Here is a 53,337-nt window from a genome sequence, read left to right as displayed (position 1 = left end):
CGCGACGCCCACGCGTGGCGCTTTTTTCCACGGGGGACGAACTCGTGATGCCTGGCACGGTGGCGCCCGCGCAGTTGCCGCCTGGGGCGATCTACAACTCCAACCGCTTCTTCCTGCGCGCGCTGCTGCAGCGACTGGGCTGCGTGGTGACGGACTGCGGCATCGTGCCCGACCAGCGTGAAGCCACCATCAACGCCTTGCGTCAAGCCGCCGAAGGCCATGACCTCATCCTCAGCAGTGGCGGCGTGTCCGTGGGTGAGGAAGACCATGTGAAACCGGCCGTGTTGGCCCTGGGCACGCTGGACCTCTGGCAAATCGCCATCAAGCCCGGCAAACCTTTCGCCTACGGTAGGCTGCGCACGGGGCAAGGCCAGGCCCACTTCATCGGCCTGCCGGGCAACCCCGTGTCGAGCTATGTGACCTTTCTGCTGCTGGTGCGGCCCTTCCTGCTGCGCTTGCAGGGCGTGCCTGAGCCGGCCCTGGCCCCGACCGCCGTAACTTTGCCCGCCCATTTCGAATGGGCACGGGCCGAGAAGCGCCGTGAATTCCTGCGGGCGCGCCGCAACGCGGCAGGGGGCGTGGACTTGCACCCCCAACAGGGTTCGGGTGTGCTGACCTCGGTGGCATGGGGCGATGGCCTGGTGGACAACCCGCCCGAGCGGTGCATTGCCCGAGGTGATCCGGTGCGCTTCATCTCTTTCTCCGAGTTCTTGGCCTGAGTCGGACGCCGCATGGGCAAGGGGACATCATGAAAGTCAAGATCAAGTATTTCGCCTCCATCCGCGAGGCCCTGGGTGTGGGCGAAGAGAGCCTGGAAACGGCTGCCAGCACCGTGGGCGGCCTGCGCGACGAACTGATCGCGCGCGGAGGCGTCCATGCCCAGGCCCTGGCCCGAACCCAGGATGGTAAGAACCGCGCCGTGCGCGCCGCGCTGGACCAGCGCATGAGCGGCGAGGAAGCCGCCCTGCGCGAGGGTTGCGAGGTGGCCTTCTTCCCGCCCGTGACGGGCGGTTGATCACCCAAAACCAAGCACCTGGACACGCAGACCCTTGAGGTGCAGTGCGACTCGGTGCACTGCTTCGCCGGCGCGTTTGCCCTCGGTTCAAGTCTGGTCCATCCAGATCCGCAGTCGCTCCCGCAGCGCGGGGGTGACGGGCGTCATGGGCGCGCGCAGTTCCTCGCGCATGCGGCCTTGCCCGGCCAGTGCCGCCTTCAGCGGGCCAGGGTTGGGTTCCGCGAACAAGGCTTGAATGAGCGGCACCAGGCGCAGCCAGTCAGTGCGGGCCACGTCCAGCCGGCCCTGCGCGATCTGATGCATCAGCGTGACGAAACGCGCCGTGTGCAGGTGGGCGCTGGCTGTGATGGCGCCCGCGCCACCCTGGGCCAGGGTGGCGTAGAACTGCAGGTCCTCACCCACCAACACCTCGAGACGGCCATCGTCGATCAGGGCCAGGGTCTTGCCGACATCGCCCCCGCAGTCCTTGATCGCCTGGATATTGGGGTGCGCGGCCAGAGTCAGCAGGGTGTCCGCGCTGATCAGGGCGCCGGTGCGGTAGGGAATGTCGTAGACGATCAGCGGTGCCGCGCTGCTGTCGGCCAGGGCCTGGAACCAGTCCAGCAGTCCGGCTTGCGCGGGCCGCACGTACATCGGCGCGGGCGTGAGCAGGCCCGCCAGCGGGCGTGAGGCCAACAGGCGAATCCAGTCGCGCAGCTTGGGCAGGTGGTAGCCGCTCACGCCCATGATCACGGGCAGGCCCTGGGCTGCATCCAGTGCCGTGTCCAGCACCGCAAGTTGTTCGTCTGCGTCGAGCGCCGCGGCTTCGCCGGTGGAGCCACAGGCCACGAAGCCGCGCACCCCTTGTTCGCGCAAGTGGCCGACCAGCTGGCTCAGTGCGGGCAGGTCGAGCCCGCCATCGCGAAATGGCGTTACCAGGGGAATCCAGAGGCCAGCGTAGCGGCGTCGGCTAGCGGGCGTGGTGTCGGGCGAGTTGCCGACCCTCGGGCCGGAGCAGGTGTCGGCTTGGGCGCCGACGATAGTGTTGGAAATGGCAGTGGGCACGCGAAGTCCTTTCAAGCGACCGGTCACAACAACCGTCGTCGAAATCGCGCGAAATGCCGGGGAGCAAACAGGAGGGCGGTTCCGTCGCGCATCCGACGACGGAACCACAGCTCCGGTCAGATGAGCAGGGGTTTGGTTTTTTTGTCCACGCAGGCGGCACGCAATCGCCAGCCCGGGAAAGCGGCTTGTGCAAGCGGGATGCAGTGCATGGACATGCGCGCCAGTATAGCGGTGCCACAATCCGGGCATGAGTGCAGCACGTGTTTCCATCCAGACCTGCGACTTCAACGTGGCGACCGAGATCGCGGCCTTGCGCGCGCGCGACGCCCGCGTGGGCGCGGTCTGCAGCTTCATCGGGACCGTGCGCGACAGGAATGGCGGAGCCGCGCTCGGCACAGACCTGGTCAGCGCGATGGAACTCGAGCATTACCCCGGCATGACCGAGCAGGCCATCGAAGGCATGATCGACGAAGCGCAGCGACGCTTTGACATTTACGCAGCCCGCGTGATCCACCGCGTGGGCCTGCTGCAGCCCCTGGACCAGATCGTGCTGGTGGCCGTTACTTCGGCGCACCGGGGGCAGAGTTTCCAGGCCTGCGAGTTCTTGATGGACTACCTCAAGACCCAGGCGCCGTTTTGGAAGAAAGAGACCACGCCGCAGGGTGCCCGCTGGGTAGACGCACGCGTGAGCGACGACGAGGCCTTGGCGCGTTGGGGCATTTCAGCCAGCAATGCCTGAAATCGACGCGCGAGGCGAAAGCAGCGGGGTAAGACGGGCGGCGTGCCGGGACACGGTGCCTTGATGTGTCAGCGCCGTGGCACCAGCCGCAGCAGCCGGCCTTGTGGATGGTCGGTCAGCACATAGATGTAGCCGTCCGGTCCCTGTCGTACGTCGCGCACGCGCTGGCCGATGGCCTTGGGCTCGACCATGCGGCTTTCGCGGATCACCCGACCCTGGGGATGCTGGGCTGACGGGCGTTCCAGCTCCAACCGGGCTACGTAACCGAACTTGAGCGAACCGACCAGCAGATTGCCCACCCAGTCCTGACCGTAGCGGGTGCTGGTCACGAAGGCCATGCCCGAGGTCGCGATGGAAGGTGTCCAGACATGCAGCGGCTGTTCGGTGCCTGGGTGGGCTTGCTTGCCCGTGCCAACGGCGCTCATGTCGTAGTTGCGCCCATGGCTGACCAGGGGCCAGCCATAGTTGGCACCAGGGCGCGGCAGGTTGATCTCGTCGCCCCCCATGGGGCCATGTTCCTGTTCCCAGAGCACGCCGTCCGGAGTCACCACCAGGCCCTGAGGGTTGCGATGCCCATAGCTCCAGATTTCCGGTTTGGCCCCCGCCCGATTCACAAAGGGGTTGTCCGCGGGCACGCTGCCGTCCTTGCGGATCCGCAAGACTTTGCCCAGGTGGTTGTCCAGCGTCTGTGCCTGGTCACGGTGGTTGAAGCGTTCACCCAGGGCCACGAATAGGGTTCCTTCTGGCGCGTTGCCCGATGAGGTGCCGCTGCGCCGACCCTCGGCGATTCTGCAGCCATAGTGGTTACCGCTGCTCACCTTGGGCTGTTGCCGCAGCAGCACGCGCACATCGCTCAGGCGCGTGCCATCCGCGCTCAGGCGCGCGCTCGCCAACGCCGTGCCGGAGAATGCTTCGTCCTGTCCATCGGGTTCGGCGTAGCAGACGTAGAGTGTGCGGTTGCGGGCGAAATCACTGTCCAGCAGCACATCCAGCAGGCCGCCTTGTCCCACGGCCCGAACCGCCGGAACCCCCTCCACCGCTGAGCGTACACGTCCATGCGCGTCGATGAGACGCAAAGTACCGCTGCGTTCCGTGACCACATATCGAGCGCCGGAGGTGTCGCCTTCCGGGAGAAAAGCCAGTGCCCAAGGATGGGCCAGGCCGATGGCGACTTCTTGCACCATGATGGGCGCAGAGATGGCCTGCGCCGTCGCGGGCGCGGACAGGCAAAAACCCCAGGCGGTCAGCAAGGAGGCCAGGGTTGGCCAGGGCAGGGCGCAGAAAAAGGAGCTCATGCGGGCAAGTATGCGTCGCACCGAGGTACCGCAGGCGCATCACCCTTGAAAATGACGGGGTTCACCCTCATGCTGGGAAGCAAACTTACTCACTGTTCCAACCATGCAATTCACCACCAAATTCCAGGAAGCCCTGGGCGAGGCGCAAAGCCTGGCGCTGGGCAAGGACCATGCGTACATCGAGCCGGTGCATGTGCTGGCCGCTATGCTGCGCCAGCAGGATGGGCCAAAGGCTTTGCTCCAGCGTGCCGGCGTCAACACCGCCGGCTTGCTGGCTGCTGCCGAGGCCGGCATCGGCAAGCTGCCCGAGGTGCAGGGCCAGCAGCAGGTGCAGGTCGGGCGTGACCTGCATGGCCTCTTGCAGGCGGCCGAGAAAGAGGCGCTCAAGCGTGGTGATCAGTACCTGGCCAGCGAACTCTTCCTGTTGGCCCTGGCCGACGTGAAGCCCGGCGACAAGGGGGACGTGGGTGGCATGGCCAAGGCCAATGGCCTGACGCGCAAAGCCCTGGAGTCGGCGATCGAAGCCGTGCGGGGCGGTGAGAAGGTGGACAATCCCGACGCCGAAGGCCAGCGCGAAGCCCTCAAGAAATACACGCTGGACCTGACCGCGCGTGCCCGCCAGGGCAAGCTGGATCCGGTGATCGGCCGCGACGACGAGATTCGCCGCGCCATCCAGGTGCTGCAGCGCCGCAGCAAGAACAACCCCGTGCTGATCGGCGAGCCCGGCGTGGGCAAGACGGCCATCGTCGAAGGCCTGGCGCAGCGCATCGTCAATGGCGAAGTGCCCGAGAGCCTGCGCGACAAGCGCGTGCTGGTGCTGGACATGGCGGGCTTGCTGGCTGGTGCGAAGTTCCGCGGTGAATTCGAGGAGCGGCTCAAGGCCGTGCTCAAGGAGGTGGCGCAGGATGAGGGCCGCATCATCCTCTTCATCGACGAAATCCACACCATGGTCGGCGCGGGCAAGGCCGAGGGCGCGATCGACGCCGGCAACATGCTCAAGCCTGCGCTGGCCCGCGGTGAGCTGCACTGCATCGGCGCGACCACGCTGGACGAATACCGCAAGTACATCGAGAAAGACGCCGCGCTGGAACGCCGTTTCCAGAAAGTGCTGGTCGAGGAACCCACCGTCGAGCAGACCATCGCCATCCTGCGGGGCCTGCAGGAGAAGTACGAAGTCCACCATGGCGTGGACATCACCGACCCGGCCATCGTGGCTGCGGCGGAGCTCAGCCACCGCTACATCACTGACCGTTTCCTACCCGACAAGGCGATTGATCTGATCGACGAGGCCGCCGCCAAGATCAAGATCGAGATTGACTCCAAGCCTGAGGTGATGGACAAGCTGGACCGCCGCATGATCCAGCTCAAGATCGAGCGTGAGGCCATGAAGAAGGAGACCGACGAGGCGAGTGCCAAGCGTCTGCAGCTCATCGAGGAAGAGATCGAGAAGCTGCAGAAGGAAGCCGCCGATCTGGAGGAAATCTGGAAGCTGGAAAAAGCCCAGGCTCAGGGCGGCCAGCATCTGCGCGAGGAAATCGAGAAGCTCAAGGGTCAGATCGAGGAACTCACGCGCAAGGGCGACTTCAACAGGGTTGCAGAACTGCAATACGGCAAGCTGCCTGAGTTGGAGAAACGTCTCAACGAGGTTCAGGCGAGCGAAGCGGCGAAGACCGGCAGTGGTTCGAAGGCGCCGCGTCTGTTGCGCACACTGGTCGGCGCGGAGGAAATCGCCGAGGTGGTCAGCCGGGCCACCGGCATACCGGTCGCCAAGATGATGCAGGGCGAGAAGGACAAGCTGCTGCGCATGGAGGACAAGTTGCACGAGCGCGTGGTGGGCCAGGACGAGGCCATTTCGGCCGTCGCCAACGCGATCCGCCGTTCTCGTTCGGGTCTGTCCGATCCGAACCGTCCCACGGGTTCCTTCCTCTTCCTCGGCCCGACGGGTGTGGGCAAGACCGAGCTCTGCAAGGCGCTGGCGGGATTCCTGTTCGACAGCGTGGACCACCTGGTGCGCATCGACATGAGCGAGTTCATGGAGAAGCATTCCGTGGCCCGCCTGATCGGCGCCCCGCCCGGGTATGTTGGCTACGAGGAAGGTGGGTACTTGACCGAGGCCGTGCGCCGCAAGCCTTACAGCGTGGTGCTGCTGGACGAGGTGGAGAAGGCTCACCCGGATGTCTTCAACGTGCTGCTGCAGGTGCTGGACGACGGCCGCCTGACGGATGGCCAGGGGCGTACCGTGGATTTCAAGAACACAGTGATCGTGATGACCAGCAACATCGGTTCACAGCTGATCCAGAACATGACGGGCCGGCCTTACGAGGACGTGAAGGACGCCGTCTGGGGCGAGTTGAAGAACCATTTCCGCCCGGAGTTCCTCAACCGCGTGGATGAGACCGTGGTATTCCATGGTCTGGACGCGGCCAACATCGCCAGCATCGCGAAGATCCAGCTGCAGGGCTTGCAGGATCGTCTGGTCAAGATGGAACTGTCGCTGCAGGTGTCGGACAAGGCTCTGGCCGAGCTCGCGAAGGTCGGCTTCGATCCCGTGTTCGGCGCGCGTCCCTTGAAGCGCGCGATACAGCAGCGCATCGAGAACCCCCTGTCCAAGCTGCTGCTGGAGGGCCGTTTCGGCCCCAAGGATGCCATCGCCGTGGACGTGGACCCGATCCTGGCGCCAGGGCAGTTTGCTTTTGAGAAGGTTCTGGAGTCGGGTCAACCAGCCTGAGTGGCCTGAGTGCGGTGCGTGCCTGGCGGCTGCGGGGCAGCGCCGCCCGCCTCAGGACTGGATGGTTTGTTCGACGGCGGCCTTGGCTTCATTGAGGCTCGAGAAAAACCGGACCGATTGAGGCATGGCCTTGGGTAGATGGGCGGGCGCGGGCCAGACCCGCCCGTCCAGCCAACTGGCTGACCAGCCGCCGATGTCCTTGCCCTTAAGAGTGCAGACGGGGGTATCGTTGACGTGGGCGGTCCAGGTCAGGGGGGATTCTTTCCAGATGATTTGAGCCATGGCGCCCTCGAAAGGTCTGCGTTGATGGAGACGTCGTAACGATTATGTAACAGGCGGTCATTCTAGGAGCTGGTTCTGGAATCCTCAAGGTCGGGCCGGATGTTGAATCCGTGTAAAACAGCGGCTGAATGACCGACTCAACAAGGAGACTGCCCCACCATGCCCACGCTGATCTACACCCATGCTGCCTGCCTGGAACACCGGCCCGGACCGCATCACCCGGAATCTCCCGAACGTCTGGAGGCTGTGTTGAAGGCCCTCAAGACGCCGGAGTTTTCCCGCGCCGTCTGGCGTGATGCCCCTATCGGTACCTACGATCAGGTCCTGCGCGTGCATACGCCGGAGTACGTTCAGGAAGTGCAAGACCTTGCGCCGGCGCAGGGCTACCAGATGCTGGATGGCGGCGACACCATCATGTCGCCGGGTACTCTGGAAGCTGTGATGCGCTGCGTAGGTGCTGCTTGCGCGGGCGTCGATGACTTGGTCAGTGGCCAGGCGAACAGTGTTTTTTGCGCCACCCGTCCCTGTGGTCACCATGCCGAGGCTGGCCATGCCATGGGCTTTTGCGTCTTCAATCAGGCGGCCATCGCCGCCTTGCATGCCCGCGCCGTGCATGGCATCCAGCGCGTGGCGGTGGTGGATTTCGACGTACACCACGGCAATGGAACTCAAAACAGTTTCTATGACGACCCAGAGCTGTTTTATGGTTCCTGCCATCAATCTCAGTTTTACCCCGGCACGGGATTGCGGCATGAGACTGGCGTGGCCGGGAACATTGTCAACGTTCCTTTCCCGCGTGGCACGGGTTCCGCAGCGTTCCGCGCGGCCATGAGGGACCAATTGCTGCCGGCCCTGCGCGAATTCGCGCCCGAGCTGCTGATCATTTCCGCCGGCTTTGACGCGCATGAACTGGACCCGCTGGGCGGATTGCAGTTCACGGATGAGGACTACCTCTGGATCACGCGCGAGCTGATGCGCGTGGCGGACGAGACGGCGCGCGGACGCGTGCTCTCAGTGCTGGAAGGTGGCTACAGCCTGGAAGGCTTGGCCAGCGGAACGGCGGCCCATGTCCGTGCCTTGATGGCGCATTGACGCTGTGCGCTGGTCTCGCTCCGGCTTGGGGGCATGAAAAAGCCGCTGCATCGCAGCGGCTTTTTCATGCCCGTTTCCTTGCCGGAAACGGGCCAGGGTACCCAAAGAACTCAGCTCAGGTGCTTGCCGATCAGCGAAGCCAGCTCGAACATCGTGATCTGGGCTTTGCCGAACACGACCTTGAGCTTGTCGTCAGCGTTGATGTTGCGCTTGTTCACCTTGTCTTGCAGGCCGTTCTTCTTGATGTAGGCCCACAGCTTGCTCACGACTTCGGTGCGCGCCAGCGGCGTGCTGCCCACCACGGCGGCCAGCGCGGGGCTGGGTGTCAGGGCCTTCATGAAGGCCGCGTTCGGCGTGCGCTTCTTGGCGGGGGCCTTCTTCGCCGCCGCCTTTTTGGCCGGAGCCGCCTTCTTCGCGGGGGCCTTCTTGGCTGGGGCGGCTTTCTTCGCCGGTGCAGCTTTTTTGGCCGGCGCTTTCTTCGCGGGGGCTTTCTTGGCCGGTGCGGCCTTCTTTGCGGGAGCCTTCTTCGCAGCGGCTTTTTTAGCCGGCGCTTTCTTTGCAGTTGCCATGATTGAGATTCCTCTTCTAGAAGTTGGGTGAGTGCCAGAGCTCAAATGTGTCTTTGGCGTTGGCAACGTGGATGCTATCGGAGAAAAAACCCGTCTCCAAGCGAAAGCCGTGTTTTTTCCCTCGCAGATGTTGTTTTTCCATGGCTGTTTTCGCAGGCAAACCAACATGCATCGGAGCTTGGGCTGGTATCAAGCAATCCCACATGCGCCACCTCGTCATTTATCCCTTGGTCTGTCGCGTCAGACGACAGGCGCAGTGACTGTCCATGCTTGGGTGCTGGCATACCAAGACGGGGGTCGCCGTGAATCCCTGCTCCCGCAGGCGTGTTCTCAACGCCTCATGAGTGCACGATTGCAGTGGTTGGCGCGGCGCAGCCCACGCAGGACCTTCGGCGTAATGAGCCTTGCACGGACGGTCGCGTGTCAGCCTCATGCGCTGAGGCATTTCATGGGACCCATTGCCCTTTTCTTTATGTGAAAAGTTTGAAAGCTGCGCTGAAGCAAGCCATTTGAATATGAGATATTCCTTTTCATATTAAGGAATATTATCCATATCTTATTGATTTTAAATAGGAAAGTACTTTTTGGCGATTGGCATGCTGTTTATGGATTTAAAGAGCTTGGTTTTACGATGAGGCCAATGCTTACGCTGCAGTGCACAAAAAATCGAAAAATGCTGTCAGCGTCGCGACCGGTTCCCAAGTAAACAGAAAGGCAGTGTTCGGTATGAAAAAGCAATACAAGGTGCTGATACTGGGGGCCTCCTACGGCTCCTTGCTCGGCAGCAAGCTCTTGATGGCAGGGCATAGCGTCACTCTGGTCTGCCGCCAGGAGACAGCGGACTTGATCAACCATGAGGGCACCCGCGTGCGCATGCCGGTCAAGGGGCGGGACGGCCTGGTGGAGGTCGACTCCCGCCAACTGCCTGCCGCTGCCGGGCGGTTAGACGCCATGCCGCCTCAGGCCGTGTCGGTGGTGAACTACGACCTCGTCTGCCTGGCCATGCAGGAGCCGCAGTACAGCGCGCCTGGCGTACGCGAGCTGATGCAGGCCATCGCCCGTGCCAAGCTTCCTTGCATGTCGATCATGAACATGCCGCCCTTGCCCTACCTGGCGCGCATTCCCGGCCTCGACGCCAAGGCCTTGCGTGCCTGCTATCACGACCCGGCGGTGTGGGAGCAGTTCGAGCCCGGATTGATGACCCTGTGCAGCCCCGACCCGCAGGCCTTCCGTCCGCCGGAAGAGCGTCCCAACGTGCTTCAGGTCGGCCTGCCGACCAACTTCAAGGTCGCGCGCTTCGAGGACCCCGCTCACACCGCGATGCTGACACAGATGGAGCAGGACATCGCTGACGCGCGTCTCGCGGTGGGTGGCGAATCCCTCGATTTGCCGGTCAAGCTCAAGGTGCACGACTCGATCTTTGTCCCGCTCGCCAAATGGGCCATGCTGCTCACCGGCAACTACCGCTGCATCGGTGCACAAGGCATGCGTTCAATCAGGGAGGCCGTGCACGGTGACATCGCGCAGTCGCGCGAGGTCTACGAATGGGTGTGCCAGCTCTGCCGCCGACTGGGCGCGCAGCCCGAAGATCTCGTGCCCTTCGACAAGTACGCCGCTGCAGGCACGGGGCTGCTCAAACCATCCTCGGCCGCGCGCGCCTTGGCGGCGGGCGCGACCGACATTGAGCGCATCGACCTCTTGGTCAAGCTTGTGGCGGAGCAGCAGAATCTGCAATCCGAGTCCGTGTGTGAGACGGTTCGTCTGGTCAACGGGTGGCTGGAACGCAATCGCAAGGCGCGCGCCGCGCACGCCAAGGAGGCCGAGGCTGCGTGAGAATGGCGCTCGTCCATCCTGTGTAGGAACGGATTGCCAGCGTGGGCCCGAAGGGGGCTGATCTCAGGCTATAATGCGGCCTCTTCGGTGTGTGGCGCAGCCTGGTAGCGCACTTGCATGGGGTGCAAGGGGTCGAAGGTTCGAATCCTTTCACACCGACCACAGTTCATCCTGAACGCCACTGATGCCCAGGCATCAGTGGCGTTTTCTTTGGTCGCTTGGTTGTCTGGTGCACCTCGCCTTTCGACGCCAGTTGCGCGCCCCCTGCCTGAGCACCGAGTGTTTCAGCGTGTAATGCTGTTCTCGGGTCACGGGCATGGCGCTACGATGGCATGTTCGCCATGGTCCGGTTCCATCCTCGTCGAGATTTCCCCATCCCATTCGTTCATGGATCTGAAGCAACTTGTTCATGACCCCGGGGCGTTTCCGAGCATCCCGCGCGTGATCGCGCTGGTGATGAACGAGTTGGGTCGCCCCGACCCTGATCTGCGCAGGATCAGCGCCCACCTGAAGGAAGACCCGGTGATGACGGCGCGCCTGCTAGCCATCGCCAATTCCTCGCGCTTCAACCTGAGCCGCGGCGTGAGCAGTGTAGGTGAAGCCTTGCCGCTGCTGGGTCTGGGCGAATTGCGAGAAATGGTGCACGCGGCCGCCGTGGCCAGCGCCCTGCGCCAGGTCGGCGGCGTCAACATGACCCAGTTCTGGCGCTACAGCCTCAACACAGCCAAGCTTGCGCGCAAGCTAGCCATGGTCAGCCCCTACGCGTCCACGGCGTTCACGGCTGGGCTGGTGCATGCGGCGGGTGAATTGATCATGCACCGCGCCTTGCCTCGGCAAATGGCCGAGCTGGATGCCGTGCTGCCCGTCTTTGACCTGCGACGTGCGGCTGAGGAGAAGAGGCTCCTCGGTTATTCCTACGCGGAAGTCGGCGGGGCGTTCGCGCGTTCCTGGAAACTGCCCAGCGTCCTCATCGAGGTGTTGGAGCGTCATGTTGAACCTTTGAATGGCGTGGACGGTCCGGCAAAGACCGCGGATTTTGCTGCGTCCCAGTCCGCCTGCGTCACGGCCATGGTGCACTTGGCCGCCTGGCGCGCGCGTGCGCAAGAGGCCAACCTGAGCTTCAGCGAACTGCTGTCGAGTTTTCCGCAAGGCGTGGCTTCGGCTTTGCATCTCGACAGCCAGCAGGTGCTCGATGCCAAGGCCATCGACTGGACATCTCAGCAGGAAGTTCAGAGTTATCTCTGAGCCACTGCAGGCTGCATACCGTGCGGCGCATCGCCCGGTATGATCGCGCCTTCTTTACTGCCCGTAGCTCAGTTGGATAGAGCAACAGCCTTCTAAGCTGTGGGTCGGGGGTTCGATTCCCTCCGGGCAGGCCACCCGTTTTTCAGCCCAGGTCCGCCTCCAAAGGTGGCAAGCCGTTCCGGGCCCGCGCACGATGGCAGGCTTCGCTGCCTTCCTCGAACTCGCGGCAAGGCGAGGGACGCCATTCGTAGATGCCGCAGGCGACCTGTACACCCAGTCTGCCGGTCAAGGCGGCGCAGCGGATGGGCACGTGATCGGTGCCGCGCATGCGCGCTGTGTTGCCGTTGACTTCGACGGTCAGCCCATCGGGCACTGAGCCGCCTTCGCTTTCCAGCTCATAGACCGCGAAATCCACGCGGAAACAGGCACAGCAGGCACCGCAGCTTGTGCAGGCGGTCATGGTGTCGTGGCGTTCGTCGTTGTTGCTCAGGCGAGGCGACCGAGCAGCAGGTATTCCATGAGCGCCTTCTGTACGTGCATCCGGTTTTCGGCCTCGTCCCAGACCACGGATTGCGGCCCATCGATGACCTCGGCCGTGACTTCCTCGCCACGGTGGGCGGGCAGACAGTGCATGAAGAGGGCGTCGGGCTTGGCTGCCTGCATCATGCGGCTGTCCACGCACCAGTCCGCGAAGGCCTTGCGGCGCGCCTCGTTCTCGGCTTCGTAGCCCATGCTGGTCCAGACGTCGGTGGTGACCAAGTCGGCGCCCACGCAGGCTTGCAGCGGGTCCTTGAAGACCTTGTAGCAGTCACTCCGCACGTGGGCGATGACTGGGTCGATTTCGTAGCCGCTGGGCGTGCTGACATGCACGGTGAAGCCCAGCAGGTCGGCGGCTTGCAGCCAGGTGTTGGCCATGTTGTTGCCGTCACCCACCCAGGCCACGACCTTGCCTTTCAGACGGTCCGGATCCAGCCGTCCGCCCGCATCGACCCCACGGTATTCCAGGTAAGTGAAGAGGTCGGCGAGGATCTGGCAGGGGTGGTATTCGTTGGTCAGGCCGTTGATCACGGGTACCCGCGAATGGGCGGCGAAGCGCTCGATCTTGTCCTGGCCGAAGGTCCGGATCATCACGATGTCCACCATGCGGCTGATGACGCGCGCGCTGTCCTCGATGGGCTCGGCGCGGCCCAGCTGGCTGTCACCCGTGGTCAGGTGGACCACGCTGCCGCCGAGTTGGTACATGCCGGCCTCGAAGCTCACGCGGGTGCGCGTGGAGGCTTTCTCGAAAATCATCGCCAGCGTGCGGTCGGGGTCGGCGAAGGGGTGGTATTTCTCGAAGGCCTTGAACTTGGCCTTGATGAAACGCGAGCGCTCGAAGAGGTAGGTGTACTCCTGCGCCGTGAAGTCACTGAATTGCAGGTAGTGCTTGAGGGGTTGGGCCATGGCGGGTTTCATGCTTGTTCCGCGAGAAAGGCGAGCACCAGGGGCAGCAGGCGCGCCAGCAATTCATCGATTTCGACCTGTGTGATGATGAGCGGCGGCAGCAGGCGGATCACACTGTCGGCCGTGACGCTGATCAGCAGGCCGGCCTCGGCGGCGCGGGCGATCAGCACGCCACAAGGCTTGGTGAGTTCCATGCCGATCATCAGCCCCTGGCCGCGCACCTCCTTCACGTCCGGGTGTGTGCCCAGTTCGGCGCGCAGGCGGCCCATCAGGTAGTCGCCCATCTTGGCGGCGTTCTCCAGCAGCCCGTCTTCTTCCATGATGCGCAGGGTCTCGATGCCTGCGCGCATGGCCAGGGGGTTGCCGCCGAAGGTGCTGCCGTGGTTGCCGGGTTGCAGCACCTCCGAGGCTTTGGGACCCGTCACGATGGCGCCGATGGGCACGCCCGAGGCCAAGCCCTTGGCCAGCGCCATCACGTCCGGCACGATGCCTGCCCATTGATGGGCGAACCACTTGCCGGTGCGACCCATGCCGCTTTGCACTTCGTCGATGCAGAGCAACCAGTCCCGCTCGGTGCACAGCGCGCGCACGGCGCGCAGGTATTCGTTGCGCATGGCGTTGATGCCGCCTTCGCCCTGGATGGTCTCGAAGAAGACGGCCACCACGTCGGGATTGCCTTCTGTGGCCCGCTTCAGTGCCTCGACGTCGTTCAGCGGCACGCGGATGAAACCCGGCACCATGGGCTCGAAGCCTTTTTGCAGCTTGGTGTTGCCGGTGGCACTGAGCGTGGCGATGGAGCGGCCGTGGAAGGCGCGTTCGTAGACCACGATCTGCGGGTTATGAATGCCCTTGTCGTGCCCGTACTTGCGCGCCAGCTTGAGCACCGCTTCGTTCGCTTCCAGACCGCTGTTGCAGAAAAAGGCTTTGTTCATGCCGGAGAGCTCGGTCAGCCGCGCAGCGAGTTGCTCCTGCCCCGGGACATGGTAGTAGTTCGAGGTGTGGATGAGCTTGGCGATCTGATCCTGCAGGGCCGGCACGAGGCTCGGGTGGTTGTGGCCCAGGGTATTGACCGCGATGCCCGCCAGGGCGTCCAGGTACTCCTTGCCATTGACATCCCAGACGCGGCAGCCCTGGCCGTGCGACAGCGCGATCGGCACGCGGCCGTAGGTGTTGATCACATGGGGCGATGTGGGTGCGGCGGGTTGGGCGGCAGGGGTGTTCATGGGGCGCGATTCTGAGGGGAAACAAAACGGCCCAAGCGCTTGCGGCGGCTTGGGCCGACTGGAAAACCGTGTGGGCATTTTAGGGCCTGGGTGGTGTCATGATGAGACGTCACATTGCCCTAAGTCTTATATAAGATAGAATAGTTGCGTCATGGTTTCCACCACCGTCAAAGAAGTCCACATCCTCGGGCTGACCCGCTCAGGCAAGACTTTTCGTCCCAGTGACTGGGCCGAGCGCTTGGCGGGGGTGATGAGCCAGTTCTGTCCCGGCACCGCCACCCGTGGGGGTGGTTGGGGCTATTCACCCTGGTGTGTGCCCAGCACCACGGCCACCGGGGTGAAGTGCGTGATCGTCAATCGCGAGTTGCGCGAGGTCGAACCCAAGGCCTGGGACTTCTGCCTCAATTTCGCCAAGGACAACGATCTGCAGGTGATCGAACTCGATGCCCAGGGCCGCCCTGTCGAGAGCTGATCGGGGCGAAAGGCCCGTGCAGTCCTACCGGCTAGAACAAAGCCGTTTCCGAGTCGCCAAACAAAAACGCCGCTGGTTTCCCAGCGGCGTTTTGCTCTGTTGACAGCGCACCCGTTTCAAACGGCGGAGCAGTGGTTACCGCTCCGGGCTTGCCTGATGACGCAGCACCAGGCGGCGGGGTTCAGGCAGCGGCAGCGCCGAGTGCCTTGACCTTGGCGGACAGGCGGCTCTTGTCGCGAGCGGCCTTGTTCTTGTGGAAGATCTGCTTGTCGGCCACGGAGTCCACCACGGCTTGCATCTTGGCAAACAGCTCGGTGGCCTTGGCCTTGTCACCGGTCAGAACGGCTTTTTCGACGTTCTTCACGGCGGTACGGTATTTGGAGCGCAGGGACGTGTTGGCGGCGTTGAGCTTGACGTCCTGACGTGCGCGTTTGCGGCCCGACGCCAGGCGCGGGTTCTTTTTCTTCGGCTTTCCAGAGGCCATGTGAAGTTTCCTTTGTGTCTGTGGATGATGTCAGCAGAGCCTGCGATTATAGCCCGACCGCTGCGCGGATGCCGCGCTGTCCCAGGGTCCTGGCCGGTCCGGGAGGGCGGGGTGGCAGGCCGCGGCTGGCGCCACGCCGGTCAATTTCGCAAATCGAGGGTGCAGGGGAATTCCCGGCTGCCTGGCAAGGCCTGGGTGGCGGGCAGCACAGGCAGCGGCTCGTGCGTGTGGCGCGTGAGTGAAAAACGTGCCAGGCGGCGGCTTTCGGCCTCGTAGGCGTTGATCGGGAAGGTGATGTAGTTGCGCCCGCCCGGATGCGCCACATGGTATTGGCAGCCGCCCAGGCTGCGCTGCATCCAGGTGTCCACCAAATCGAAGACCAGCGGTGCATGCACGCCGATCGTGGGGTGCAGGCTGGACGGCGGGTTCCAGGCCTTGTAGCGCACGCCCGCGACATATTCCCCGACCGTGCCAGTGGGCTGCAGGGGCAGGGGTCTACCGTTGACGGTGACCGTGTGCCGGCTGGGGTTCAGGCCCGTCACCCGCACCTCGATGCGCTCCAGCGAGGAATCCACATAACGCACCGTGCCGCCGGCCGCGCCTTCCTCGCCCATCACATGCCAGGGCTCGAGCGCGTTGCGCAGGGTCAGTGTCATGCCCAGCATCTGTAGTTCCCCCGCCAGCGGGAAGCGGAATTCGAAATGCGGGGTGAACCAGCTGTCGTCGAAGGCGTAGCCGGCCTGTCGCATCTCCTGCAGCACGTCGGCGAAGTCCATCCTGACGAAAGTGGGCAGCAGGAAGCGGTCGTGCAGCTCCGTGCCCCAGCGCGTGGCGAGAGCCTGGTAAGGCTGGTTCCAGAAACGCGCGACCAGGGCGCGCAGCAGCAATTGCTGCGCGATGCTCATGCGGGCGTGCGGTGGCATTTCGAAAGCGCGCAGTTCCAACAGGCCCAGGCGACCAGTGGGACCATCCGGTGAGTACATCTTGTCGATGCAGAACTCGCTGCGGTGGGTGTTGCCCGTCACGTCGATCAGGATGTTGCGCAGCGTGCGGTCCAGCAGCCAGGGTGGCATGTCCTGTCCGTACTTCTGCCGGTTGCTCTGGATTTCGCGCAGTGCGATTTCAAGTTCGTACAGCTGGTCGTTGCGCGCCTCGTCCACGCGGGGCGCCTGGCTGGTCGGGCCGATGAAGAGACCGCTGAACAGGTAGCTGAGCGAGGGGTGGTTGTGCCAGTAGAGCAGCAGGCTGGCCAGTAGTTCTGGTCGGCGCAGGAAGGGGCTGTCCGCCGGTGTGGCGCCGCCCAGCACGAAATGGTTGCCGCCGCCGGTACCGGTGTGGCGACCGTCGGTCATGAACTTTTCGGCGCACAGGTGCGTCTCAAAAGCCGCCTGGTAGAGGAATTCGGTGCGCTGCACCAGCTCCGCCCAGTTGTGCGAGGGGTGGATGTTGACCTCGATCACGCCCGGGTCTGGCGTGACCTGCAGCATCTTCAGCCGCGCGTCGCGCGGCGGCGGGTAGCCTTCGAGCACGATCTTGACGCCGAGCTCGGCGGCGGTGGCTTCGACAGCGGACAGCAGGTCCAGGTAGTCTTCCAGCCGCGCCAGTGGCGGCATGAAGACGTAGAGCAGGCCGCTCTTGCCTCCTTGTTCGCGTTCCGTTTTGGGCCCGTTGGCGCGCATGGGGTCGCGCGCTTCCACGCACAGCGCGGTGCGCGTGATCCAGTGCGCGGATTCGAAACGCTGGGGCTGACGGAGGGCTGCCGCTGCCGTGGCCGTCGGATTGGCTGGCCCCGCGCCCATGCCGCCAGCGCCCGCAGGCAGGGTGTCGCCGTTCATGGCGCCGGGGCCGCCGCCATTGCCACCGAGCCGGCGCGCCGTGTACTGCGCGCGGATGTCGGCCGAGTGGGGCAGGGGCGGGCGCGGGTCGTAGGGGTCCTGCTGGATGACCCAGGGATAGTCCCCTTCGCCCACCCACGGCAGGGAATCCAGCGGCAGACGGTAGCCCATGGCCGAGTCGCCCGGCACCAGGTACATGCGTTCGTCACGGAAGAACCAGGGTCCGGTGCTCCAGCGCGAGCCGGCCAGAGTGGGGCCGGCGCCGGTCTGCAAGGGCAGGGCGTAACCGACCACGGCGTCCAGTTTCTGGCTGAAGACCCGGCGCAGTCGCTGGCGTTCCAGTTCGTCCTCCAGGCGGGCATCAAAGGGGTCGACATTGACCGGCAGGCGCCGTTCGCGCCAGAGGTAGTACCAGGTGTCTTCGTAGCCGGGTTGGATGTAACGTGTGTTCAGCCCCAGTTTGCCCGCCAGCGTGTGCGTGAACACGCGAGCGTCCTCGCTGCCGTAATGGGCCGGGACGCGCTCATCGGCGAACAGGCTCGGGTCCTGCCAGATGGGCTCGCCATCGGCTCGCCAAAAGATGGAAAGCGCCCAGCGTGGCAGTTGCTCGCCCGGGTACCACTTGCCCTGGCCAAAATGCAGAAAACCGCCTTGCCCGTATTCGGTGCGCAATTTGTGCACCAGTTCGGTTGCGTAGCCGCGTTTGGTCGGTCCGAGTGCATCGGTGTTCCATTCGGGTGCATCGCGATCGCTGGTGGCCACAAAGGTCGGTTCACCGCCCATGGTCAGGCGAACATCACTGGCCTGGAGTTGGACCTCCACCTGCTCGCCCAGGGCCATGATGGCGTCCCACTGCGCGTCCGTGTACGGCTTGGTGACGCGCGCAGACTCATGGATGCGCGTGACCTGCATATGGTGTGAAAACTCAACCTCGGCTTCGTCTCCAGCGCCCTGCGGCGCGGCGACCGAGAACAGGCCCTCGATGGGTGCGGCGCTGGACGGTTGCGGAGTGCAAGCCAGGGGAATGTGGCCTTCGCCCGCCATCAGACCGCTGGTGGGATCGAGTCCGATCCAGCCCGCGCCCGGCAGGTAGACCTCGCACCAGGCATGCAGGTCGGTGAAATCGACCGTGGTGCCGCTGGGGCCGTCTATCGCTTTCACGTCTGGCGTGAGCTGGATCAAGTAGCCCGAGACGAAACGCGCAGCCAGACCGCAATGCCGCAGCAGATTGACCAGCAGCCAACCTGAGTCGCGGCAGGAGCCGCTGGCCTTGCGCAGCGTTTCCTCCGGCGTCTGCACGCCAGGCTCAAGGCGGATCAGGTACTGGATGTCGGTCTGCAGTTTCTGGTTCAGCGCGACCAGGAAATCGACCGTGCGTCGCCGTTCGCGGTCGATACCGTCCAGGTATTGCCGCAGCAGCGGCGTCAGCGGTGCCGCCACGAGGTAGGGGGCCAGTTCTTCCCGCAGGGCCGGGCTGTAGCTGAAGGGGAAATGCTCAGCCTCGGGCTCAAGGAAGAAGTCGAAGGGGTTGTACACCGCCATCTCGACGACCAAGTCGATGGCGACCGTGAACTCCGTGGTCTTCTCCGGGAACACCAGCCTGGCCTGGTAGTTGGCGAAGGGGTCCTGCTGCCAGTTGATGAAGTGCTGGGTGGGTTCGACCCGCAGCGAGTAGGAGACGATTTTGCTGCGGCAATGCGGCGCGGGCCTCAGCCGCACAGTTTGCGGGCCCAGCTGCACCGGACGGTCGTACTTGTAGTGGGTGATGTGCTGAAGTGCGGCGTGGATGGACATGGCGCGTGCGGTGCGTACAGGAGGTGGGCGCGGCGTGAAACCATGCGGGTCGCGCCCACTGGCGACACGGCGTTGCGGGAACCACAGGGGGTTTCGACGTCAAGAGCTTATAGCAAGAGCTGAGCCAAGCGCCACGCGCATGGGTTCGATCGCCTCATGCCCGCCCCCTTGGGGGCAGGCCCGAAATTTGCTGGTACCCTTGCAGTCAAGTTCCGCAGGGCTATTCCTGCTGCGTGCGCTAGCGTGCCGGATGCATTCGAAAGGCGTCATACGGTGCGGGTCCGGCGTCAGGTTGATCAGGCGGAACCGGATGACCGGAAAGACCAGAACAAGGCTAGGCCGCATGTTGAAGTTTGACGAGATGTACCTGGGGCCGGGCGCCCTGGCCGCCGGCATGGTGCAGGTCGGCGCAGCTGGCGCTCAAGGAGTGGCAGGCGGCGCAGCCGCCGACATTCGCGCCCACTATCGCGCCTACGCGCGTTGGCTGGCCGCGCAAAGCCCGGAGACGATGCAGGCTCGGCGAGAAGAGGCCGAGATGATCTTCCGCCGCGTGGGCATCACCTTCGCGGTCTATGGCGACAAGGATGAAGACGGCTCCGGCACGGAGCGCCTGATTCCCTTCGATCTGATCCCGCGCATCATCCCCGCGGCCGAATGGAGCAGCATGGAGCGTGGGCTGGTGCAGCGCGTGACGGCGCTCAACCGCTTTATCCACGACGTCTACCATGACCAGGAAATCCTGCGCGCGGGGGTGATCCCGGCCGAGCAGATCCTGCACAACGCGCAGTACCGCCCGCAGATGATGGGCGTGCATGTGCCCAACGACATCTACTCACACATCAGCGGCGTTGACATCGTGCGGGCGCCGGACGCCGATGGCGTGGGCCAGTACTACGTGCTGGAGGACAACCTGCGCGTGCCCAGCGGCGTGAGCTACATGATCGAGGATCGCAAGATGATGATGCGGCTCTTCCCCGAGCTGTTCAACGCGCACCGCGTCGCGCCGGTCGAGCACTACCCCGATCTGCTGCTGGAGACGCTGCGCGCCTCCGCGCCCGACACCACGGGCGAGCCGACCGTGGTCGTGCTCACGCCCGGCATGTACAACAGCGCCTACTTCGAGCATGCCTTCCTGGCGCAGCAGATGGGCGTCGAACTGGTGCAGGGGCAGGATCTGTTCGTGCGCGATGGTTTCGTCTACATGCGCACCACGCGTGGTCCCAAGCGCGTGGACGTCATCTACCGCCGACTGGACGACGATTTCCTAGATCCGCATGTGTTCCGCGCCGATTCCACCCTAGGCTGCGCGGGCTTGATGGAAGCCTATTGCGCGGGCCACGTGACCTTGTGCAACGCCGTGGGCACGGGCGTGGCTGACGACAAGTCCATCTACCCCTATGTGCCGGCGATGATCGAGTTCTACCTTGGCGAGAAACCCATCCTCAACAACGTGCCTACCTACATGTGCCGCAAACCCGAGGATCTGAAATACGTGTTGGCCAACCTCAAGGACTTGGTGGTCAAGGAAGTGCATGGCGCGGGCGGTTACGGCATGCTGGTCGGGCCAGCCTCGACCCAGCAGCAGATCGAGGACTTCGCTCGCGTGCTCAAGGAAAAGCCGGGCAACTACATCGCGCAGCCCACCTTGTCCCTCTCCACCTGCCCGACCTTCGTGGACAGCGGTATCGCGCCACGGCACATAGACCTGCGGCCCTTTGTGCTGACGGGCAAGACTGTGCAGATGGTCGCGGGCGGCCTCACCCGCGTTGCGCTCAAGGAAGGGTCCCTGGTCGTCAATTCCTCCCAGGGCGGTGGCACCAAGGATTCCTGGGTGCTGGAAGTCTGAGCGGCCGCGCACAAAATCAAAAAAACGAATATGTTGTCGAGAACCGCCGATCACCTGTTCTGGATGAACCACTACACGGAGCGGGCCGAAAAGTTGGCCGCAGGCCAACTTTCATCAAAACACAGAGGGCGCGCAGCGCCTGCGGTGTTGTCGGCCAGAGGAGATATTTGAATGCTATCGCGTACTGCCGATCACCTGTTCTGGATGAATCGCTACACGGAGCGGGCCGAAAACACCGCACGCATGCTCAGCGTCAACCACGAAACCGCCATGCTGCCCCAGTCCGCTGCCGTGGCCCGGTTGGGATGGCAGAGCCTGCTGTCCATCAGCGAGTTGCTGCCGTCATATACCGCCCGCCATGGCGAGGTGGTGCCGAAGGACGTGATGGCCTTCATGGTCAGCGACGAGAACAATCCCTCTTCCATCGTGTCCTGCCTGCGTGCGGCGCGTGAGAACGCCCGGGCCGTGCGCGGCAGCTTGACGACCGAGGTCTGGGAGACGCAGAACCAGACTTGGCTGGAGTTCAAGCGCATGTTACGCCTGGGCGACTTGGAGCGCGACCCGGCACGCTTGCTCGAGTGGGTCAAGCACCGCTCCCACCTGTCTCGCGGCGTGACCCTGGGCACCATGCTGGTGGACGAGGCCCTGCACTTCATGCGCCTAGGCACTTTCCTGGAACGGGCCGACAACACGGCGCGGCTGGTGGACGTGAAGTTCCACGCCGTGCAGAGCGAGTTCTTCGGCAACGCCGACCAAAAGGACCGTGCCTACGACTTCTACCACTGGAGCGCCATCCTGCGCAGTGTCTCGGCCTTCGAGATCTACCGCAAGGTATATCGCGACGTGATCCGCCCCGAGCGCGTGGCCGAGTTGCTCATACTGCGCGCCGACATGCCGCGTTCCCTGCACGCCAGCATGGCCGAGGTCGTGAAGAACCTCAACCTCGTCGCTGGCGAAAGTCCGACCGAAGGCATCGCCGAGACGCGCCACCTGGCTGGCAAGCTGCTGGCCGAACTGCAGTACGAGCGCATTGACGACATCCTGGCCACGGGCCTGCATGCCTTCCTGACCAAGTTCCTGGAGCGGGTCAACGACATCGGTGCGCGCATCAGCCGCGACTTCCTGGTGCCCGAGATCACTTAGCCCATCGGGGGCATGACGCGCGGGTACTCCCCGCGCGTTTTCTGCATCGTATCCCTCATCGCCGGACTGCAGTCTCCAAGGTGACGCGAACAACCTGGGGATAGTCTGGATGCACCTGCAGGCTTTGGCGCTTTCCCGGATGCGCTTTGCACGCATGGGAGGCTAGTCTGAGTGTTTGGCAGTTTGCCGCACCAGGAGTTCGCTTTCATGCCCCTGCAACAGCCTTCCTCGCCCTCGCTTGCACTGGAAACGCGGCCCCACCATGCCAGGTGGCCCAAGCGCTTGCCGTACTCCATCACACCGCCGCAAACTTCGTTGTGGGCCAATCTGGCCATCAGCGCGCTACGCTACCCCGAGAAGGCGGCCCTGGTCTTCCTCGGGCGCGTGATGTCATACGCGGAGTTGGCTCGGCAGGCCGAACGCCTGGCGGGCTTTCTGCACAGCTTGGGGGTGGAGCAGGGGGACCGTGTCATCCTGGACATGCAGAACTCGCCGCAGCTGGTGATAGCGCATTTCGCCATCCTCCGTGCCAACGCGGTGGTGGTGCCAGTCAACCCGATGAACCGGGCCGAAGAACTGAAACACTACATCACTGATCCGGATGTCAAGGTGGCCATCACGACGGGAGATTTGGCGTCCGAACTGGCCCACGCCAGCAACGACTTGCATGCGCCAAAACGTCTGCTGCACCTGGTCGTCACGCAGTTCACCGATGCCTTTGATCCCGGCGATGCCAGCGAGGACGGGCCGCCGCAGGCCTGGTCCTCGTGGCTCTGCACGCGTCACCCCCTGCCCGCGCTGGAAGGGGGACAGGTTCATGACTGGAGCCAGGTGCTGCGCACCCCGCATGCGCCGCCACCCTTGGTCGCCGGGCCGCAGGATTTAGCGGCCTTGCCCTACACCAGTGGCACAACTGGCTTGCCCAAGGGCTGCATGCACACCCATGCCAGTCTGATGCACAACGCAGTCGCCGCCAGCCTCTGGGGCAGCGCATCGATGGAGACGGTCGTGTTGGCCGTGGTGCCCATGTTCCACATCACCGGCATGGTCAGCGTGATGCACGCCGCCATCTACAGCGGGGCGACCCTGGTCATCATGCCCCGCTGGGACCGGGAACTGGCTGGGCGACTGATTTCAAGGTGGCGCGTCACGAGCTGGACCAACATACCGACCATGGTGATCGACCTGATGGCCAGTCCGAATTTCGCGCGTTTTGATTTGTCCAGCCTGGTCTACATCGGTGGCGGCGGCGCGGCCATGCCGCAAGCCGTGGCGCAGCGCCTGTTCGAGCAATTTGGCTTGCGTTACGCAGAGGGTTACGGCCTCACCGAAACCGCTGCTCCCTCGCACAGCAACCCACCGGATCATCCGAAGCAGCAATGCCTGGGCATTCCTTTCATGGGCTGCGACGCGCGTGTGGTGGACCCTGGGACCTTGCAGGAACTGCCGCCAGGCGAGCAGGGGGAAATCGTCGTGCACGGTCCCATGGTGTTCCAGGGCTACTGGAAACGGCCCGATGCGACGCGCGACGTTTTTTTCGAGCTGGACGGCAAGCGCTACTTCCGCACCGGTGACCTGGGACGGGTGGACGAGGAAGGGTACTTCTTCATCACCGATCGCCTCAAGCGCATGATCAACGCCAGTGGGTTCAAGGTCTGGCCAGCCGAGGTAGAAGCTCTGATGTTCAAGCACCCCGCCATCCAGGAAGCCTGTGTCATCGCTGCCAAGGACAGCTACCGTGGTGAGACGGTCAAGGCGGTGGTGGTCCTGCGCCCCGGCCAGGCTGGCCAGGTGAGCGAGGACGATATCCTGGCTTGGTGCCGCGAGAACATGGCGGTCTACAAGGCGCCGCGCATGGTGCAGTTCGTCGACGCATTACCCAAGAGCGGCAGCGGCAAGGTGATGTGGCGCGCCCTGCAGGAAGCTGAGTCGACAAGCCCCGCGCAGGGTGCGGCCAAGCCGATCGGCGCCACCGCGTCCGCCTGACTCCAGGTGCGTCCGTCGGCCCATGCGCACGGGCCGCTAAGATGGTGTCCCCTGGACTACGGCGGAACCAGGCAGCACTCTGGCAGGTTGCCTTCATTTTTTCACCATGACCTATTGCACGGCGGTCCGCATCGACGCGGGCCTGGTTTTCCTCTCAGACTCGCGCACCAATGCGGGTGTCGACCAGATCAGCACTTTCCGCAAGATGCATGTCTACGAGGTGCCGGGCGAGCGCGTGATGGTCTTGCTGTCCTCGGGCAACCTTTCGCTCAGCCAGGCCGTGGCCAGCAGCTTGCGCGTGCAGATGAAGCCGGCAGGTGAGTCAGGTGAGATGGCGCAGGACGGGCCACACAGCCGGTCCACGGCCACCGCCGATGAGACGCCGCAGGCCGACGACGGACGCAACCTGGGGACGGCACCCAATATGTTCTCCGCCGCGCGCATCGTGGGTGAGACAGTGCGCCGGGTCCACGCGCGTGAAGCCGCCGCCCTCAAGGATTTCGGCATCGATTTCAACATCAACCTGATCTTCGGCGGCCAGATCCGGGGCGAGGCCCCGCGGCTGTTCAATGTCTATGCGGCGGGCAATTTCATCGAGGCCACGTCCGAGACGCCTTACTTCCAGATCGGGGAGTCCAAGTATGGCAAGCCGATCATGGACCGCGTGGTCGATGGCGATCTGTCGCTGGACGAGGCGGCCAAGTGCTGCTTGATTTCGATGGACTCGACCATGAAGTCCAACCTTTCGGTCGGTCTGCCTTTGGATCTGCTGTGTTACGAGACCGATAGCCTGCGTGTGACGCGGCAAGCCATGATCGACGGCAAGGACCCGTATTTCGCCTCCCTGCGTGAGCGTTGGGGTGAGCAGCTGCGCAAGGTTTTCAGCGAGTTGCCCGACCCGGCCTATTGGCCTTGAGGTACGTAGGCGGCAGCACTTGCGCCCGAACTCAGGTCATCAGGCTGCTGGCGTAGCTGTCTTCGTCCATCAAGGCCTCGAGTTCGGCCGGGTTCGAAAGCCGCAGCTTGTAAAACCAGCCCGCGTCCAGAGGCGCGCTGTTGGCGAGCGCAGGGTCTTCGCGCAGAGCCTCGTTCACCTCGGTGACGCTGCCGCTGACTGGGTTGTAGACATCGGCGGCAGCCTTGACGGATTCGACCACGCCCGCCACGGCGCCAGCCGCCAGCGTGCGGCCCACCGCAGGCAATTCCACGAACACGATGTCGCCCAGCGTGTCCTGCGCGTGAGCGGTGATGCCGACCACGCCGATGTCGCCCTCGACGCGCACCCACACATGTTCTTCGCTGAATCGGATCATGACGGCCCCTTGATGGTTGAACGAGCCGCATCTTAATGCCCGTCTTCGACGCACCCATGAAAAAACCGGCCGAAGCCGGTTTTTTTGTCGCAGGGCGCGGGGTGCGCGCAGTGTGCTTCAGTAGCGATTGTTGCGGGCGCCGCCGAAACCACCGCCGCCACCTTCGCGACGACCGCCGCCGAAGCCGCCACCACCGGTGCGGGGCTCCATCGGACGGGCGATGTTGACCACCATGTCACGGCCGCCGACGTTCTGGCCATGCAGACCGCGGATCGCGGCTTCAGCCTGGTCGGCACTGCCCATTTCCACGAAGCCGAAGCCCTTGGAGCGGCCGCTGTCGCGGTCCATCATGACCTTGGCCGATTGCACGTCGCCGAAGGCTCCGAATTGTTGCTGGAGGTCGTCGTCGCGCACGGAATAGGAGAGGTTGCCGACGTAAAGTTTGCTGCTCATGGTGAGCCTTTCAGAAAAAGCGTCTTGGATTCACTGGGAATGTCGACGCGGGGAAAAGATGGTCTTGGTTTTAAAACCATCCAGGATGGGGTGAGGAATTCAGCGGAAAGTGCGCCGGGGTCGAGCCGGTGCGCCGCCCGTGCGAGCTTCCAGGTGACGGAAGGTGATGCGACCCTTGCCCAGATCGTAGGGCGAGAGCTCCAGCGACACCTTGTCGCCGGCCAGGATGCGAATATGGTTCTTGCGCATCTTGCCGCCGGTGTAGGCGATCAGGCTATGGCCGTTCTCCAGGGTGACGCGGAAACGCGAATCGGGCAGCACTTCCTCGACCTTGCCTTGCATTTCGATCAGTTCTTCTTTGGCCATGGAGATCCTTTGCTTGATTGGATTGGAGGGAGGGCCGGACTCAGGCGTTGCAATGCCGCTGATGCAACCAGCGCTGTCCTTCGGCGGCGGCATATTGCAGCGCGCTTTCGCGGGTGCCGAATTCCGGGACGAAGCCCAGCACGCGGTCGTGCGTGGCCTGGCCGCGGCCGCTGCGGATCGAGACATGGGCCGTGTAGCGGCCGGACTCGGTTTGACGGGTCAGAGGGGAGACAAGGTATTTGCCTACCGGGAAAGCATGTTCCAAATGGATATTCATCGTGTGCGCGCGGTTCTGTGGCCGCGCTTCGTAAAAACAGAAATAGGGTGTGGCGCGATGCGCCGCGTATCGGCGCTGACCGCCGTGTTCCAGTCCGGGGTTGAGGGTGCGGGCCGGGGGGATTGAGCTTGCCGCTGAGGACGAAGTGTGACTGCCGGCCGAACCACGCAGGGCCGGGAGACAGGGCCAGTCAAGCGAGGTGGCGAGGCTGGAGGCCGTGCGGACGGTGTGAGAAAACCGTGGGCCCTGTCAGACTGCAGTTGCCGCGCAGGTAAGCATGGCGCGACAACGACAGGGATTATACGCGCAATTGCCTGGTTTCGCGCATGGGGGTTAACCAGCCCATCCCCCGGGCTGGTTTGCGCGTGGGCTTCAGGCTTGCGATCAGGCCGAGGCGGGTGTGTCCACCTTCAAGGTTCCGCGCCGGATCTGGTCGCGTTCCAGACTCAGGAACAGGGCACGGAAGTTGCCCTCGCCAAAGCCCTCGTCCGCCTTGCGTTGGATGAACTCGAAGAACACCGGTCCCAGCAAGGGCTGGCTGAAAATCTGCAGCAGCAGGCGCGGCGCCCCGTCTTTGGTGTTGCCATCCAGCAGGATCCCACGGGCTTGAAGCTCGCCCACGGGTTCGCCATGGCCGGGCAGACGTTCTTGCAGCATCTCGTAGTAGATCTCGTTGGGTGCTGTCGCCAGTGGCACGCCCGCCATCTGCAGCGCATCGACGGTGGCGATCAGGTCGTCCGAAAGCAGGGCGATGTGCTGGATGCCCTCGCCGTTGAACTGCATCAGGAATTCCTCGATCTGCCCATTGCCGCCCTTGCCGGCTTCTTCGTTGAGTGGGATGCGGATCAGGCCGTCGGGTGCGGTCATGGCCTTGCTGGTCAGACCCGTGTACTCGCCCTTGATGTCGAAGTAGCGAATTTCGCGGAAGTTGAAGAACTTCTCGTAGAACTCGCTCCAGAAGCTCATACGCCCGCGGTAGACGTTGTGCGTCAGGTGATCAACGATCTTCAGGCCATGGCCCACCGGGTGCCGGTCCACGCCCGGCAGGAACTCAAAGTCGATGTCGTAGATGCTCTTGCCGTCTTCGTAGCGGTCGATCAGGTAAAGCGGCGCGCCGCCGATGCCCTTGATGGCGGGCAGGCGCAGTTCCATCGGACCGGTCGGCACTTCCACGGGCTGCGCGCCTAGTTCCAGGGCACGGTGGTACGCCTTGTGCGAGTCTTTGACGCGGAAGGCCATGGCACAGGCGCTGGGGCCGTGCTCGGCGGCGAAATAACCGGCCAGGCTCTTGGGTTCGCGGTTGACGATGAAGTTGATGTCGCCCTGGCGGTAGAGCAGCACATCCTTGCTGCGGTGCTTGGCGACGAGGGAGAAGCCCATTTTCTCGAACAGCGGTTCGAGCGTGTTGGGGGTGGGGGAGGCGAATTCGACGAACTCGAAGCCGCACAGGCCCATGGGGTTGTCAAACAGATCGGCCATGAGAAATCTCCAGTGAAATGACGGGCGCGCGCCCAGGCAGGGTGCGCGGCTGGCACCGTCAACCGTGGAGGGCCGACGGCGGGGACAGCGGTGTGACCGGAGGCGCGCAGGGCCGACCGCGCGTGCTGCGCGCGAGGTGCTGGCCCACGATCAGGAATGCGGTCAGGAACTGGATGAACATGGAATTACGGCTCGGGGGCTAGCGTACACCAAGTCGATGGCCCTGCCCAATTGCCAATTCGCCATGTTCGGCACGTCTGGCCTGCCTGCCACATGGGGCAGGCCCAAGGGGCTGGTCCTGCAAAAAAATCTCGGATGCCCGATGATTCCGTTTTCTTTTTTCAACGGGAAATCATCCATGTCCTCTCTGTCCATGTACCAGGCCAGCGTGCCTGTTTTCATCCGCATGCTGGGCAATTTGCATGCCGTCCTGTCCAAGGCCCAGGCACATGCCCAAGCCAAGGGGATCGATGAACTGGTGTTCACCAGCGCACGCCTCTATCCCGACATGCTGCCGCTGAGCAACCAGATCATGATCGCCACCGACACCGCCAAGGGCTGCGCGGCCCGCCTGGCCGGTGTCGCGCCCCCGGTCTATGAGGACAATGAAAAGACCTTCGCTGAGTTGAACGAACGCATCGCCAAGACCTTGGTCTATCTCCAGTCCTTCAAACACGAGCAAATCGATGGCAGCGAGGCGCGCGAAATCGTGCTCAAGCGCCGCACCGGCGAGGAGCGCCTGCTGGGTCTGCCTTACCTGCTGAACACGGCGCTGCCCAACTTCTTCTTCCACGTCACCACGGCCTACGCCATCCTGCGGCACAACGGCGTGGATATTGGCAAGAAGGACTATCTGGGCAATGCCTGAAGCCGGAGCTGGAGCGCATCGTCGGTTGGCGGCGGGCGCTTGTGCCGCGCCCGTGCCACCCTCGCAGCTCAACCCACCCGCAGCACGCCTTTACCCATTGCCTGGCCGCTTTCGACCCAGGCGTGCGCCTCGCACAGGGTCGCCACGGACAGTTCCCCGAAGTCACGCGTGACCGTGCTGCGCAGGCGGCCTGCGTCCACGGCCTCGGCGAGCCGGGCCAGCAAGTGACCTTGCGCCGCCATGTCATCTGTCTCGAACATGGGACGTGTGAACATGAACTCCCAGTGCAGCGAGGCGCTTTTCATCTTCAAGGGGCGTGCGTCCAGGCTCGCCGGGTCGTCGATGAGCGCGATGCGGCCCTGCGGGCGCAAAGCGCGTACCAGCGCGGGGTAGTGGGTCTCGGTGTGCGTGAGGCTGGCCACCAAGTGCACGCCGCCTGAAAGTCCGGCCGCGCTCAGCGCCTCATCGAGCGGCTGACGGTGGTCGATCACATGGTGCGCGCCCAGCTCACGGACCCAGGCCACGGTCTCCGGGCGCGAGGCGGTGGCCACCACCTCCAGTTGCGTAAACTGGCGTGCCAGTTGCACGAGGATGGACCCCACGCCGCCAGCGGCGCCGACCACCAGCAGGCGCTGGCCGGCGCCGCCGCCTTGCGGCACGCCCAGGCGATCAAACAGCAACTCCCAGGCCGTGATCCCGGTCAGGGGCAGGGCGGCTGCGGCTGGGTAGTCCAGACTGCGCGGCATGCGGCTCACGATGCGCGCGTCCACGGTCTGCAGCGGCGCGTTGCTGCCGGTACGCTGCAGCGCACCGGCGTACCAGACGCGGTCACCGATGGTGAAGCCTTGCACTTGCGAGCCCATTGCCAGCACTTCGCCTGCGGCGTCCCAACCCAGCACACGCGGCTGGCCGGGTGGCGGCGCCATGCCGGCGCGCACTTTCACATCCACCGGGTTGACGGACACCGCACGCACGCGCACCAGCAGGTCGTGCGGCCCCGGTTCCGGGTCCGGCAGGGTGAGCTCGATCAGGGCCTGCGCGTCGCTGAGTGGCAGGGGTTGAAGGTGGCCGATGGTTTTCATGGGAACTCCTGGAAAGGTTGCGATGGCCGCCAGTGTCTTGCGGCCAAGTGTTCCGAACCAGCCATGCGATACTGCGGCAATGACAAATGGAATTTGTCAATGAAGGCATCGATTGCTCCTGCTTTGGCCCTTTCCGAGCGCCTGGACCTCGGCGCCTTGCGTTTGGCCCTGCGCGTGGCCGAGCTCGGTGGCGTGGCCGCCGCCGCGCGTGAACAAGGATTGCTCAACGCGACCGCCACGGCGGCGATCCGCCGGCTGGAGCAGCAACTCGGTGCGCGCTTGTTCATGCGCTCCAGTCGCGCCCTGAGACCCACGCCGGAGGGCGAGGCCTTCTTGCAGCGCTGCCTCTCGGCGCTGAGCGCCGTGGACGAGGCGGCGGCCGAATTGCGCGCGCCGCTCACGCAGGTGCGGGGTTTGTTGCGCCTGGGCGTACCGACCGACCTGGGCACGCAGGTCTTGCGTTCGCTGCTGGATGAATTCATGGGGCTGCACCCGCAGTTGCAACTCGATCTGGCCGTCGGCGACCGTGTGGCCGATCTGACGCGCGAGCCCGTGGACGCCGCCATCCGCTATGGCGAGGCCGCCCCCGGCCAGATCGTGCGGCCCCTGGTGCCGGACAACCATGCCATTCTGGTGGCCGCGCCCGCCTATTTGCGTCGCGCGGGCATGCCCAAACGCTTGGACGACCTGGCCGCGCACGAGATGATCGGCCTGCGCATCGCCAGCCGGCCCGCGCACCGATGGACGCTGCTCGACGCCGGCAAGCCGGTCACCTTCCGCGCGCGGGTGCGCCGCAGTGTCGACAGCGGCCTGGTCGCTCGGCAATGGGCGGTGGAGGGCTGGGGTATCGCGCTGAAGTCGCGCCTGGACGTGGCCGCCGATCTGGCGGCCGGGCATCTGGTCCACGTCCTGCCCCAGGTGCGCTCCCAGCCTTATCCGCTGGTTCTTGCGCTCGCGCGCGGCACGCACCTGAGCGCGCGCATGCGGGCTTTAGGGGATTTCCTGCAGCGGCGCTTGCAGGCGGCTTGACCCCGGCGCATGGGCTGGGAAGGCCGGGCGCTCGGAGCGCCCGAAATGCTTACATTCCGCTGTAGTTAGGCCCGCCGCCGCCTTCCGGCGTGACCCAGACGATGTTCTGCGTCGGGTCCTTGATGTCGCAGGTCTTGCAGTGCACGCAGTTCTGGGCGTTGATCTGCAGGCGGTCGCTGTTGTCGGCGTTCTTGACGAACTCGTACACGCCCGCCGGGCAGTAACGGCTCTCGGGACCGGCGTATCTGGCCAGGTTGATGCTGACCGGCACGCTCGCGTCCTTGAGCGTCAGGTGCGCGGGCTGGTCTTCGGCGTGGTTGGTGTTGCTGATGAACACGCTGCTCAAACGGTCGAAGGTCAGTTTGCCGTCCGGCTTCGGGTAGGTGATGGGCTGGCACTCGGCAGCGGGTTTCAGGCGCTGGTGGTCGGCTTCCTTGCGGTGCACGGTCCACGGCGGGGTCTTGATGCCCAGCTTGGGCAGCAGCCAGTGCTCGATGCCGGTCATCAGCGCGCCCACGACGCTGCCTTTCTTGAACCATTGCTTGAAGTTGCGCGCGCGGTTCAGTTCCTGGTGCAGCCAGCTCTGCTCGAAGGCTGCGGGGTAGGCCGTGAGTTCATCGTGCGCGCGGCCCGCGGTGACGGCCTCGAAGAGCGCTTCGGCTGCCAGCATGCCGCTCTTGATGGCGGCGTGGCTGCCCTTGATGCGGCTGGCGTTCAGGTAACCCGCATCGCAGCCCACGAGCACGCCGCCCGGGAAGATGGTCTTGGGCAGGGACAGAAGGCCGCCGGCCGTGATGGCGCGCGCGCCGTAGCCGATGCGTTTGCCGCCTTCGATGTGCGCGCGGATGGCCGGGTGGGTTTTCCAGCGCTGCATTTCCTCGAAAGGGCTCAGGTAGGGGTTCTGGTAGTCCAGGCCGGTGACGAAGCCCAGCGTCACTTTGTTGCCCTCCAGGTGGTAGAGGAAGCCACCGCCGTAGGTGCTGTTGCCCATAGGCCAGCCGGCGGTATGGACAACACGGCCGGGCTGGGCCTTGTCGGCGGGGATTTCCCAGAGTTCCTTGACGCCGAGCGCGTAACTCTGCGGGTCCTTGCCTTCGTCGAGCTTGTACCTGGCGATGAGTTGCTTGCCCAGGTTGCCGCGCGAACCTTCCGCGAATACGGTGTACTTGGCGTGGAGCTCCATGCCGAGCTGGAAGCTGCCGGTGGGCTCGCCGTTCTTGCCGACGCCGAGGTTGCCGGTGGCCACTCCTTTCACGGAGCCGTTCTCGTTGTAGAGCACTTCAGCGACGGCGAAGCCGGGGAAGATTTCCACGCCCAGGGCTTCGGCCTGCTCGCTGAGCCATTTGGTGACCAAGCCGAGCGCAACGACGTAATTGCCCTGGTTATGGAAGTTGTCCGGCACCAGGAAGTCCGGCGTGCGCTTGGCACCCTTTTCGGACAGGAAGAGCACGTCGTCGCCCGTCACTGGCTGGTTCAGCGGCGCGCCGCGTTCCTTCCAGTCGGGGAAGAGTTCCTCGATGGCGCGCGGGTCCATGACCGCGCCAGAGAGGATGTGCGCGCCGGGCTCGCCACCTTTTTCCAGCACGACGACCGAGACATCCTGGCCTTTTTCGGCCGCGAGCTGTTTCAAGCGGATGGCGGTGGACAGGCCGGCCGGGCCGCCGCCGACGACGACCACGTCGTATTCCATGGCTTCGCGCGGGCCGTATTGGGTGAGGATGTCTTGGTTCGTCATAAGCGGTATCTCGTTCTGTATCTCGTCTCGGGGCGGGGGCTTGTCGGTCAAGCGCGCTGCAGGATTCTAAGGCGCTTCGAGCCAATTCTTCAAAAAATAGCACGATCGTTCGATTCTTAACTCCGCCACCCGACCAGCCCGCTTGCTGCGATTTCCAGCGTCAGTTTGTGTCACGGCCTGCCGATATAGACAGAGGACCGGGGGAGGGTATGCGTGCGTCGCCTACGGGCGGGGCACGTCCCGTACTCGTCGGGTTTCTTGGGTTTGTTTTCTTTTGGCAATGCGGGGCGAGGTGTTCCCATGAACTTGAGTTTCAAGCAGAAGATTGGTGTCATCGTGGGGGCGGCGCTGCTGGCCGTGGCGGTGCTGATCGTCACTTCCACGCTGGCCGCGGGGCGGCGCGTCATGGAGGCGCGCACCGAGCAACTGGCCACGGCCGTGCAATCCATGCACAGCATCGTCAATGCCTACAAAAGCAAGGCCGAGAAGGGCGAGATGACCGTGGAGGACGCGCAGAAGGCCGCGGCCGAAGCGGTGCGGGTGTCGCGCTACGGGGCCGGCAACGTCGAGTACTTCTACATTTACACCATGGACGGCACCGGGGTCGTGCACCCCATCCGCAAGGATTTTGAGGGCCAGAACATGATGGGCAAGCTCAAGGATGGCCAGGGCAAGGACGTGATCGCCACCCTGACCGGTGCCTTGCGGGCCAGCAAGGACAACACCGCCATGGAGATGGGTGAATTCGCCCGTCCCGGTGCGACCGTGCCTTCGCCCAAACTGCAGTACGTGGTGCGGGTGCCCGGCTGGGAATGGATGTTGGGGTCCGGCCTGTATACCGACGACATCGACGCCATGAAGGCCCGCCTCTACCTCACCGGAGGGCTCCAGTTGCTGGTGGTGCTGCTGATCGTGGGCGGGATCGGTTGGTCGGTGGGGCGGTCGGTGATCCGCCAGGTGGGCGGTGAACCTAGCGAGGCCTACGCGGTGATGGTGCGCATCGCTCAGGGCGACTTGGGCGTGCAGATCCCGCCCGCCAGCCCAGGCAGTGTGATGGGCGGTCTGGCACAGATGGTTGGGTCCTTGCGTCATCTCGTCAGCGAGGTGCGCTCGGCGACCGACAGCATCACCACGGCGTCCAGCGAGATTGCCCAGGGCAACGCCGACCTGTCCCAGCGCACGGAGCAGACGGCGGGTAGCCTGCAGGCCACCGCCTCCGCGATGGAGCAGCTGACCAGCACGGTGCAGCAGACCTCGAACAGCGCGAGCATGGCGAACCAGTTGGCCACGACGGCGGCCGAGGTGGCCGGACGCGGCGGCGTGGTGGTGTCCGAGGTGGTCAGCACCATGGGCGATATCAACGACAGCAGCAAGCGCATCGCCGACATCATCAACGTGATCGATGGCATCGCCTTCCAGACCAACATCCTGGCGCTGAACGCGGCGGTGGAGGCCGCGCGCGCGGGCGAGCAAGGGCGGGGCTTCGCGGTGGTGGCCAGCGAGGTGCGGGCCCTGGCGGGGCGCAGCGCTGAGGCGGCCAAGGAGATCAAGGCCCTGATCGGCGCCTCGGTCCAGAAGGTGGAGAGCGGCAGCCGCCTGGTGGCCAATGCCGGGCAGACCATGGACGAGATCGTCACCTCGGTCAAGCGCGTCACGGACATCATTGCCGAGATCCACGCCGCCACCCACGAGCAGAGCCAGGGCATCGCGGGCGTGAACCAGTCCGTCGCCCAGCTGGACCAGATGACCCAGCAGAATTCCGCCTTGGTCGAGGAAAGTGCCGCCGCGGCCGGCAGCATGCGCGAACAGGCACAGAGCCTGGCACGGATGATGGCGGTGTTCCGCCTGGGCAGCGGCGAGGGTGAGGGCGAGTCGGGGCGCTTGCCGCCCTCGGCACGGGCCGCCGCCTCGGCGCCGCGCGCTCGGTCGGCTTCGTCCACGGGGTCGTCCACTGCCACGGCTTCCTCAACCTCTGCGGCGCGAGTTTCGGTGCCCCTGTCCACCCCGTCGGTGGCAGCTGGCCAGCCGAACCAGCCAGCACCGGCCGCGCCACCTCGGCTCGCGCCTGGCAAGGCGCAAGGCGCCCCAGCCCCTCAGATGGGTGCGAAGGCAGCGGGTGCAGGTGCGCCGAAAGCTGCAGCAGCCGCAACGGCAGCCCCGGCCAAACCCAAGGCCGTGTCGCCGCCCAAGGAAAGCAAGGAAGCGGAAGGCGAGTGGGAGACTTTTTGAGCCGTGTCTGCGCTCAGCCCAGCGTGAGCTTGAGCACGAGTTCGGCCGTGGTACCGGCTTGGTACTTGCGCATCAGCCGCGCGCGGTAGATTTCCACCGTGCGGTGGCTGATGGCCAGCGCCTTGCCGATTTCCTTGGAAGTCAGGCCCTCCAGCAAGCGGGCGGCGACCTCGCGTTCACGAGCCGTGAGCCCGGCCTTCACCTGGCGATGCGCGCTGAGGTCTTCGAAAGTCCAGATGCCCGGGCCCAGTGGTTGGCTGGGGTCGAGCGCGCGGCCCGTGACATGGCACCAGAACAGCTCGCCTTGGCGGTGCCCGTCTACACGCCGCATGATCCGGTCGTCCGCGTAAGTACTGTGGGCGTCCATGCGGGCGTTGATGCGTGCGCCGATGCGCTCGAATTCGTCCGTGCTCGGGTACAGCAGGGCGAAGGACTGGCCGATCAGCCTTTCTCTCTCGGTACCGAAGATCTCGCAGACGCGGCGGTTGCAGTCCAGGATGACGCGCTGGCGCGACAGCACCATGCCGATGGGGGCGTAGTCGAAAGCCAGGCGGTAATCGATGGGCGCGTTCGTGAGACTGCTGTCCATGGGCTTGCCCGCCGGGCGTGATGATTTTGTCTCCTTGTCCATGCGGGCTGGATTTTAGGCAGTACTACGTATCGGTCTAGGTAGGTGGCGCGTTTACAGTCTCGGGCTTGCATCCGGCATTCGATCAGACACAGCAAGGAGAACCCCGTGAACAAGATTTACCCGAGCGCCAAGGCGGCCATCGAGGGTGTGCTGCGCGACGGCCAGCTCATCGCCGTCGGTGGTTTTGGCCTGTGCGGCATCCCCGAGGCGCTCATTGATGCCGTGCGCGAGGCTGGCATCAAGAACCTGACCGCCATCTCCAACAATGCGGGGGTGGACGACTTCGGCCTGGGCAAGCTGCTGCAGACGCGGCAGATCAAGAAGATGATTTCCAGCTACGTGGGCGAGAACAAGGAGTTCGAGCGCCAGTACCTGGCCGGTGAACTGGAGCTGGAATTCACGCCCCAGGGCACGCTGGCCGAGAAGCTGCGCGCGGGCGGCGCGGGCATCCCGGCCTTTTTCACCAAGACCGGCGTCGGCACCGTGGTGGCTGACGGCAAGGAACTGCGCGAATTCGATGGCGAAACCTATGTGATGGAACGCGCCCTGGTGCCGGACGTGGCCCTGGTCAAGGCCGACGTGGCCGACAAGTCCGGCAATCTGCGCTTCAACCTGACCGCGCGCAACTTCAACCCAGCCGCGGCCATGGCGGGCAAGGTCTGCATCGTCGAGGTGGAAAAGATCGTTGAGACCGGCGAACTGCACCCGGACGACGTGCACCTACCCGGCATCTATGTGCACCGCATCGTGCTCAACGCCACGCCCGAAAAGCGCATCGAAAAACGCACGGTCAGGACCGCCGCCTGAGCCACTGGCCAGGCGACATTCGCGAGACGAACCCCCAGACAACGACAGGCAAGGAGTACAAGATGCCCTGGACCCAAGACCAGATGGCCGCGCGCGCGGCCCAGGAGCTGCAGGACGGCTTTTACGTGAACCTCGGCATCGGCATGCCGACCCTGGTGGCCAATTTCGTGCCCGAGGGCATGGAGGTGTGGCTGCAGAGCGAGAACGGCATGCTGGGCATCGGGCCTTTCCCGACGGAAGACGAAGTCGACCCGGACCTGATCAACGCCGGCAAACAGACCGTCACCACCATCAAGGGCACCAGCATCTTCGGCAGTCACGAGAGCTTCGCCATGATCCGCGGTGGCAAGATCAACCTCAGCATCCTGGGGGCCATGCAGGTCAGCGGCAAGGGGGACCTGGCCAACTGGATGATCCCGGGCAAGATGGTCAAGGGCATGGGCGGCGCCATGGACCTGGTGGCTGGCGTCCCGCGCTGCATCGTCCTGATGGAGCATGTGGCCAAGAAGAAGGACGGCAGCGAGGAACTCAAGATCCTGCCCGAGTGCACCCTGCCCCTGACTGGCAAGGGCGTGATCGACCGCATCATCACCGACCTCGGTGTCATGGACGTGACGCCGCAGGGCTTGAAGCTGGTTGAGCTGGCCCCGGGTGTGACGCGTGAATTCATCCAGGGCAAGACAGGCGTGTCCCTGCTCTGACACTCCGCATGCCGCGCCCTAGGCCGCGCGGTCGGACGGGATGACGTTGGAAGAGGCCCCGATGTCCGGCATCGGGGCCTTTATTTTTGCTTTGAGCAACCGTAAACAAAGGTATTGTCAAGTGGGCGCGGAGTTTGCAAACCTTGCAGCCGCGTTGGCCCGCTTCGGACATCCCATCCAGGGTGCTCCGGATTTCAGATCTGCTTGCGCTGCTCGATTGCCCCATGTTCTCCCGCTCGAAAAAACTCCTGAGACTGTCTGGCACTTCCCGTGCGGAGAAAAAATCCCGGGGTCTGCGTGCTTCCGATCCGGCGCAGGCCACGACAGGTGCACAGGCGCAAGCGGCGGTTGAGCGGGTGCGCATGGCCATGTCCGGCGCCATGCAGGCTTGCCTGGACAATGACAAGGCCAGCCTTGGGGACGAAGCGCAGCTTGCCGGGCACCTGCTGCCGGGCCAGGAGCGGGTGGACGGCCAGGTCAGCGCTCAGGTGGACATGCTGCAGCGTCAACTGCGGTCCGCACGCGACCTGGACACGCTTTGGTACCTGCGCCCAGGCCTGATGAACGTGATCGCGGTGCGGCAGGGTGAAGTGGCGGCCCGCGACTGCTTGGTGGCCCTTACCGCACTCTTCAAGCAGCACCAGCCGGGTGGCCGTTCGTCTCGGCCTGCTGCCTACTAGCGCTGCCGGATGGTTTGTGTGGCCATCGTGGCCAGGCTGCTGGGCTTGCCTGGCCACTTCCATGCGCGTTGCAGAGGTGGGCACAGCCGCTGCCTTGGCCTTCTTGCTCTCCTAGAATGACCGCATGCTCGATCCCGATCTGCTGGGGCCATCCCATGGCATGCTGCTGGGCCGCCTGAATTTCACATTGCCGGGGTCGCCCACCCAGCCGCCGCTGCCTGCGGGCCGCCACAACCTGCAGTTTCCCGAAGGTCGCGAAGCCGTACTGGTGGTGCCCGAGGGCCTGGATATCACGACTCCCGTGCCCTTGCTGGTGCTGTGCCACGGCGCGGGGGGCGAGGCCGACAAGGTCTTGCCGTATTTCGTGCGCTGGGCGCGGGCCCGGCGTTTCCTGCTGCTGACGCCCCAGTCCCTGTTCCCAACCTGGGACATCGTGATCGGCGGTCATGGGCCGGATCTGGAGCGCCTGGACACCGCGCTGCGCCAGGTGGCCGCCTGTTTCCGCCTCGACCCGGCACGCATCGCCCTGGCCGGTTTCTCCGATGGCGGCAGCTACGCGCTGTCGGTTGGGCTGAGCAATGGCGACCTCTTCAGCCACGTCATCGCACTGTCAGCGGGTTTCATGAACGCTTTCACGCGCCATGGCACGCCCAAGGTCTTCCTCGCGCACGGCCGCTCCGACACGCAACTGCCTTACGACACGAGCGCCCGCACGCACGCGCTGAAGCTGCTGGAGGAGGGTGTGGACCTCACCCTGCTGCCCTTCGACGGCGAGCACCGCATCGAGCCCGCAGTGGTGGCCCAGGCGGTCGCGTTTTTCATGGGGGAGGAGGGGGCACAGGCGCCTGCTGCCCAGCGGGTGGTGCCGGATCCCTGAGGCTGGGCGCCAAGGCGGCTAGCGGATTTGCTCGCTGGCAAACAAGAACGGCCCAGGAGGAGGGTCCTGGGCCGTTGTTCATTCTGGAGCGGGTGAAGGGAATCGAACCCTCGTATGAAGCTTGGGAAGCTGCCGTTCTACCATTGAACTACACCCGCGTTGCGCAACTCATTGATTCCTAACGGAAATCCGCGCTAAGTGCCTGATTTTACAACGGAATTCGGCGAACCCTACAGCTCAGTTGTCCTCGCTAAAGCCCGTCCAAACCCGTCTACACTTGCGCCCTTGGCGTAGGTTCGGCGTAGGTTTTTGCTCCTCACCGCTCCTGCGCGCCTGGAAGTCACAGCGGGGGGCACTATACCTTGTATTTCGACGCAAGATCGGCAAAGCTGCTTCAGCCTGGTGAGCACCTGGTAGTAGACGGTTGCAAGGGCCTGCGCCTGGAAGCCACGGCCAGTAGGCGAACATGGACCTACCGCTACAAGCTCGGCGACCGAATGAAGCAGACGTCGCTCGGGCAGTGGCCCGCCATGTCCGTCCAGGCAGCAGTCGTGGCCTGGAAGGAGCTGAGCGAGTTGCGTGCGGCAGGCGGTGATCCAGCTGCGCAGAAGAAGGCCGCACGCCTGCAGGCTATGCCTGAGCCTGTAGCCGGCGCGGGCTACACCGTGGCGGAGGTTGTTCGCGACTTCTGCGTCCACCTCCATGACACCAGGGCCGAGGCAGGGGCGGTCGCATCCCAGCGTGCCCTGGAGCGAGTCCTCTCTGAAGAGCCCGCATTTGCTGCTTCAGTGCCGCAGCAGGTGACACGTGCTGTTGCGTTCAACTTGCTCGAGGCCCGCAAGGCCACGCCGACGTCGACGGCGAAGTTGCGCTCGCTACTTGGCGCGGCTTGGGATCACGCCCTCGATGCTGGGCGCGTCCCCGACTCCACTCCCAACTGGTGGCGCCAGGTGATGCGCGGCAAGCTCAAGAGCAGGGGCAAGATCATTGGTGGTGAGCACGTTGGCCGCGCGCGCCGAGTGTTGAGTGACATGGAAGTTGGCGAGCTGCTTCGCTGGCTGCCCAATATGCATGAACTGGGCGCGGATGCGACCGTGATGTACCTATGGACCTGTGCGCGAGGTGGGGAGATCCTGGCCATGCGGCCGGAAAACATCTCAGAAGAGGCGGACGGAATGTGGTGGACCGTCCCGAAGGATCAGACCAAAAACGCTAGATTCGAACATGCCGTCGATCACCGCGTTCCGCTGGTTGGTCGAGCGCTCAAGATCGTGAGGCGCCGCATGGCCAATGTCGGTGAGTCGGGCTTCCTGTTCGAAGACTCGCGCGGCGAGCAGTACACCCAGCACGATTTCTCGACCTACATCTACCACCTGCAGCCGTACTCAGATAAGGCGACGGTGCGCAAGGCTGCCGGCGTGGTGTTGCCGGTTGCTGGCTGGACGCCGCACGATTTGCGCAGAACTGGGCGCACCATGTTGTCCGCGCTTGGGTGTATTGACGAGATCGGCGAGGCCATCCTCGGGCACCTGCAGGCGGGCATTGTTGGCGTCTATAACACCCACCGTTACGACGGTGAGAAGCGGGCTTGGCTCACGCGCCTTGCAAAGCACCTGGAGCATTTGACGAAGTAGCGCGCGGCTTCTTCGCGCCGGTATTGGGCGGTGGCAAGAGCGTTGACACGGGGCGAGTCCTGGCCCACACGTCCAGCTCTTCGACTAGCCACCCCACTCGCCGTCCCACCAACTGGCGAGGCGGCGGGAAGTTACCCTCGCGAACGCCTTTCTCAAGCGTCGTCTCTGAGATGCAGCAGTAGGTCGCTGCCTGCTCTTTGTCAAGCAATGCTGGTTTGATTGCGATCATGATTGCGAGCGAGGACGGAGATGTCACGCACGACGGTGACGGTGTGGCCCTGGGCCCGTGTCTTGTTTTGGGCCAGGTCCACGGCGCGGATGAACTCGGCACGGCCGAGCTGCTTGGCCTGGAAGGTGTGCAGCTCGACGAAGAGGTTGAGTGCGTCCAGCTCCTGGTAGTACAGAGTTGGCGGCTTCCAAGCGCCGCAGTCCATGGCGCGGCGGTAGATGCCTTGCAGCGCCTGGTCGGTCGCGTCCAGGTGCCCCTGCAGGCCGCGCACGACGCCTTGGCGCTCAATGGCCTGGGCGACTTCGACCGAGCCGGACAGGATGGACCATTGCAGCTCCGTTGCCACCCCCTCGCGCATGGCGCGGACTGCGGCCTGGACGGGTTTGAACAGTTCCGCCAGGTCCTGCCGGCTGGGCTTGGCCGCGCCGTGCAGGGCCAGCTCCAGCGTGTTGACGGCGACGGGGCGCGGACGGTAGGCACTGCGCTTGCGGCTCATGCTTCGGCTTCCTCTTCGGCCTCGGTGCTTGCGTCGGCCGCGTTGGTGTTGCCCACTTCCTCGCGCATCGCTTCGACATCAATGCCGTAGTGCTTGGCCGCGGTGAACAGGTTTTCAGCGCCTTGGTCGAGGTTTTCTTCCCACTCGCTGACCTCGATGTTCGCCACAAGTGCGCAGTCGATGCACAGGAGTGTGAGGTCATCGGCACTCATGTCGGAGATTCGGCCTTCGAATTCATCGGCATCGCCCAGGCCCCATAGGTCGGCAAGCAATTCGCTTTCTTCGTGGTAGAAATCGCTGTTCAGCGAGGCGCGGGCGATCATCTGCAGATCAAAGATGCTTCGCGGACTCGCCTTGACGGCGGCGCGCACCTGCTTGAGTAGTTCGATGCGGAAGAAGTTCTCTTTTTTCGCGCGCTGCTCCCGCTGCTTGCGAGCCTTAGCGTCATGGCGCTGGCGTTGCTCGTAGCTGCCCCCATTCTTCGAGGTTGCTGGCTCTGTCTTGATGCCCGCCGCCTGGGCGTCTGCCACGGCCAAGGCCTCGACGGTCTTGCCGGTGCGTGGGTCTTGAAGGACAACGATGGGCAGGTCCTTGAGGGCTTCCTTGGCTTTCTTGGCATTGCCTGCCACCTTGAGTTCAGCCTTCACATCCTTGAGGTCGATGTAGCTGCCCTTGACATTGCCATATTGGTCAATCGCCGCGCGCGCCTTGTTGCCGGCAATGACCGTCTTGCCCTGCTGCTCCAGCTCCGCGGCCCGGTTATTGAGGTGCTGCTTTTTCTTCGCTTCAAAGCAGCTGGGGTCGGTGCACGTGTGAGGGTTGATGCTGCGCCGGTAGCCTCGAAGGCGCTCCGCCTCTTCGCCGTTGTCGTCGATCAGGTCGGCGTACTCTGGCGCGTTGGCCAGCAGCTTAGGGCATGAACCGCACGGTCCGGCTTCTTCAACCAGCAGAGCGTCCTGCGTGTCGAAAATGGCCCCCTCAAGGTCGAGCGTGAATTTCTCACGCAGCAGCTCCTGGATCTGCCGGAAGCTCTTCTTGCCCCCGTCCTTCATGTCGTAGTAGCGGCTCTTGATGGCTGCCAGTGCCTGTTCCTGCCATTTGGGCAGGCGCAGCCGGGCGATCAGCAGCGCAACCTCGCTGCCGATCTCGCCAGCCAGGCACGCATCGCGCACGACCTGAACGGCCTGCAGGAGCTTGAGGCGGCCGTAGACGTGGCTACGGCTCTTGCCGATCTGCGCAGCCAGCGTGTCCGCGTCGATGGGCTGCTCAGGGTCGTTCATCAGGGCGTGGAAGCCCTCGGCCTCCTCGATCGGATGCACGTCCTCGCGCTGCAGGTTCTCGCTGATCTGCAGGCGCTTGGCTTCGGCATCCCCGATCTCGCGCACCATGCAGGGCACGTCGATCAGGTCCGCGCGTTGGGCGGCGCGGAAGCGCCGGGCGCCGAAGATGATTTCGTAGACGCCATCGAACTGTCCGGCCCGGTCCGGGAGGTCGCGGTTGAAGGCCAGGACGCCGTCCACGGACAAATGCAGGGGCCGCACCAGCAGGGGCTGCTGGATGCCGACTTCGCGGATGTCAGCCGTCAGCTCGGCCAGGCCGGCCTCGCTGAACCGGCGGCGATAGTTGAACGCGCTTTCGCGCAGGTTGCTCGGGGCGATCAGTTGAATGCTGGTGGCGCTCATGCTGTTTCTCCTGTACCAAGGGGTTGCAGTCCTTGCAGCGGCGGCAGCGCCAGCATGTCGGCGGCCAGGCTGGCAAGCGTGTCGTCATTGCTGACGTGGAAGTTGGCGGGCAGCGCCGTAGCGGCACGCTCGCTGTTGTGGCCGGCGGTCTCATCCGGCAGGCGCGCGGTCTGTTGACGGTGAATCCGCACCACGTGCAGACGGTCGCTAGGCGACACGCGGCGCAGCGCCTCCAACTCGATGGGGTAGCGCAGATCCGTCACCGCGAAGCGCGTGAAGCCCTGAGCGGCGTAACGCTCCATCCAATGCGTCACGATGTCGGCGTAGTAACTGGGTTTGTAGCGGCGCTGAAAGTCACCCCAGTGCTGCATGACCCAGCGCGCGCTGCGAGGCGTATGCAGGCTCATGGCGCCGTCATAGGCCCAGCGCGTGAAGGCAGGGTCGCCACAGTTGCCGATGGCCAGTGCAGGCACGGCCAGCTCTTTGGTGGCGCGGTTGGTCAGCATGCGTTCATCGATGCGCCAGGTCGCGCAGATCTCGCGCCGTAGCGCGTCGGCGAAAGCGATGGTCATGAACGCCATGCGGTTGACCAGCACGGTTGCCGCGCTGTCTTTGCCTGCGCCAGGGGCGCCGGTCAGAGCGATGATGAGGGGTGAACTCACGAATGTTCCTCCTTGATGGGTTGGATGTGGCTGGCCGTCACGACCAGTCGGGTGCTGACGAGTGGTGCCTGCACGGTCACGCGCTCGCCCTTCTTGTGCCGGCGCGCGGCCGCGCGGCATTGCTCTTCCTGGCCGAGTGGAAAGAACTGCTCCACATGCATGTGTGTGTGCATGCCGTTGTCCAGTTCGACCTCCATGCACAGCACGGGCGCGATGTGGCCCTCCGCGTCGAGCTGTTTTGTGCGTGCCTCCGCGGCATGCAGCAGGGTGCCGCTGTACTCCAGGGTGATGGGGTCGGACGTCATGCTGCAGCCGCGTCCAGGTAGAAAGAAAGCAGCATCACGCCGAAGATGAAAGCCAGAAAGACGGCTTCTTCCAGCACATCCAGCCAGCGATTGCGGCGGCGCGTCACTGCAACACCCCTTCGCGCGCGCGTGTCGTGCGGCTGAACACGGCTTCCTCCAGGCAGGTGTGGTGCCGCGGGCATGCTGCGTTCACAGTGCAGACGCCTGCACTGTCGCAACCGAGCCTGGTCCGCATGTGCTTGGGTACGGCGGTCACCACGATGGGACCATCGGTCATCGCGTCTTCGATGTGGAGCTGAATCAGGATGTCGAGGCCGAGGATCACGGCATCCATGCGACTGTCGGCAATCACGTCCTGGGCGCGGGTAATACCACCGCACTGCATGCGGACGGTGTAGGCGGCACTCACGCTTCACCACCTTCCATGTGCGGCGAACGGCGGGCTTCTGAAAAGCCAACTTTGGAACCGCTACCCGCGTTGCCTGCCTTGTCTTGCGCGGGCAAACTGACAGCAAAGAGAAGGGCGTCGTTGGGAAGCGCGCTCATGCCATGCTCCGTGCGGCCGTGATGACCTGGCTGAGGTCAGCCGCCGCCGGGGCGCTGCTGGCCTGGGCTACGAGTTCACGCGCGTCGTCGACCAGGCCTGCCAGCATGCCGGCGCCGATCTCGTCGGCATCGCGGTTCAATCGTGCCACGCGCTCTGCCAGCTTGAGCAGAGCGGGGCCTGCGGCCATGGCCCGCGCCGTGGGCAGCATGACGTCCGTCAGGCCAAGAACGCAGCCGACCAACATGCCGTTGGCGTCTTTGATGTCTACCCCGAATTGCACCCCCACCGTGCTGGCGTGCAGGGGGTATCGGACGTGAGCGGGCGCGCTCATGCCGACACCTTGAAGTGCTGGAAGAGTCCCGGCCAGTCGGCCTTGCCGGGCAGTTCGCTGATTTCCATTTCCGCTCCTTTCAGCCTGTGGATGGCTGGCGGAATGAATTGTTAGCTGAAACTAATCTTCAGTCAATAGCCGTAACTAATGAGATTATTCGCCGCTAATTTTGTATTGACGAAAATAATTTAAGGCTGCACAATAATTCACATGCAAATCGAGTTCGATCCCGCCAAGGACGCAATCAATCAAGCTCGGCACGGTTTGACCTTGGCCGAAGCGGGGGAACTGGATTGGGAGACCCTGGTCGCCAAGCCGGACACGCGCCGAGACTATGGCGAGACACGGCAAATCGGCTACGCGGTGCGGGGTGCGCGCCTGTATTGCGTGGTGTACGTGGACCGCGGCGAGGTGCGCCGCATCATCAGCCTGCGCAAGGCCAATTCACGCGAGGTAAAAAGCTATGCCCAAGACCATTAAGACCCGTTCCGGCCTGGTGCTGGAGCTGCCCACGCCCAAAGAAGATGCTGCCATTGCAGCGGGCATCGCAGCAGATCCAGACACGTATGAAGTGAACGCTGCCGAGTTCAGGCAACTGCGCCCCGTGGGTCGTCCGCGAGCCGAGGTAGAGCGTCCCCGGCTGAACATGCGCGTGGACCCGGACGTGTTGGAGCACTTGCGCGCCAGCGGCAAGGGGTGGCAGACCCGGGTAAATGCTTTGCTCAAGGAAGCGGTGGGGCAGGGGCGGCTGTGATGGCGTCGGCCAAGGGGAGGTAGTGTGGCTGCGATGCGGAGTTGATTACACTTATATTGAACCTATCAACAACTTTGCAGGGAGAACACGGTGGATTTCATTGATCAGCTTCGCGTCTTGGCTTCGCGCATCACGGCAACCAAGGACATGATCCAGACCGAGGAGGCGACGAAGAACTCGATGATCATGCCCTTCATCCAGATTCTCGGGTACAACGTCTTCGACCCCTTGGAGGTCACGCCGGAGTTGGTCGCGGATGTTGGCTTGAAGAAGGGGGAGAAGGTTGACTACGCCATCTTGAAGGATGGCAACCCCATCATCCTTTTCGAGTGCAAGAAGGCGGGGGCCGAACTGAACATCAGTCACGCGGGGCAACTGTTTCGCTACTTCCATGTGACAACCGCGCGCTTCGGTGTCCTGACCAATGGGTTGGTTTACAAGTTCTTCAGCGACTTGGAACAGCCGAACAAGATGGACGAGAAGCCGTTCTTCGAATTCAATATCCTCGACTTCAAGGACAGGGACGTGGATGAACTGAAGAAGTTCGCCAAGGCCGTATTCGACCTGGACACGATCCTCACCACCGCGAACGAGTTGAAGTACACCCGCTCTATCCAGAACCGACTTGCGGAATGGATGGTCAGCCCGCCCGAGGACTTCGTTCGCCTTGTCGCAGCCGATCTGATCGGGAGCCGCCGTTTCACGCCGGCGCTCAGGGAGCAATTCACACCCATCACCAGGCGGGCATTCGAGCAGTTGATCGGGGAAAGGATCAATGCCCGGCTCAAGGGCGCCATGACGCCCGAGCCGGCCTCGTTGGTGGCACCAGTTCCGCCCGAATCCTCTGCCGATGCGCGGGCAGAGGATCAGGTTCACACCTCGCTGGAGGAGCTTGAGGCGTTCCACACCATCAGGGCGATCCTTCGGGACATGGTGAGCCCGGGCCGCATTACCATCCGGGACGCCCAGAGCTACTGCGCGGTCTTGCTCGACGACAACAACCGCAGGCCCCTTTGCCGTCTCCGGTTCAATAATCTGAAGAATCTCAGAATAGGTCTTTTCGACGAGAAGCGGGAAGAGGTGCTGGAACCGCTCGAGAAAGTCGATGACATCTACAACTTTGTTGACCGCTTGAAGGCGACACTGGTCACCTATCTGTCGGGGCAAGAGACGGGCACGGCAAAGGGTTGACGCGACAGGCGTGGGTTGCCCCCGCCTGTTAGCGTCAATCGAATCCCAACGTCTGTTGAGCGGGGTTGATTTTGTTTGGCCCCCGCTGCTCCCGTTTATTTCCCGGCCACTGCAGAAGCTTCGCCGTCTGAATGTGGGCGGTAGCCTGCGACAAAGACGCGGAGATATCCCAAGGCATCTTTCTTGCCCTTCTCGTCCAGTTGGCTGAACACGGCAAGTAGTTCAGTTCGGAGCGGATCTTCCTTGGGCTCTAATTTATAGGGTGCGGCGGCTTCCTGTGCCTGCAAGTCGCTCGGAAACATCGGTGGCCGCCCTGTTGCGAGCCATTGGGGCAAGACTTGCAGCACGTGGGCTGCGCGAAGCAGTTGTTCGCCCTTGATGCTCTTCGTTTTGCCGTTTGCCCAGTTGTAGGAAGTGGGCGGCTTCACTTTGCAGGCTCTTGCCAATTCCGCGTTGTTCAAGCCAAGAGCGTTCATCCGCTCTTTAACTCGTTCAGCAAGTGTGGATGTCATTATTAGGCGAGGCTAACTAAAGTATTGTTAGCTGTGGCTTGCTTTTATTGTTAGCTTCAGCTAATAATCTGGGCATGGAACTGACCCATGCCCAAATCATCGAGTTGCTGGATGGCCCCACGGCGGTGGCACGGCTGCTCGACATCAAGCCGCCTAGTGTGCATGCCTGGATCACCGAGGGCATCCCCGAGCCTCGTCTGATCGCCTTGGCAGCCCAGATCGAGCTCAAGAGCGGCGGGCAGTTCAGTCGCAAGCGCCGATGGCCGGACAAGTTCCACATCTTCTGGCCTGAGCTGCTTGACCAGGAGGGGGCGCCGCCTGTCCCTGCTGAGGCTGCGGAAGGGGAGGGCGGCCATGCGTGACTCAAAGCTGCGCCCGACATTCCTGGAGGCAGCCTGGTTCAACCATACCCAGGCTGAGCTGGCGAGGCTTATTTCTGGCGCAGCCGTTCCATCAGAGCCGTCCACTCCGGGCCTGCCCCGTTGCCGCGAATGCCCGCTGCAGTCTGATGCAGCACGGCCTTTATCACCACAGCATTCCTTGCTTGCGGTTCCAAGGTTGCAGCTGTCGCCTCGAAGGAGGCTGCCATTTCTTCGATGGTTGCGCCGCTTTTGTGCGCGACCACATGGGCGAGATGAGTGATGCAGGCCTGTATTCCAGCCGTCCAGCCTGTGATGGCTTCGATCTGTTCCTTTTCCATGAGCGCCCCCTTCTTGGCTTTGCTGGTTGACGTAGGACTCCCCAGTGTGGTCAGGCCGTGGGGCGCTCGCCCTTTTCACACCCGCCGCCGTCAAGTCCGGCGTGCCTCCCATGCGATGGCGTTGTCTCCTCCCTGGCGCCTGGCCGTGAGCGGGCAGGTTCACGGCCTTGGGCGCGCCGGGGCGGCGGGTGTTTTTCCTCTTCGTTTTCATGCAGGCAGTTTGAGTGTTTGCATGGGTTTTGTCGCTCACAAAAAGCAGGAGATGTTGTGATGGACTTGCGAGACGTTGCCGCGAACGTGGTGCATGACTACCCGGGCGGTGCGGTGTCACTCGCGCCGCGAGTCGGCAAGAACCCGACGACGCTGGCGCATGAGCTGAATGGCACGGGCGTGGCCAAGCTGGGGTTGATGGATGCGGAGCGCATCGTGCAGGCCACGGGTGATTTGCGCATCCTTGAGGCTTTCGCGCTCAACTGCCGGCAGATGCTGGTTCCGTTGCCGGACCTGCCGGCCGACCCGGTGGTCGACGAAAGCATCAGCCGCTTGGCCGTGGCCGCGCGCGAGTTCGGTGACTACTGCCGCGAAGTCGCCGTCAGCTTGGCAGACGGCCAGGTGTCGGACAACGAACTGGCCCGCATCGACCGAGAGGCGGGGGAGTTGATCGCCAGCCTGCACGGCGTGCGTGCTGCGGTGGCACAGATCAACTTGAGGGGCAAGCCAGCTGAATGGAAGGTGGGTGCATGAAACCGCGTTTCTTTTGCACCTCGTTCAACTGGGAATTCAAGGGGGAAATCAGGTGAGTCCTCTCGAAACACAAACCCTGCCGCTCCCCCTGCTCGGGGGGGTGGTTCAAGCGCAGACCTTGCACGTCCCGCCCGAAGTTTTGACCAAGCTGGTCAGCTACCGGCAGGCCTGCCGCATGGCATGGAAGCTCCGGCGCACGCGCATCACGCAGCGCACGCTGGCCGAGCTGTGCGGGCTCTATGCCTCGCACGTCTCCGAATACTTCAGCCTGCACGGTGACCGCCGCGAGCTGCCTGCGCGCTACATCGCGGTGGTTGAGTCAGCGATTGGCAACACGGTCATCAGCCAGTGGATCGCCCAGCAGTCAAGGCTGACGGTCTTGGAGGTGGTCGCCAGCTGCGACCAGGCAGCGCGGAGGGCCGCGGCATGACAGATATGGAACCTGGCGCCATCTACCGGCTGCCAAGCGGGCGATTCGCCATGCTCATGGCCATCAATGCAGACGCCTGCACGCTGGGGGTGGTTGACGTGCATCGCGTGGTGTTGCTGTCTGGCGGGGAACTGGCTTTGTCACATGCCGCAGCAGCTCGCCTGCGCGTGGCGTGGCACGCAGACCAGTGGCAGGCGCGGCGTGCCGACCGGTTGGCGTTGGAGCAGGAGCGTGCCCATGCGGCCGCGGAGTGACGCACGCCAGGCCCTCCTGGCGGACATTCGCAGCCATGGCCATGCGCGGCTGGTGGACGTGGTTGAGCGTACGGGCTTGGAGTACGGAAAGGCTCGCCAGTTGCTGGCAGACAGCGTGCGCGCCGGAGACCTGACATACACCCTGCAACGTGCGGCCCATGCGTTGCGGCCGGTGGCCGTCTATGAGCCGGCCGTTGAGCTGGAGGAGATGGCTGGCGACTGCTCGGCCGCCGCACTTGAACTTGCCGCCTGCTGGCGTTAAAGCGATCACGCGTCATACATGACGAACAAGAAAAACTCTGGCGGCTCGGAGGGGTGGCGCACGGTCTGTCCAGTGCCGGCCGACGTCGCGCTGCCCACATTCCGGCATTCTCACTATCAGCCTTCCGACATCGTTGACAAGTCGGTTTACGTGCTCGACGGCGAGCTGCTGGGCTATGTTGTGCGCTTTCGCTCAAGCTCTGGGGAGGCCAAGGCCCTGCCCTATACCTGGTGTCAAAGTGAGCAGGATGGCAATTTCAAGTGGTGCCAGAAGCAGTGGGATGAACCTCGGCCCCTTTTTCTGGCTGGCGGTGAAATGCCGGGCCAGCGCACCGTGGTTCTGGTGGGTGATGAGCCTACGGCAGGCCTGCTGCAGCAGGCCCTGGATGAAGCCCTGGAAGGGTTCTACAGCGTCGTAACTTGGCCAGGTGGCGGAAAGACGTGGCGCAAAGCTGATTGGTCCTGGCTCAAGGGCTGTAGGGTGCTTCTCTGGCCCGCCAGCGATGCTGAGCATGCACCGCTGAACCGCACTGAGCGCGCTGCCATGACGAGTGACCTGGGCCGCGCCGTCCTGCAGCAGGAAAAGCCCATGCTTCCCTTGCGTCGTCAGCCGAGCTACCTGGTCATGCGGGCCGTGGGCGAGCACCTGCAGGCGCAACTGGAGTGCAAGGTGGCAATGCTGCAGATCCCGGAGCCCGGATCTGTCAAGCACGGATGGGGTGCGGCCAATGCCGTTCTTGAATGGCCAGGCGAGCGACTGCTGAACTTTCTTGGCAGCGCGCAGCCGCTTCTCGACGCGGCCGAAGCCGGATCTACCCCAACCATTGCTGCCGCGGGGGATGGGGGAGGGCGCGGTGCGATGAAGGCGGAGGCCCGACGCTGGCAGGACTGCCTCCTGCTGACCGAGAAGGGCCTGGTCAAGGCCGTGCGTGAGAACGTCGTCATCGCGTTGGACGGAATTCCGGCAGATGGCATTGACGGATGCGGCGATATGGCCGGCTTGATCCGTTTCAATGAGTTCACCAACAACGTCGAAAAGACCCGTGACACACCTTGGGGCACGTCGGCCGGCGTGTGGGAAGAGCATGACGAACTGTTGATGGGGGAGTGGCTGGTGCGAACTCAGTTCCTGCCTTCCATGCCCCGCACGGCGCTAGAGGAGGCGGTGGTCATGGTGTCGCGCCGCAATGCCTATCACCCAGTCCGCGAGCGCATGCTGGCCCTCCAAGGTCGGTGGGATGGGCGTCGTCGATTGCCTATGTGGTTGCAGCGTGTTTGCATGGCCGAGGGGGCGCTTGGCCCCGACGACGAAGATTTGCGCCAGTACTTGGCCCGCGCAGGCACATGGTTCATTCGGGCCATGGTGGCCCGAGTATTGCCTCTGGAAAAAAGCGGCAGCCACATATTGCGCGGCCCAGGCACGAAATTCGATTACATGCTGGTCTTGGAGGGCATTCAGGGTGCCGGCAAGACCACGTTTGCCGAGACCTTGGGCGGCGACCACTTCGCCAACACCGGCCTGACGCTGGGTGACAAGGACAGCTACCAGAACATCCAGGGCGTCTGGATCTATGAGTGGGCCGAGTTGGATGGCCTGGCGCGCGCGGACCTCACGCGCGTGAAGAGCTTCATTTCCAGCGCCAAGGACCGGTTTCGCGCCAGCTTTGACCGGCGCCCCAAGGACTACCCGCGCCAAGTGGTGTTCGTTGGCACGACCAATGAGCGGCACTACCTCAGTGATCCGACAGGCAATCGTCGCTTTTGGCCGGTTGCCTGCACCCGTGATCTGGACATCGCCTGGTTGCGCGAGAACGTCGAGCAACTGCTGGCCGAAGCATTGCACGATCTGGGTAACGGTGCGCGCTTCTGGCCCACGCGCGAGGAGCAGCGCGAGCTATTCGATCCTCAGCAGCAGGTGCGCGTGCTGCAGAACCCGCTTGAAAGCGCCATTCGCCGGTACCTGTACGACGAGGACCAAAAGGTGCCTCAGTTTGGCGAGAACGGCGCACTGCTCCAACGAATCACGCTCAGCGACCTGCTGACGGCGATTGGCTACACGGTGGACAAGCAAACACCTGCTGTTGCCAAACAGGTGGCCGCGGTCATGCATGCGTTGGGATGGGAGCTGAAACGCGCCAGCAAAGGAATGGGGGGCGGCGAAGACAAGGCCCGGCCCTACCACTATCACCGGCCCAAGCCCGCACCAGCACCAGGCTCGGCACAGGCCACATCGTCATCGCCCGGTACGCAGGGTGAATCACCAAAGAGGCCCGACGATGAGCCCCCATTTTGACCAGCGAGGGCGCGCCAAAGCCGTGCGCAGCGCCGAAAAGGTCAGGGCGCTCAGTTCGGGTGCGCCCATGTAGCCCGTAGCCGACCGAGACCGGGCGCGCCCGGATGTCCACGTGTCCACGTGATTCCTGTGATTTCTCAAAGCAGCTCAATGGCTGCTTATGCGATCCAGGGCGGAGCTATGCCTTCGCGCAGCGTGGTTTGGCGTCCAGATGTCTGCACTGCTTTGCAGGCATGCGTGGCATGGGCGGGTGCGGGCGCGCGTGGGGGTTGCGATTTTTGTTTTTTCATTCAAAGGACATGGACATATGGACAAGAGGGCAAAGGTAGATTGGGCCTGGCTTCCCGCAGCCATGCCGCAGGTCGCGGGCCTGATGAGGGAAAAGCGCAAGCTCTACGGCGACGCGCATGTGAACGAGTGCTGGCGGCGGGGCGTGATTCAGGGGGAGGCCGGCTGGTTCTTCGCCCGTGAAGGTGCATTGACAGTCGGCACACCACTGCCTGGACCGAATGGCAATAGCCTGTTCGAGCAATTCAGTGATCTTGGGCCGGCCATGCTGCAGATCGCACCTCGACCTGGTCACGTTGAAGAAGTGGTGGATGGTGTTGTAGTCCTGGTGCCAGTTGATGGGGTGGTCAATGGCGCGCATTGAGGGCATCCGCTACAGGCTGGAGAACTGGGCCCGGTGGTGCGCCAAGGTGGAGGGTGGAGCGCTGGGTTTTCCAACCACCAACAGCCTCGCCCGATTGGCCGGGCGCAGCAGCAACTACGAAGCTGTGATTCCGACGAACGACGTTGATGCCGCTGAGACGGACGCGGCCGTGAAGTCGTTGCAGCTCACCCGTTCGCACCTCTACCTGGTGCTGACCTTGCACTATGCAAAAGGCCTGCCGATTCACAGGGTGGCGAGGGAAATGCATCGGGCTGAAAGCACCATCAAGCGCAACCTGGAAGATGCCGACCTCGCCATCCAGACGTGGCTGGTCGCGAAGGCCGAGAAGCAGCGGTCGGCCCCGGTGCGGTCATGACGGGGGTTTTCCAACATATACCTTTTTGCTACATTTCGGCTACGCTGCAGCGAGCGTGTTCCCAAAGCGAATTCACCATCTCAAGCCCCTGCCAGGTCTCGACCTCGCAGGGGTTTTTGTTTGCAACCATGTCCATCAAGATCGGTGTTCAATTCAACGTCAAGCAGGTCCAGGACCAGGTGGGTCGCTTGAAGGCGGACCTGCAGGACAAGGTGATTGCGCAGGCGCTGGGGAAGACGGCGGAGAAAGCGCGAGCAGAAATGACGCGCCAGATCACACGGGAGTTCGCCATAAAGGCGAAGGACGTGCGCCCCAGTATCTACATTGATCGGCCTCGGATGGGCAAGGTGTCCATGATCACGATCAAGGCCTTCCCGTCTAAGAAGGGGAAGCGCTCACGAAATGTCATGCTGTTTGGGGCGCGCCCTGCGCCGGGATCGGAGAAGCGGCGCGTCAAGGTCAAGCTGCCAGACGGTCGCTGGGTCATGCGAGTGGTGTCTGTCGGTGGGGGTGTCTCGGTCAAGATCCGCAAGGGTGAGTCACGCAAAGTCATCAAGGGCGCCTTCATCGGCAACAAGGGGCGGACAGTCTTCATGCGCGAGGGCGATGGCCGTTTGCCCATCAAGGGTGTGCAGACCATCGATGTCCCTCAGATGTTCAACACCAAGCGAATCAATGAGGCTGTCGTG

60 protein-coding genes and 3 tRNA genes (2 of these 63 running past the window's edge) are annotated in these 53,337 nt (G+C 63.8%); 35 read left to right on the top strand and 28 right to left on the bottom strand.

Going from position 1 to position 53,337, the window contains the following annotated elements:
• Together glp and AZ34_RS11990 are read left to right on the top strand one after the other, a co-directional pair.
• Window positions 1-719, top strand: partial view of a gephyrin-like molybdotransferase Glp gene (gene glp / locus AZ34_RS11995; RefSeq protein WP_035608334.1) — the 3' portion only. It extends 532 nt beyond the left edge of the window; 719 of the gene's 1,251 nt are visible here — the last part of the coding sequence; its start codon lies beyond the left edge, outside the window; the stop codon is at window positions 717-719.
• A 29-nt stretch (window positions 720-748) separates the two neighbouring features.
• Window positions 749-1,015 carry a MoaD/ThiS family protein gene (locus AZ34_RS11990; protein ID WP_035608332.1) on the top strand — a complete coding sequence of 89 codons (267 nt, stop codon included), beginning with the start codon at window positions 749-751 and terminating at the stop codon, window positions 1,013-1,015.
• 87 nt (window positions 1,016-1,102) lie between these two features.
• Here the strand turns inward: AZ34_RS11990 and dapA are convergent, their stop codons facing one another.
• Entirely contained in the window at window positions 1,103-2,059 is a 957-nt protein-coding gene (dapA, locus tag AZ34_RS11985) for a 4-hydroxy-tetrahydrodipicolinate synthase (protein ID WP_419670213.1), read from the bottom strand.
• Window positions 2,060-2,306: 247 nt separating this feature from the next.
• Here dapA and AZ34_RS11980 point away from each other — a divergent pair, with 247 nt between their 5' ends.
• A complete protein-coding gene (locus tag AZ34_RS11980) occupies window positions 2,307-2,798 on the top strand; it encodes a molybdenum cofactor biosynthesis protein MoaE (protein ID WP_035608329.1) in 492 nt (163 codons plus the stop codon).
• 68 nt (window positions 2,799-2,866) lie between these two features.
• Here the strand turns inward: AZ34_RS11980 and AZ34_RS11975 are convergent, their stop codons facing one another.
• Window positions 2,867-4,093 (bottom strand): PQQ-dependent sugar dehydrogenase, encoded by a 1,227-nt coding sequence (locus AZ34_RS11975; RefSeq protein ID WP_081767192.1) that lies wholly within the window; start codon window positions 4,091-4,093, stop codon window positions 2,867-2,869.
• A gap of 103 nt (window positions 4,094-4,196) precedes the next feature.
• Between AZ34_RS11975 and clpB the strand changes: the two genes are divergently transcribed.
• The gene (gene clpB / locus AZ34_RS11970) at window positions 4,197-6,821 is read left to right on the top strand and encodes an ATP-dependent chaperone ClpB (RefSeq protein ID WP_035608327.1); all 2,625 of its coding nucleotides are present in this window, start codon (window positions 4,197-4,199) and stop codon (window positions 6,819-6,821) included.
• Between the two features lie 51 nt (window positions 6,822-6,872).
• On the opposite strand, the gene AZ34_RS11965 is transcribed toward clpB, so the two are convergent.
• On the bottom strand, window positions 6,873-7,103 hold the full coding sequence (locus AZ34_RS11965; protein ID WP_035608324.1) for a hypothetical protein: 231 nt from the start codon (window positions 7,101-7,103) through the stop codon (window positions 6,873-6,875).
• Between the two features lie 159 nt (window positions 7,104-7,262).
• Between AZ34_RS11965 and AZ34_RS11960 the strand changes: the two genes are divergently transcribed.
• Entirely contained in the window at window positions 7,263-8,195 is a 933-nt protein-coding gene (locus AZ34_RS11960; protein ID WP_035608321.1) for a histone deacetylase family protein, read from the top strand.
• A gap of 110 nt (window positions 8,196-8,305) precedes the next feature.
• On the opposite strand, the gene AZ34_RS11955 is transcribed toward AZ34_RS11960, so the two are convergent.
• Window positions 8,306-8,764, bottom strand: a complete 459-nt coding sequence (locus AZ34_RS11955) for an SWIB/MDM2 domain-containing protein (RefSeq protein WP_035608318.1) — start codon at window positions 8,762-8,764, stop codon at window positions 8,306-8,308.
• 726 nt (window positions 8,765-9,490) lie between these two features.
• Between AZ34_RS11955 and AZ34_RS11950 the strand changes: the two genes are divergently transcribed.
• The 4 genes from AZ34_RS11950 (at window position 9,491) to AZ34_RS11935 (ending at window position 11,976) form a co-directional block, all read left to right on the top strand.
• Entirely contained in the window at window positions 9,491-10,597 is a 1,107-nt protein-coding gene (locus AZ34_RS11950; protein WP_035608315.1) for a ketopantoate reductase family protein, read from the top strand.
• 85 nt (window positions 10,598-10,682) lie between these two features.
• A tRNA-Pro gene (locus AZ34_RS11945) sits at window positions 10,683-10,759 on the top strand.
• Between the two features lie 225 nt (window positions 10,760-10,984).
• Entirely contained in the window at window positions 10,985-11,842 is an 858-nt protein-coding gene (locus AZ34_RS11940) for an HDOD domain-containing protein (RefSeq protein ID WP_035608313.1), read from the top strand.
• A gap of 57 nt (window positions 11,843-11,899) precedes the next feature.
• A tRNA-Arg gene (locus tag AZ34_RS11935) sits at window positions 11,900-11,976 on the top strand.
• An 8-nt stretch (window positions 11,977-11,984) separates the two neighbouring features.
• Here the strand turns inward: AZ34_RS11935 and AZ34_RS11930 are convergent.
• From AZ34_RS11930 to AZ34_RS11920, 3 genes are read right to left on the bottom strand one after another with little or no spacing between them, the layout of a single operon-like run.
• Window positions 11,985-12,302, bottom strand: a complete 318-nt coding sequence (locus tag AZ34_RS11930; RefSeq protein WP_035608310.1) for a YkgJ family cysteine cluster protein — start codon at window positions 12,300-12,302, stop codon at window positions 11,985-11,987.
• Window positions 12,303-12,328: 26 nt separating this feature from the next.
• Window positions 12,329-13,297, bottom strand: a complete 969-nt coding sequence (argF, locus tag AZ34_RS11925) for an ornithine carbamoyltransferase (RefSeq protein ID WP_035608308.1) — start codon at window positions 13,295-13,297, stop codon at window positions 12,329-12,331.
• Window positions 13,294-14,508 (bottom strand): aspartate aminotransferase family protein, encoded by a 1,215-nt coding sequence (locus AZ34_RS11920; protein WP_035608305.1) that lies wholly within the window; start codon window positions 14,506-14,508, stop codon window positions 13,294-13,296. Before AZ34_RS11920 ends, argF begins: the two co-directional genes overlap by 4 nt.
• Before the next feature lie 151 nt (window positions 14,509-14,659).
• Here AZ34_RS11920 and AZ34_RS11915 point away from each other — a divergent pair, with 151 nt between their 5' ends.
• Window positions 14,660-14,980 carry a DUF3579 domain-containing protein gene (locus AZ34_RS11915; protein WP_035608303.1) on the top strand — a complete coding sequence of 107 codons (321 nt, stop codon included), beginning with the start codon at window positions 14,660-14,662 and terminating at the stop codon, window positions 14,978-14,980.
• A 181-nt stretch (window positions 14,981-15,161) separates the two neighbouring features.
• Here AZ34_RS11915 and rpsT read toward each other — a convergent pair whose 3' ends face one another.
• On the bottom strand, window positions 15,162-15,464 hold the full coding sequence (gene rpsT, locus AZ34_RS11910; protein WP_006296771.1) for a 30S ribosomal protein S20: 303 nt from the start codon (window positions 15,462-15,464) through the stop codon (window positions 15,162-15,164).
• Window positions 15,465-15,604: 140 nt separating this feature from the next.
• Window positions 15,605-19,093: a DUF2126 domain-containing protein gene (locus AZ34_RS11905; RefSeq protein WP_035608301.1), complete on the bottom strand. Its 3,489-nt coding sequence runs from the start codon at window positions 19,091-19,093 to the stop codon at window positions 15,605-15,607.
• A gap of 343 nt (window positions 19,094-19,436) precedes the next feature.
• Here AZ34_RS11905 and AZ34_RS11900 point away from each other — a divergent pair, with 343 nt between their 5' ends.
• The 5 genes from AZ34_RS11900 to AZ34_RS11885 all read left to right on the top strand — a co-directional run bounded on the left by AZ34_RS11900 (window position 19,437) and on the right by AZ34_RS11885 (window position 24,984).
• Window positions 19,437-20,939: a circularly permuted type 2 ATP-grasp protein gene (locus tag AZ34_RS11900; protein ID WP_419670212.1), complete on the top strand. Its 1,503-nt coding sequence runs from the start codon at window positions 19,437-19,439 to the stop codon at window positions 20,937-20,939.
• A 30-nt stretch (window positions 20,940-20,969) separates the two neighbouring features.
• Window positions 20,970-21,110, top strand: coding sequence for an alpha-E domain-containing protein (locus tag AZ34_RS19035; protein ID WP_081767191.1), 141 nt, complete (start codon window positions 20,970-20,972; stop codon window positions 21,108-21,110).
• Window positions 21,111-22,082, top strand: coding sequence for an alpha-E domain-containing protein (locus AZ34_RS11895; protein ID WP_035608299.1), 972 nt, complete (start codon window positions 21,111-21,113; stop codon window positions 22,080-22,082).
• Window positions 22,083-22,289: 207 nt separating this feature from the next.
• Entirely contained in the window at window positions 22,290-24,068 is a 1,779-nt protein-coding gene (locus tag AZ34_RS11890; RefSeq protein ID WP_051510159.1) for a long-chain fatty acid--CoA ligase, read from the top strand.
• 106 nt (window positions 24,069-24,174) lie between these two features.
• Window positions 24,175-24,984 (top strand): peptidase, encoded by an 810-nt coding sequence (locus AZ34_RS11885; RefSeq protein WP_035608297.1) that lies wholly within the window; start codon window positions 24,175-24,177, stop codon window positions 24,982-24,984.
• 31 nt (window positions 24,985-25,015) lie between these two features.
• Here AZ34_RS11885 and gcvH read toward each other — a convergent pair whose 3' ends face one another.
• The 5 genes from gcvH to hppD form a co-directional block, all read right to left on the bottom strand.
• Entirely contained in the window at window positions 25,016-25,381 is a 366-nt protein-coding gene (gene gcvH / locus AZ34_RS11880; RefSeq protein WP_035608296.1) for a glycine cleavage system protein GcvH, read from the bottom strand.
• A gap of 117 nt (window positions 25,382-25,498) precedes the next feature.
• The gene (locus AZ34_RS11875) at window positions 25,499-25,834 is read right to left on the bottom strand and encodes an RNA recognition motif domain-containing protein (protein ID WP_035608294.1); all 336 of its coding nucleotides are present in this window, start codon (window positions 25,832-25,834) and stop codon (window positions 25,499-25,501) included.
• 99 nt (window positions 25,835-25,933) lie between these two features.
• The gene (infA, locus tag AZ34_RS11870) at window positions 25,934-26,200 is read right to left on the bottom strand and encodes a translation initiation factor IF-1 (RefSeq protein WP_035608292.1); all 267 of its coding nucleotides are present in this window, start codon (window positions 26,198-26,200) and stop codon (window positions 25,934-25,936) included.
• A gap of 40 nt (window positions 26,201-26,240) precedes the next feature.
• Window positions 26,241-26,477, bottom strand: a complete 237-nt coding sequence (locus tag AZ34_RS17985) for a hypothetical protein (protein ID WP_081767190.1) — start codon at window positions 26,475-26,477, stop codon at window positions 26,241-26,243.
• Between the two features lie 384 nt (window positions 26,478-26,861).
• The gene (gene hppD, locus AZ34_RS11860) at window positions 26,862-27,956 is read right to left on the bottom strand and encodes a 4-hydroxyphenylpyruvate dioxygenase (protein ID WP_035608287.1); all 1,095 of its coding nucleotides are present in this window, start codon (window positions 27,954-27,956) and stop codon (window positions 26,862-26,864) included.
• A gap of 358 nt (window positions 27,957-28,314) precedes the next feature.
• Between hppD and AZ34_RS11855 the strand changes: the two genes are divergently transcribed.
• On the top strand, window positions 28,315-28,824 hold the full coding sequence (locus AZ34_RS11855; RefSeq protein WP_035611606.1) for a DUF1993 domain-containing protein: 510 nt from the start codon (window positions 28,315-28,317) through the stop codon (window positions 28,822-28,824).
• Window positions 28,825-28,892: 68 nt separating this feature from the next.
• On the opposite strand, the gene AZ34_RS11850 is transcribed toward AZ34_RS11855, so the two are convergent.
• The gene (locus AZ34_RS11850; RefSeq protein ID WP_035608283.1) at window positions 28,893-29,906 is read right to left on the bottom strand and encodes a zinc-binding alcohol dehydrogenase family protein; all 1,014 of its coding nucleotides are present in this window, start codon (window positions 29,904-29,906) and stop codon (window positions 28,893-28,895) included.
• A 99-nt stretch (window positions 29,907-30,005) separates the two neighbouring features.
• Between AZ34_RS11850 and AZ34_RS11845 the strand changes: the two genes are divergently transcribed.
• Complete coding sequence (locus AZ34_RS11845; protein ID WP_051509758.1) at window positions 30,006-30,935, top strand: LysR family transcriptional regulator; 930 nt, start codon at window positions 30,006-30,008, stop codon at window positions 30,933-30,935.
• A 49-nt stretch (window positions 30,936-30,984) separates the two neighbouring features.
• Here the strand turns inward: AZ34_RS11845 and AZ34_RS11840 are convergent, their stop codons facing one another.
• The gene (locus tag AZ34_RS11840; protein ID WP_035608280.1) at window positions 30,985-32,670 is read right to left on the bottom strand and encodes an electron transfer flavoprotein-ubiquinone oxidoreductase; all 1,686 of its coding nucleotides are present in this window, start codon (window positions 32,668-32,670) and stop codon (window positions 30,985-30,987) included.
• A 300-nt stretch (window positions 32,671-32,970) separates the two neighbouring features.
• On the opposite strand from AZ34_RS11840, the gene AZ34_RS11835 reads away from it, so the two are divergent.
• Window positions 32,971-34,899: a methyl-accepting chemotaxis protein gene (locus AZ34_RS11835; protein WP_035608277.1), complete on the top strand. Its 1,929-nt coding sequence runs from the start codon at window positions 32,971-32,973 to the stop codon at window positions 34,897-34,899.
• Window positions 34,900-34,912: 13 nt separating this feature from the next.
• Here AZ34_RS11835 and AZ34_RS11830 read toward each other — a convergent pair whose 3' ends face one another.
• Window positions 34,913-35,488, bottom strand: a complete 576-nt coding sequence (locus tag AZ34_RS11830; RefSeq protein ID WP_035608275.1) for a LuxR C-terminal-related transcriptional regulator — start codon at window positions 35,486-35,488, stop codon at window positions 34,913-34,915.
• Window positions 35,489-35,635: 147 nt separating this feature from the next.
• Between AZ34_RS11830 and AZ34_RS11825 the strand changes: the two genes are divergently transcribed.
• From AZ34_RS11825 to AZ34_RS11810, 4 genes are all read left to right on the top strand, one after another.
• The gene (locus AZ34_RS11825) at window positions 35,636-36,337 is read left to right on the top strand and encodes a CoA transferase subunit A (RefSeq protein WP_035608272.1); all 702 of its coding nucleotides are present in this window, start codon (window positions 35,636-35,638) and stop codon (window positions 36,335-36,337) included.
• Window positions 36,338-36,399: 62 nt separating this feature from the next.
• Window positions 36,400-37,038 carry a 3-oxoacid CoA-transferase subunit B gene (locus AZ34_RS11820; RefSeq protein ID WP_035608269.1) on the top strand — a complete coding sequence of 213 codons (639 nt, stop codon included), beginning with the start codon at window positions 36,400-36,402 and terminating at the stop codon, window positions 37,036-37,038.
• Between the two features lie 224 nt (window positions 37,039-37,262).
• Window positions 37,263-37,718: a hypothetical protein gene (locus AZ34_RS11815; protein ID WP_155831803.1), complete on the top strand. Its 456-nt coding sequence runs from the start codon at window positions 37,263-37,265 to the stop codon at window positions 37,716-37,718.
• Between the two features lie 124 nt (window positions 37,719-37,842).
• Window positions 37,843-38,595, top strand: a complete 753-nt coding sequence (locus tag AZ34_RS11810) for an alpha/beta hydrolase (RefSeq protein WP_035608264.1) — start codon at window positions 37,843-37,845, stop codon at window positions 38,593-38,595.
• A gap of 84 nt (window positions 38,596-38,679) precedes the next feature.
• Here the strand turns inward: AZ34_RS11810 and AZ34_RS11805 are convergent.
• Window positions 38,680-38,753, bottom strand: a tRNA-Gly gene (locus AZ34_RS11805).
• Between the two features lie 204 nt (window positions 38,754-38,957).
• On the opposite strand from AZ34_RS11805, the gene AZ34_RS11800 reads away from it, so the two are divergent.
• On the top strand, window positions 38,958-40,229 hold the full coding sequence (locus AZ34_RS11800; protein ID WP_035608261.1) for a tyrosine-type recombinase/integrase: 1,272 nt from the start codon (window positions 38,958-38,960) through the stop codon (window positions 40,227-40,229).
• Here AZ34_RS11800 and AZ34_RS17980 read toward each other — a convergent pair.
• The 8 genes from AZ34_RS17980 to AZ34_RS11765 all read right to left on the bottom strand — a co-directional run bounded on the left by AZ34_RS17980 (window position 40,189) and on the right by AZ34_RS11765 (window position 44,481).
• Window positions 40,189-40,458: a helix-turn-helix transcriptional regulator gene (locus AZ34_RS17980; RefSeq protein ID WP_035608258.1), complete on the bottom strand. Its 270-nt coding sequence runs from the start codon at window positions 40,456-40,458 to the stop codon at window positions 40,189-40,191. The genes AZ34_RS11800 and AZ34_RS17980 overlap by 41 nt on opposite strands.
• Complete coding sequence (locus AZ34_RS11790) at window positions 40,430-40,954, bottom strand: hypothetical protein (RefSeq protein WP_035608256.1); 525 nt, start codon at window positions 40,952-40,954, stop codon at window positions 40,430-40,432. Before AZ34_RS11790 ends, AZ34_RS17980 begins: the two co-directional genes overlap by 29 nt.
• Window positions 40,951-42,636, bottom strand: a complete 1,686-nt coding sequence (locus tag AZ34_RS17655) for a ParB/RepB/Spo0J family partition protein (protein WP_051509756.1) — start codon at window positions 42,634-42,636, stop codon at window positions 40,951-40,953. Before AZ34_RS17655 ends, AZ34_RS11790 begins: the two co-directional genes overlap by 4 nt.
• The gene (locus tag AZ34_RS11780) at window positions 42,633-43,298 is read right to left on the bottom strand and encodes a hypothetical protein (RefSeq protein WP_035608253.1); all 666 of its coding nucleotides are present in this window, start codon (window positions 43,296-43,298) and stop codon (window positions 42,633-42,635) included. The genes AZ34_RS17655 and AZ34_RS11780 overlap by 4 nt, the downstream gene beginning before the upstream one ends.
• Complete coding sequence (locus tag AZ34_RS11775; RefSeq protein WP_035608251.1) at window positions 43,295-43,603, bottom strand: hypothetical protein; 309 nt, start codon at window positions 43,601-43,603, stop codon at window positions 43,295-43,297. Before AZ34_RS11775 ends, AZ34_RS11780 begins: the two co-directional genes overlap by 4 nt.
• Window positions 43,604-43,706: 103 nt before the next feature.
• Entirely contained in the window at window positions 43,707-44,012 is a 306-nt protein-coding gene (locus tag AZ34_RS11770; protein ID WP_035608248.1) for a hypothetical protein, read from the bottom strand.
• Window positions 44,009-44,149 carry a hypothetical protein gene (locus AZ34_RS18375; RefSeq protein WP_155831802.1) on the bottom strand — a complete coding sequence of 47 codons (141 nt, stop codon included), beginning with the start codon at window positions 44,147-44,149 and terminating at the stop codon, window positions 44,009-44,011. Before AZ34_RS18375 ends, AZ34_RS11770 begins: the two co-directional genes overlap by 4 nt.
• Window positions 44,146-44,481 carry a hypothetical protein gene (locus tag AZ34_RS11765; protein ID WP_035608246.1) on the bottom strand — a complete coding sequence of 112 codons (336 nt, stop codon included), beginning with the start codon at window positions 44,479-44,481 and terminating at the stop codon, window positions 44,146-44,148. The genes AZ34_RS18375 and AZ34_RS11765 overlap by 4 nt, the downstream gene beginning before the upstream one ends.
• A gap of 210 nt (window positions 44,482-44,691) precedes the next feature.
• Here AZ34_RS11765 and AZ34_RS11760 point away from each other — a divergent pair, with 210 nt between their 5' ends.
• The 3 genes from AZ34_RS11760 to AZ34_RS11750 all read left to right on the top strand — a co-directional run bounded on the left by AZ34_RS11760 (window position 44,692) and on the right by AZ34_RS11750 (window position 46,426).
• A complete protein-coding gene (locus AZ34_RS11760) occupies window positions 44,692-44,961 on the top strand; it encodes a BrnT family toxin (protein WP_035608244.1) in 270 nt (89 codons plus the stop codon).
• Window positions 44,945-45,235, top strand: coding sequence for a BrnA antitoxin family protein (locus AZ34_RS11755; RefSeq protein WP_035608241.1), 291 nt, complete (start codon window positions 44,945-44,947; stop codon window positions 45,233-45,235). The genes AZ34_RS11760 and AZ34_RS11755 overlap by 17 nt, the downstream gene beginning before the upstream one ends.
• A 90-nt stretch (window positions 45,236-45,325) precedes the next feature.
• Window positions 45,326-46,426 (top strand): type I restriction endonuclease, encoded by a 1,101-nt coding sequence (locus AZ34_RS11750; RefSeq protein WP_035608239.1) that lies wholly within the window; start codon window positions 45,326-45,328, stop codon window positions 46,424-46,426.
• Between the two features lie 95 nt (window positions 46,427-46,521).
• Here AZ34_RS11750 and AZ34_RS17650 read toward each other — a convergent pair whose 3' ends face one another.
• Window positions 46,522-46,938 carry a helix-turn-helix domain-containing protein gene (locus AZ34_RS17650; protein ID WP_155831801.1) on the bottom strand — a complete coding sequence of 139 codons (417 nt, stop codon included), beginning with the start codon at window positions 46,936-46,938 and terminating at the stop codon, window positions 46,522-46,524.
• Window positions 46,939-47,012: 74 nt separating this feature from the next.
• On the opposite strand from AZ34_RS17650, the gene AZ34_RS11740 reads away from it, so the two are divergent.
• The gene (locus tag AZ34_RS11740; protein ID WP_051509751.1) at window positions 47,013-47,300 is read left to right on the top strand and encodes a hypothetical protein; all 288 of its coding nucleotides are present in this window, start codon (window positions 47,013-47,015) and stop codon (window positions 47,298-47,300) included.
• A gap of 68 nt (window positions 47,301-47,368) precedes the next feature.
• Here the strand turns inward: AZ34_RS11740 and AZ34_RS11735 are convergent, their stop codons facing one another.
• The gene (locus AZ34_RS11735; RefSeq protein WP_035608235.1) at window positions 47,369-47,638 is read right to left on the bottom strand and encodes a hypothetical protein; all 270 of its coding nucleotides are present in this window, start codon (window positions 47,636-47,638) and stop codon (window positions 47,369-47,371) included.
• Window positions 47,639-47,908: 270 nt separating this feature from the next.
• Between AZ34_RS11735 and AZ34_RS11730 the strand changes: the two genes are divergently transcribed.
• From AZ34_RS11730 to AZ34_RS11695, 8 genes are all read left to right on the top strand, one after another.
• Complete coding sequence (locus AZ34_RS11730) at window positions 47,909-48,382, top strand: phage regulatory CII family protein (protein ID WP_035608232.1); 474 nt, start codon at window positions 47,909-47,911, stop codon at window positions 48,380-48,382.
• A 52-nt stretch (window positions 48,383-48,434) separates the two neighbouring features.
• A complete protein-coding gene (locus tag AZ34_RS11725) occupies window positions 48,435-48,812 on the top strand; it encodes a hypothetical protein (RefSeq protein WP_155831800.1) in 378 nt (125 codons plus the stop codon).
• Window positions 48,809-49,066 carry a hypothetical protein gene (locus AZ34_RS11720; protein WP_155831799.1) on the top strand — a complete coding sequence of 86 codons (258 nt, stop codon included), beginning with the start codon at window positions 48,809-48,811 and terminating at the stop codon, window positions 49,064-49,066. Before AZ34_RS11725 ends, AZ34_RS11720 begins: the two co-directional genes overlap by 4 nt.
• Complete coding sequence (locus AZ34_RS11715) at window positions 49,050-49,328, top strand: hypothetical protein (RefSeq protein WP_035608224.1); 279 nt, start codon at window positions 49,050-49,052, stop codon at window positions 49,326-49,328. Before AZ34_RS11720 ends, AZ34_RS11715 begins: the two co-directional genes overlap by 17 nt.
• Before the next feature lie 18 nt (window positions 49,329-49,346).
• Entirely contained in the window at window positions 49,347-51,620 is a 2,274-nt protein-coding gene (locus AZ34_RS17645) for a virulence-associated E family protein (protein WP_051509750.1), read from the top strand.
• Window positions 51,621-51,831: 211 nt separating this feature from the next.
• The gene (locus tag AZ34_RS11705) at window positions 51,832-52,272 is read left to right on the top strand and encodes a hypothetical protein (RefSeq protein WP_155831798.1); all 441 of its coding nucleotides are present in this window, start codon (window positions 51,832-51,834) and stop codon (window positions 52,270-52,272) included.
• Window positions 52,259-52,648, top strand: a complete 390-nt coding sequence (locus tag AZ34_RS11700) for an antiterminator Q family protein (protein ID WP_035608219.1) — start codon at window positions 52,259-52,261, stop codon at window positions 52,646-52,648. Before AZ34_RS11705 ends, AZ34_RS11700 begins: the two co-directional genes overlap by 14 nt.
• 128 nt (window positions 52,649-52,776) lie before the next feature.
• On the top strand, window positions 52,777-53,337 hold the 5' portion of the coding sequence (locus AZ34_RS11695) for a phage tail protein (RefSeq protein ID WP_035608215.1). 69 nt of this gene lie beyond the right edge of the window; the window shows 561 of its 630 coding nt (coding positions 1-561); it begins with the start codon at window positions 52,777-52,779; its stop codon lies beyond the right edge, outside the window.

Source organism: Hylemonella gracilis str. Niagara R (assembly GCF_000600295.1).
Taxonomy (GTDB): domain Bacteria; phylum Pseudomonadota; class Gammaproteobacteria; order Burkholderiales; family Burkholderiaceae_C; genus Hylemonella; species Hylemonella gracilis_A.
The sequence above is the reverse complement of the archived record's forward strand: the minus strand, read 5'-3'. Positions and strand labels throughout refer to the sequence as shown.

Excerpts from the sequence above, each read along its gene's own strand:
- AZ34_RS11990 (WP_035608332.1), top strand. The coding sequence starts at position 749 with ATGAAAGTCAAGATCAAGTATTTCGCCTCCATCCGCGAGGCCCTGGGT.
- AZ34_RS11980 (WP_035608329.1), top strand. The coding sequence starts at position 2,307 with ATGAGTGCAGCACGTGTTTCCATCCAGACCTGCGACTTCAACGTGGCG.
- AZ34_RS11975 (WP_081767192.1), bottom strand. The coding sequence starts at position 4,093 with ATGAGCTCCTTTTTCTGCGCCCTGCCCTGGCCAACCCTGGCCTCCTTG.
- clpB (WP_035608327.1), top strand. The coding sequence starts at position 4,197 with ATGCAATTCACCACCAAATTCCAGGAAGCCCTGGGCGAGGCGCAAAGC.
- AZ34_RS11965 (WP_035608324.1), bottom strand. The coding sequence starts at position 7,103 with ATGGCTCAAATCATCTGGAAAGAATCCCCCCTGACCTGGACCGCCCAC.
- AZ34_RS11960 (WP_035608321.1), top strand. The coding sequence starts at position 7,263 with ATGCCCACGCTGATCTACACCCATGCTGCCTGCCTGGAACACCGGCCC.
- AZ34_RS11955 (WP_035608318.1), bottom strand. The coding sequence starts at position 8,764 with ATGGCAACTGCAAAGAAAGCGCCGGCTAAAAAAGCCGCTGCGAAGAAG.
- AZ34_RS11950 (WP_035608315.1), top strand. The coding sequence starts at position 9,491 with ATGAAAAAGCAATACAAGGTGCTGATACTGGGGGCCTCCTACGGCTCC.
- AZ34_RS11940 (WP_035608313.1), top strand. The coding sequence starts at position 10,985 with ATGGATCTGAAGCAACTTGTTCATGACCCCGGGGCGTTTCCGAGCATC.
- AZ34_RS11930 (WP_035608310.1), bottom strand. The coding sequence starts at position 12,302 with ATGACCGCCTGCACAAGCTGCGGTGCCTGCTGTGCCTGTTTCCGCGTG.
- argF (WP_035608308.1), bottom strand. The coding sequence starts at position 13,297 with ATGAAACCCGCCATGGCCCAACCCCTCAAGCACTACCTGCAATTCAGT.
- AZ34_RS11920 (WP_035608305.1), bottom strand. The coding sequence starts at position 14,508 with ATGAACACCCCTGCCGCCCAACCCGCCGCACCCACATCGCCCCATGTG.
- AZ34_RS11915 (WP_035608303.1), top strand. The coding sequence starts at position 14,660 with ATGGTTTCCACCACCGTCAAAGAAGTCCACATCCTCGGGCTGACCCGC.
- rpsT (WP_006296771.1), bottom strand. The coding sequence starts at position 15,464 with ATGGCCTCTGGAAAGCCGAAGAAAAAGAACCCGCGCCTGGCGTCGGGC.
- AZ34_RS11905 (WP_035608301.1), bottom strand. The coding sequence starts at position 19,093 with ATGTCCATCCACGCCGCACTTCAGCACATCACCCACTACAAGTACGAC.
- AZ34_RS11900 (WP_419670212.1), top strand. The coding sequence starts at position 19,437 with ATGTTGAAGTTTGACGAGATGTACCTGGGGCCGGGCGCCCTGGCCGCC.
- AZ34_RS19035 (WP_081767191.1), top strand. The coding sequence starts at position 20,970 with ATGTTGTCGAGAACCGCCGATCACCTGTTCTGGATGAACCACTACACG.
- AZ34_RS11895 (WP_035608299.1), top strand. The coding sequence starts at position 21,111 with ATGCTATCGCGTACTGCCGATCACCTGTTCTGGATGAATCGCTACACG.
- AZ34_RS11890 (WP_051510159.1), top strand. The coding sequence starts at position 22,290 with ATGCCCCTGCAACAGCCTTCCTCGCCCTCGCTTGCACTGGAAACGCGG.
- AZ34_RS11885 (WP_035608297.1), top strand. The coding sequence starts at position 24,175 with ATGACCTATTGCACGGCGGTCCGCATCGACGCGGGCCTGGTTTTCCTC.
- gcvH (WP_035608296.1), bottom strand. The coding sequence starts at position 25,381 with ATGATCCGATTCAGCGAAGAACATGTGTGGGTGCGCGTCGAGGGCGAC.
- AZ34_RS11875 (WP_035608294.1), bottom strand. The coding sequence starts at position 25,834 with ATGAGCAGCAAACTTTACGTCGGCAACCTCTCCTATTCCGTGCGCGAC.
- infA (WP_035608292.1), bottom strand. The coding sequence starts at position 26,200 with ATGGCCAAAGAAGAACTGATCGAAATGCAAGGCAAGGTCGAGGAAGTG.
- AZ34_RS17985 (WP_081767190.1), bottom strand. The coding sequence starts at position 26,477 with ATGAATATCCATTTGGAACATGCTTTCCCGGTAGGCAAATACCTTGTC.
- hppD (WP_035608287.1), bottom strand. The coding sequence starts at position 27,956 with ATGGCCGATCTGTTTGACAACCCCATGGGCCTGTGCGGCTTCGAGTTC.
- AZ34_RS11855 (WP_035611606.1), top strand. The coding sequence starts at position 28,315 with ATGTCCTCTCTGTCCATGTACCAGGCCAGCGTGCCTGTTTTCATCCGC.
- AZ34_RS11850 (WP_035608283.1), bottom strand. The coding sequence starts at position 29,906 with ATGAAAACCATCGGCCACCTTCAACCCCTGCCACTCAGCGACGCGCAG.
- AZ34_RS11845 (WP_051509758.1), top strand. The coding sequence starts at position 30,006 with ATGAAGGCATCGATTGCTCCTGCTTTGGCCCTTTCCGAGCGCCTGGAC.
- AZ34_RS11840 (WP_035608280.1), bottom strand. The coding sequence starts at position 32,670 with ATGACGAACCAAGACATCCTCACCCAATACGGCCCGCGCGAAGCCATG.
- AZ34_RS11835 (WP_035608277.1), top strand. The coding sequence starts at position 32,971 with ATGAACTTGAGTTTCAAGCAGAAGATTGGTGTCATCGTGGGGGCGGCG.
- AZ34_RS11830 (WP_035608275.1), bottom strand. The coding sequence starts at position 35,488 with ATGGACAGCAGTCTCACGAACGCGCCCATCGATTACCGCCTGGCTTTC.
- AZ34_RS11820 (WP_035608269.1), top strand. The coding sequence starts at position 36,400 with ATGCCCTGGACCCAAGACCAGATGGCCGCGCGCGCGGCCCAGGAGCTG.
- AZ34_RS11815 (WP_155831803.1), top strand. The coding sequence starts at position 37,263 with ATGTTCTCCCGCTCGAAAAAACTCCTGAGACTGTCTGGCACTTCCCGT.
- AZ34_RS11810 (WP_035608264.1), top strand. The coding sequence starts at position 37,843 with ATGCTCGATCCCGATCTGCTGGGGCCATCCCATGGCATGCTGCTGGGC.
- AZ34_RS17980 (WP_035608258.1), bottom strand. The coding sequence starts at position 40,458 with ATGATCGCAATCAAACCAGCATTGCTTGACAAAGAGCAGGCAGCGACC.
- AZ34_RS11790 (WP_035608256.1), bottom strand. The coding sequence starts at position 40,954 with ATGAGCCGCAAGCGCAGTGCCTACCGTCCGCGCCCCGTCGCCGTCAAC.
- AZ34_RS17655 (WP_051509756.1), bottom strand. The coding sequence starts at position 42,636 with ATGAGCGCCACCAGCATTCAACTGATCGCCCCGAGCAACCTGCGCGAA.
- AZ34_RS11775 (WP_035608251.1), bottom strand. The coding sequence starts at position 43,603 with ATGACGTCCGACCCCATCACCCTGGAGTACAGCGGCACCCTGCTGCAT.
- AZ34_RS18375 (WP_155831802.1), bottom strand. The coding sequence starts at position 44,149 with ATGAGCGCGCTTCCCAACGACGCCCTTCTCTTTGCTGTCAGTTTGCCC.
- AZ34_RS11765 (WP_035608246.1), bottom strand. The coding sequence starts at position 44,481 with ATGAGCGCGCCCGCTCACGTCCGATACCCCCTGCACGCCAGCACGGTG.
- AZ34_RS11760 (WP_035608244.1), top strand. The coding sequence starts at position 44,692 with ATGCAAATCGAGTTCGATCCCGCCAAGGACGCAATCAATCAAGCTCGG.
- AZ34_RS11755 (WP_035608241.1), top strand. The coding sequence starts at position 44,945 with ATGCCCAAGACCATTAAGACCCGTTCCGGCCTGGTGCTGGAGCTGCCC.
- AZ34_RS17650 (WP_155831801.1), bottom strand. The coding sequence starts at position 46,938 with ATGACATCCACACTTGCTGAACGAGTTAAAGAGCGGATGAACGCTCTT.
- AZ34_RS11740 (WP_051509751.1), top strand. The coding sequence starts at position 47,013 with ATGGAACTGACCCATGCCCAAATCATCGAGTTGCTGGATGGCCCCACG.
- AZ34_RS11735 (WP_035608235.1), bottom strand. The coding sequence starts at position 47,638 with ATGGAAAAGGAACAGATCGAAGCCATCACAGGCTGGACGGCTGGAATA.
- AZ34_RS11730 (WP_035608232.1), top strand. The coding sequence starts at position 47,909 with ATGGACTTGCGAGACGTTGCCGCGAACGTGGTGCATGACTACCCGGGC.
- AZ34_RS11720 (WP_155831799.1), top strand. The coding sequence starts at position 48,809 with ATGACAGATATGGAACCTGGCGCCATCTACCGGCTGCCAAGCGGGCGA.
- AZ34_RS11715 (WP_035608224.1), top strand. The coding sequence starts at position 49,050 with ATGCGGCCGCGGAGTGACGCACGCCAGGCCCTCCTGGCGGACATTCGC.
- AZ34_RS17645 (WP_051509750.1), top strand. The coding sequence starts at position 49,347 with ATGACGAACAAGAAAAACTCTGGCGGCTCGGAGGGGTGGCGCACGGTC.
- AZ34_RS11705 (WP_155831798.1), top strand. The coding sequence starts at position 51,832 with ATGTCTGCACTGCTTTGCAGGCATGCGTGGCATGGGCGGGTGCGGGCG.
- AZ34_RS11700 (WP_035608219.1), top strand. The coding sequence starts at position 52,259 with ATGGCGCGCATTGAGGGCATCCGCTACAGGCTGGAGAACTGGGCCCGG.